At 75.1% G+C, this 56,014-nt stretch carries 55 protein-coding genes and 1 riboswitch (1 of these 56 cut by a window edge); of the genes, 8 read left to right on the top strand and 47 right to left on the bottom strand.

What is annotated here, in order from left to right; genetic code table 11:
• Positions 1–46: 46 nt before the first annotated feature.
• The 8 genes from ACFTZA_RS11905 to rpe form a co-directional block, all read right to left on the bottom strand.
• Complete coding sequence (locus ACFTZA_RS11905) at positions 47–526, bottom strand: PH domain-containing protein (protein ID WP_378194708.1); 480 nt, start codon at positions 524–526, stop codon at positions 47–49.
• Between the two features lie 21 nt (positions 527–547).
• Positions 548–1,402, bottom strand: a complete 855-nt coding sequence (hisG, locus tag ACFTZA_RS11910; protein WP_378194711.1) for an ATP phosphoribosyltransferase — start codon at positions 1,400–1,402, stop codon at positions 548–550.
• 112 nt (positions 1,403–1,514) lie between these two features.
• On the bottom strand, positions 1,515–1,778 hold the full coding sequence (locus tag ACFTZA_RS11915) for a phosphoribosyl-ATP diphosphatase (RefSeq protein ID WP_378194714.1): 264 nt from the start codon (positions 1,776–1,778) through the stop codon (positions 1,515–1,517).
• A 77-nt stretch (positions 1,779–1,855) separates the two neighbouring features.
• Positions 1,856–2,323, bottom strand: coding sequence for a 6,7-dimethyl-8-ribityllumazine synthase (gene ribH / locus ACFTZA_RS11920; protein WP_378194717.1), 468 nt, complete (start codon positions 2,321–2,323; stop codon positions 1,856–1,858).
• Positions 2,320–3,744 carry a 3,4-dihydroxy-2-butanone-4-phosphate synthase gene (gene ribB, locus ACFTZA_RS11925; RefSeq protein WP_378194720.1) on the bottom strand — a complete coding sequence of 475 codons (1,425 nt, stop codon included), beginning with the start codon at positions 3,742–3,744 and terminating at the stop codon, positions 2,320–2,322. Before ribB ends, ribH begins: the two co-directional genes overlap by 4 nt.
• Positions 3,741–4,352 (bottom strand): riboflavin synthase, encoded by a 612-nt coding sequence (locus ACFTZA_RS11930; RefSeq protein ID WP_378195069.1) that lies wholly within the window; start codon positions 4,350–4,352, stop codon positions 3,741–3,743. Before ACFTZA_RS11930 ends, ribB begins: the two co-directional genes overlap by 4 nt.
• 17 nt (positions 4,353–4,369) lie before the next feature.
• Entirely contained in the window at positions 4,370–5,467 is a 1,098-nt protein-coding gene (gene ribD / locus ACFTZA_RS11935) for a bifunctional diaminohydroxyphosphoribosylaminopyrimidine deaminase/5-amino-6-(5-phosphoribosylamino)uracil reductase RibD (protein WP_378194723.1), read from the bottom strand.
• A 163-nt stretch (positions 5,468–5,630) separates the two neighbouring features.
• Positions 5,631–5,757: riboswitch (FMN riboswitch) on the bottom strand.
• A gap of 187 nt (positions 5,758–5,944) precedes the next feature.
• The gene (gene rpe, locus ACFTZA_RS11940; protein WP_378194726.1) at positions 5,945–6,610 is read right to left on the bottom strand and encodes a ribulose-phosphate 3-epimerase; all 666 of its coding nucleotides are present in this window, start codon (positions 6,608–6,610) and stop codon (positions 5,945–5,947) included.
• Positions 6,611–6,647: 37 nt separating this feature from the next.
• Here rpe and ACFTZA_RS11945 point away from each other — a divergent pair, with 37 nt between their 5' ends.
• Positions 6,648–7,190, top strand: coding sequence for a GNAT family N-acetyltransferase (locus ACFTZA_RS11945; RefSeq protein WP_378194729.1), 543 nt, complete (start codon positions 6,648–6,650; stop codon positions 7,188–7,190).
• Positions 7,191–7,208: 18 nt separating this feature from the next.
• Here the strand turns inward: ACFTZA_RS11945 and ACFTZA_RS11950 are convergent, their stop codons facing one another.
• The 7 genes from ACFTZA_RS11950 to metK form a co-directional block, all read right to left on the bottom strand.
• Entirely contained in the window at positions 7,209–8,483 is a 1,275-nt protein-coding gene (locus ACFTZA_RS11950) for a type II toxin-antitoxin system HipA family toxin (RefSeq protein WP_378194732.1), read from the bottom strand.
• Positions 8,480–8,707 carry a helix-turn-helix transcriptional regulator gene (locus ACFTZA_RS11955; protein WP_378194735.1) on the bottom strand — a complete coding sequence of 76 codons (228 nt, stop codon included), beginning with the start codon at positions 8,705–8,707 and terminating at the stop codon, positions 8,480–8,482. The genes ACFTZA_RS11950 and ACFTZA_RS11955 overlap by 4 nt, the downstream gene beginning before the upstream one ends.
• An 87-nt stretch (positions 8,708–8,794) precedes the next feature.
• Positions 8,795–10,333 carry an RsmB/NOP family class I SAM-dependent RNA methyltransferase gene (locus ACFTZA_RS11960; protein WP_378194738.1) on the bottom strand — a complete coding sequence of 513 codons (1,539 nt, stop codon included), beginning with the start codon at positions 10,331–10,333 and terminating at the stop codon, positions 8,795–8,797.
• Positions 10,330–11,283, bottom strand: a complete 954-nt coding sequence (gene fmt, locus ACFTZA_RS11965) for a methionyl-tRNA formyltransferase (RefSeq protein WP_378194742.1) — start codon at positions 11,281–11,283, stop codon at positions 10,330–10,332. Before fmt ends, ACFTZA_RS11960 begins: the two co-directional genes overlap by 4 nt.
• Positions 11,284–11,346: 63 nt before the next feature.
• Positions 11,347–11,997 (bottom strand): HAD family hydrolase, encoded by a 651-nt coding sequence (locus tag ACFTZA_RS11970; RefSeq protein WP_378194745.1) that lies wholly within the window; start codon positions 11,995–11,997, stop codon positions 11,347–11,349.
• Positions 11,994–14,297 (bottom strand): primosomal protein N', encoded by a 2,304-nt coding sequence (locus ACFTZA_RS11975; RefSeq protein WP_378194748.1) that lies wholly within the window; start codon positions 14,295–14,297, stop codon positions 11,994–11,996. Before ACFTZA_RS11975 ends, ACFTZA_RS11970 begins: the two co-directional genes overlap by 4 nt.
• 109 nt (positions 14,298–14,406) lie before the next feature.
• Positions 14,407–15,606 (bottom strand): methionine adenosyltransferase, encoded by a 1,200-nt coding sequence (gene metK / locus ACFTZA_RS11980; RefSeq protein ID WP_378194751.1) that lies wholly within the window; start codon positions 15,604–15,606, stop codon positions 14,407–14,409.
• A 167-nt stretch (positions 15,607–15,773) separates the two neighbouring features.
• On the opposite strand from metK, the gene ACFTZA_RS11985 reads away from it, so the two are divergent.
• Together ACFTZA_RS11985 and ACFTZA_RS11990 are read left to right on the top strand one after the other, a co-directional pair.
• Complete coding sequence (locus ACFTZA_RS11985; protein ID WP_378194754.1) at positions 15,774–16,517, top strand: MBL fold metallo-hydrolase; 744 nt, start codon at positions 15,774–15,776, stop codon at positions 16,515–16,517.
• A 556-nt stretch (positions 16,518–17,073) separates the two neighbouring features.
• On the top strand, positions 17,074–17,667 hold the full coding sequence (locus ACFTZA_RS11990; RefSeq protein ID WP_378194757.1) for a hypothetical protein: 594 nt from the start codon (positions 17,074–17,076) through the stop codon (positions 17,665–17,667).
• 90 nt (positions 17,668–17,757) lie between these two features.
• On the opposite strand, the gene coaBC is transcribed toward ACFTZA_RS11990, so the two are convergent.
• The 16 genes from coaBC to ACFTZA_RS12070 form a co-directional block, all read right to left on the bottom strand.
• Positions 17,758–19,005, bottom strand: coding sequence for a bifunctional phosphopantothenoylcysteine decarboxylase/phosphopantothenate--cysteine ligase CoaBC (coaBC, locus tag ACFTZA_RS11995; protein WP_378194760.1), 1,248 nt, complete (start codon positions 19,003–19,005; stop codon positions 17,758–17,760).
• 61 nt (positions 19,006–19,066) lie between these two features.
• Positions 19,067–19,348, bottom strand: coding sequence for a DNA-directed RNA polymerase subunit omega (gene rpoZ / locus ACFTZA_RS12000; protein ID WP_378194763.1), 282 nt, complete (start codon positions 19,346–19,348; stop codon positions 19,067–19,069).
• 125 nt (positions 19,349–19,473) lie between these two features.
• Positions 19,474–20,106: a guanylate kinase gene (gene gmk / locus ACFTZA_RS12005; RefSeq protein ID WP_378195072.1), complete on the bottom strand. Its 633-nt coding sequence runs from the start codon at positions 20,104–20,106 to the stop codon at positions 19,474–19,476.
• A 61-nt stretch (positions 20,107–20,167) separates the two neighbouring features.
• Complete coding sequence (gene mihF / locus ACFTZA_RS12010; RefSeq protein WP_378194765.1) at positions 20,168–20,479, bottom strand: integration host factor, actinobacterial type; 312 nt, start codon at positions 20,477–20,479, stop codon at positions 20,168–20,170.
• A 180-nt stretch (positions 20,480–20,659) separates the two neighbouring features.
• Positions 20,660–21,529, bottom strand: a complete 870-nt coding sequence (gene pyrF / locus ACFTZA_RS12015) for an orotidine-5'-phosphate decarboxylase (protein ID WP_378194768.1) — start codon at positions 21,527–21,529, stop codon at positions 20,660–20,662.
• Entirely contained in the window at positions 21,526–24,906 is a 3,381-nt protein-coding gene (gene carB / locus ACFTZA_RS12020; protein ID WP_378194771.1) for a carbamoyl-phosphate synthase large subunit, read from the bottom strand. Before carB ends, pyrF begins: the two co-directional genes overlap by 4 nt.
• A 3-nt stretch (positions 24,907–24,909) precedes the next feature.
• Positions 24,910–26,121, bottom strand: coding sequence for a glutamine-hydrolyzing carbamoyl-phosphate synthase small subunit (carA, locus tag ACFTZA_RS12025; protein WP_378194774.1), 1,212 nt, complete (start codon positions 26,119–26,121; stop codon positions 24,910–24,912).
• Positions 26,118–26,792 carry a hypothetical protein gene (locus tag ACFTZA_RS12030; protein ID WP_378194778.1) on the bottom strand — a complete coding sequence of 225 codons (675 nt, stop codon included), beginning with the start codon at positions 26,790–26,792 and terminating at the stop codon, positions 26,118–26,120. Before ACFTZA_RS12030 ends, carA begins: the two co-directional genes overlap by 4 nt.
• A complete protein-coding gene (locus tag ACFTZA_RS12035) occupies positions 26,789–28,132 on the bottom strand; it encodes a dihydroorotase (RefSeq protein ID WP_378194781.1) in 1,344 nt (447 codons plus the stop codon). The genes ACFTZA_RS12030 and ACFTZA_RS12035 overlap by 4 nt, the downstream gene beginning before the upstream one ends.
• Positions 28,129–29,226, bottom strand: coding sequence for an aspartate carbamoyltransferase catalytic subunit (locus ACFTZA_RS12040; RefSeq protein ID WP_378194784.1), 1,098 nt, complete (start codon positions 29,224–29,226; stop codon positions 28,129–28,131). The genes ACFTZA_RS12035 and ACFTZA_RS12040 overlap by 4 nt, the downstream gene beginning before the upstream one ends.
• Entirely contained in the window at positions 29,223–29,894 is a 672-nt protein-coding gene (pyrR, locus tag ACFTZA_RS12045) for a bifunctional pyr operon transcriptional regulator/uracil phosphoribosyltransferase PyrR (protein ID WP_378194787.1), read from the bottom strand. The genes ACFTZA_RS12040 and pyrR overlap by 4 nt, the downstream gene beginning before the upstream one ends.
• A gap of 223 nt (positions 29,895–30,117) precedes the next feature.
• Positions 30,118–30,537, bottom strand: coding sequence for a transcription antitermination factor NusB (gene nusB / locus ACFTZA_RS12050; RefSeq protein WP_378194790.1), 420 nt, complete (start codon positions 30,535–30,537; stop codon positions 30,118–30,120).
• A 19-nt stretch (positions 30,538–30,556) separates the two neighbouring features.
• Positions 30,557–31,120, bottom strand: a complete 564-nt coding sequence (efp, locus tag ACFTZA_RS12055; RefSeq protein ID WP_378194793.1) for an elongation factor P — start codon at positions 31,118–31,120, stop codon at positions 30,557–30,559.
• A gap of 100 nt (positions 31,121–31,220) precedes the next feature.
• Entirely contained in the window at positions 31,221–31,673 is a 453-nt protein-coding gene (locus ACFTZA_RS12060; RefSeq protein WP_378194796.1) for a hypothetical protein, read from the bottom strand.
• Entirely contained in the window at positions 31,670–32,269 is a 600-nt protein-coding gene (locus ACFTZA_RS12065; protein WP_378194799.1) for a hypothetical protein, read from the bottom strand. Before ACFTZA_RS12065 ends, ACFTZA_RS12060 begins: the two co-directional genes overlap by 4 nt.
• A gap of 69 nt (positions 32,270–32,338) precedes the next feature.
• Positions 32,339–32,803 (bottom strand): type II 3-dehydroquinate dehydratase, encoded by a 465-nt coding sequence (locus ACFTZA_RS12070; protein WP_378194802.1) that lies wholly within the window; start codon positions 32,801–32,803, stop codon positions 32,339–32,341.
• Between the two features lie 122 nt (positions 32,804–32,925).
• Here ACFTZA_RS12070 and ACFTZA_RS12075 point away from each other — a divergent pair, with 122 nt between their 5' ends.
• Positions 32,926–34,371, top strand: a complete 1,446-nt coding sequence (locus ACFTZA_RS12075; protein ID WP_378194805.1) for an MFS transporter — start codon at positions 32,926–32,928, stop codon at positions 34,369–34,371.
• Positions 34,368–35,180 carry a glycerophosphodiester phosphodiesterase family protein gene (locus tag ACFTZA_RS12080; protein WP_378194808.1) on the top strand — a complete coding sequence of 271 codons (813 nt, stop codon included), beginning with the start codon at positions 34,368–34,370 and terminating at the stop codon, positions 35,178–35,180. Before ACFTZA_RS12075 ends, ACFTZA_RS12080 begins: the two co-directional genes overlap by 4 nt.
• A 28-nt stretch (positions 35,181–35,208) precedes the next feature.
• On the opposite strand, the gene aroB is transcribed toward ACFTZA_RS12080, so the two are convergent.
• From aroB to aroC, 3 genes are read right to left on the bottom strand one after another with little or no spacing between them, the layout of a single operon-like run.
• Complete coding sequence (aroB, locus tag ACFTZA_RS12085) at positions 35,209–36,366, bottom strand: 3-dehydroquinate synthase (protein WP_378195075.1); 1,158 nt, start codon at positions 36,364–36,366, stop codon at positions 35,209–35,211.
• 20 nt (positions 36,367–36,386) lie between these two features.
• Positions 36,387–36,995 (bottom strand): shikimate kinase, encoded by a 609-nt coding sequence (locus ACFTZA_RS12090; RefSeq protein WP_378194811.1) that lies wholly within the window; start codon positions 36,993–36,995, stop codon positions 36,387–36,389.
• Complete coding sequence (gene aroC, locus ACFTZA_RS12095; protein WP_378194814.1) at positions 36,995–38,212, bottom strand: chorismate synthase; 1,218 nt, start codon at positions 38,210–38,212, stop codon at positions 36,995–36,997. The genes ACFTZA_RS12090 and aroC overlap by 1 nt, the downstream gene beginning before the upstream one ends.
• 122 nt (positions 38,213–38,334) lie before the next feature.
• On the opposite strand from aroC, the gene ACFTZA_RS12100 reads away from it, so the two are divergent.
• Positions 38,335–38,964: a prepilin peptidase gene (locus ACFTZA_RS12100; RefSeq protein WP_378194816.1), complete on the top strand. Its 630-nt coding sequence runs from the start codon at positions 38,335–38,337 to the stop codon at positions 38,962–38,964.
• 27 nt (positions 38,965–38,991) lie between these two features.
• Here the strand turns inward: ACFTZA_RS12100 and ACFTZA_RS12105 are convergent, their stop codons facing one another.
• From ACFTZA_RS12105 to ACFTZA_RS12140, 8 genes are all read right to left on the bottom strand, one after another.
• Entirely contained in the window at positions 38,992–40,008 is a 1,017-nt protein-coding gene (locus ACFTZA_RS12105; protein ID WP_378194819.1) for a shikimate dehydrogenase family protein, read from the bottom strand.
• Entirely contained in the window at positions 40,005–41,159 is a 1,155-nt protein-coding gene (gene mltG, locus ACFTZA_RS12110) for an endolytic transglycosylase MltG (RefSeq protein ID WP_378194822.1), read from the bottom strand. The genes ACFTZA_RS12105 and mltG overlap by 4 nt, the downstream gene beginning before the upstream one ends.
• Complete coding sequence (gene ruvX, locus ACFTZA_RS12115; protein ID WP_378194825.1) at positions 41,156–41,692, bottom strand: Holliday junction resolvase RuvX; 537 nt, start codon at positions 41,690–41,692, stop codon at positions 41,156–41,158. Before ruvX ends, mltG begins: the two co-directional genes overlap by 4 nt.
• Entirely contained in the window at positions 41,689–44,379 is a 2,691-nt protein-coding gene (gene alaS / locus ACFTZA_RS12120; RefSeq protein ID WP_378194828.1) for an alanine--tRNA ligase, read from the bottom strand. Before alaS ends, ruvX begins: the two co-directional genes overlap by 4 nt.
• A gap of 134 nt (positions 44,380–44,513) precedes the next feature.
• A complete protein-coding gene (locus ACFTZA_RS12125) occupies positions 44,514–44,858 on the bottom strand; it encodes a hypothetical protein (RefSeq protein ID WP_378194831.1) in 345 nt (114 codons plus the stop codon).
• Positions 44,858–45,235 carry a DUF948 domain-containing protein gene (locus ACFTZA_RS12130; RefSeq protein WP_378194834.1) on the bottom strand — a complete coding sequence of 126 codons (378 nt, stop codon included), beginning with the start codon at positions 45,233–45,235 and terminating at the stop codon, positions 44,858–44,860. Before ACFTZA_RS12130 ends, ACFTZA_RS12125 begins: the two co-directional genes overlap by 1 nt.
• 209 nt (positions 45,236–45,444) lie before the next feature.
• Positions 45,445–46,071 (bottom strand): 30S ribosomal protein S4, encoded by a 627-nt coding sequence (gene rpsD, locus ACFTZA_RS12135; protein ID WP_378194837.1) that lies wholly within the window; start codon positions 46,069–46,071, stop codon positions 45,445–45,447.
• 189 nt (positions 46,072–46,260) lie between these two features.
• Positions 46,261–47,781, bottom strand: a complete 1,521-nt coding sequence (locus ACFTZA_RS12140; protein ID WP_378194840.1) for a replication-associated recombination protein A — start codon at positions 47,779–47,781, stop codon at positions 46,261–46,263.
• A 68-nt stretch (positions 47,782–47,849) separates the two neighbouring features.
• On the opposite strand from ACFTZA_RS12140, the gene ACFTZA_RS12145 reads away from it, so the two are divergent.
• A complete protein-coding gene (locus ACFTZA_RS12145) occupies positions 47,850–50,111 on the top strand; it encodes an MMPL family transporter (protein WP_378194843.1) in 2,262 nt (753 codons plus the stop codon).
• Between the two features lie 75 nt (positions 50,112–50,186).
• The gene (locus ACFTZA_RS12150; RefSeq protein ID WP_378194846.1) at positions 50,187–51,008 is read left to right on the top strand and encodes a response regulator; all 822 of its coding nucleotides are present in this window, start codon (positions 50,187–50,189) and stop codon (positions 51,006–51,008) included.
• Here ACFTZA_RS12150 and ACFTZA_RS12155 read toward each other — a convergent pair.
• The 5 genes from ACFTZA_RS12155 to ACFTZA_RS12175 form a co-directional block, all read right to left on the bottom strand.
• Positions 50,984–51,469 (bottom strand): hypothetical protein, encoded by a 486-nt coding sequence (locus ACFTZA_RS12155; protein ID WP_378194849.1) that lies wholly within the window; start codon positions 51,467–51,469, stop codon positions 50,984–50,986. The two genes, ACFTZA_RS12150 and ACFTZA_RS12155, sit on opposite strands and share 25 nt — an antisense overlap.
• Positions 51,466–52,938 (bottom strand): glycosyltransferase family 2 protein, encoded by a 1,473-nt coding sequence (locus ACFTZA_RS12160; protein ID WP_378194852.1) that lies wholly within the window; start codon positions 52,936–52,938, stop codon positions 51,466–51,468. Before ACFTZA_RS12160 ends, ACFTZA_RS12155 begins: the two co-directional genes overlap by 4 nt.
• 99 nt (positions 52,939–53,037) lie before the next feature.
• On the bottom strand, positions 53,038–54,144 hold the full coding sequence (locus ACFTZA_RS12165; protein ID WP_378194855.1) for a hypothetical protein: 1,107 nt from the start codon (positions 54,142–54,144) through the stop codon (positions 53,038–53,040).
• A complete protein-coding gene (locus ACFTZA_RS12170; RefSeq protein ID WP_378194858.1) occupies positions 54,141–55,775 on the bottom strand; it encodes a sensor histidine kinase in 1,635 nt (544 codons plus the stop codon). Before ACFTZA_RS12170 ends, ACFTZA_RS12165 begins: the two co-directional genes overlap by 4 nt.
• A gap of 35 nt (positions 55,776–55,810) precedes the next feature.
• Positions 55,811–56,014, bottom strand: partial view of a GNAT family N-acetyltransferase gene (locus ACFTZA_RS12175; RefSeq protein WP_378194861.1) — the end only. It continues 501 nt past the right edge of the window; only the last 204 of its 705 coding nucleotides appear in the window; the start codon falls outside the window, past its right edge — the gene reads right to left on this strand; its stop codon occupies positions 55,811–55,813.

Below are 56,014 nucleotides of genomic sequence, written 5' to 3' on the forward strand. Positions count from 1 at the left end.
GCCCCCTGCCACGGCAGGGGGCCTCGTGCGTCGCGCCGGGTGCGGGTCAGAGGTCGTCGTGCTCGGCGGCCTCGCCGTGCGCCTGCACGAGCGCGGCGAGACGACGCGCCTCGGCCTGCCCACGGGCGCCGTCGGCCGTCTGGATGCCCATGACGGCAAGGGTGGAGCCGTCGGCGAGGTCGAGGTGCACCCACGGGTCACCGCTGGCCAGGCGGACCGACACGATCTCGGCCCACGCGAGCTCGCGGGCGTAGATGACGTTGCGCACGCGCAGGCCCCGCGGTGTCGGCGTGGCGTGGACGCCCCCGAGGCGCCACAGCAGCCACGCGGCGAACAGGGCGAACACCGCGACGGAGATCCGGTTCACCGGGGCCGCACCCATGGGCCCCGTGGCGGTGAGCCCCACCAGGACGCACCCGCCGACCACGACGACGCCGGTGAACCAGGCCGACAGCAGCCCGAACCGCGGGCGGAAGACCCGGTACGGATCCGTTCCCGCCGCGTCGGGGCGCGACGCGCCGCTCATGCCGTCACCGTCCCACGCTGCTCAGAGACGCGAGGCGTGGATCCGCGTCACGAGGATCGCGCGGGCGCCCACGTCGTACAGGGCGTCCATCACCTGGTTGGTGCGGTCACGCCGCACCATGGCGCGCACCGCCGCCCAGTCCCGGTCGTGCAGCGGCGACACCGTCGGCGACTCCAGACCCGGCGTGATCGCGACGGCCTGCTCGACGAGCGACACGGGCACGTCGTAGTCCATGAGCACGTACTGCCGGGCCGTCAGCACGCCCTGCAGACGCCGGCTCAGCACCTCCACGCCCGCCGGCACGTCCGCCTCCGCGACGGCGCGCGGACGGATCAGCACGGCCTCCGACACGAGGATGGGGTCGCCGAACACCTCCAGGCCTGCACCCCGCAGCGTCGTCCCCGTCGAGACGACGTCCGCGACGACGTCCGCGACACCGAGCTGCACCGCCGACTCCACCGCGCCGTCGAGGTGCACCACCGTCGCGTCCACGCCGTGCGAGCGCAGGTGCTCACCGACGAGCACCTCGTACGACGTCGCCACCCGCAGACCCTGCACCTGCTCCAACGACGAGATCGTCCCCGCCGGGGCCGCGTACCGGAACGTCGACCCCCCGAACCCGAGCTGCATGTGCTCGACCGCGTCCGCACCCGAGTCCAGCAGCAGATCACGACCCGTGATCCCGACGTCGACCGTCCCCGACCCCACGTACACCGCGATGTCGCGAGGACGCAGGAAGAAGAACTCGACGTCGTTGTCCGGGTCGGCCAGCACGAGCTCGCGCGAGTCACGACGCTGGCGGTACCCCGCCTCGCGCAGCATCTCGACGGCGGGCTCGGACAGTGACCCCTTGTTGGGGACGGCGATACGCAGCATGGAGGAACCTTCGTTCAGGGGGACGGCAGGGACAGGCACGGAACGGGACCAGGACGAGAGCGAGACGAGCGGCGCTCGCGGCCCGGAGCAGGGCGCTCACGGGCGCGGCCGCTCACAGATGCTCGTACACGTCCTGCAGGCTCAGGCCCTTCGCCAGCATGAGGACCTGCAGGTGGTAGAGCAGCTGGGAGATCTCCTCCGCCGTCTTCTCGTCGCCCTCGTACTCGGCCGCCATCCACACCTCGGCCGCCTCCTCGACGACCTTCTTCCCGATCGCATGCACCCCGGCGTCCAGCTCGGCGACCGTGCCGGATCCGGCGGGTCGCGTCGTGGCCTTCTGGGAGAGCTCGGCGAACAGGGACTCGAACGTCTTCACCGAGCCAGGGTATCGGCCCACCCCGGCCCGGCCGTCACGGGTCCGCCCACCGGGCGTCCTCGGGCCGGCGACGCGCGTCACAGCGACCGCAGGGCCACGACCGTCGCCACGGCCGCCTCCACCGCCTCCGCGCCCTTGTCCTCCCTCGACCCGGGCAGCCCCGCACGGTCCAGCGCCTGCTGCTCGTCGTCGCAGGTCAGCACCCCGAACCCCACCGGCACGCCCGTGCGCACGCTCACGTCCGTCAGGCCCATGGTCGCCGCCTGGCACACGTAGTCGAAGTGCGGCGTCCCGCCCCGGATCACCACGCCCAGCGCCACGACCGCGTCCGCACCGTGCTCCACCGCCCGCGCCGCCGCCACCGGCAGCTCGAACGACCCCGGCACCCGCACCTCCGTCACGTGCGACACGCGCGCCTCCGCCAGCGCCCGGCGGGCACCCGCCAGCAGACCGTCCATCACCTCCGTGTGCCAGCTCGCCGCCACCACGACCACCCGCAGCCCCGACCCGTCCACCCGGATCGACGGCGCACCCGCACCGCTCATCGCCCCTCCTCCACGTCGTCCTCGGCCAGCACGCCCGAGGGCGCCTCCACCGTCTCCAGCAGATGACCCATCGCCACCTTCTTCGTCTGCAGGTACGCCCGGTTGTGCGCACCATGACCCACCTCGAGCCGCTCCGTGCCGACCACGTCCACGCCGTGCGCCACCAGACCCGTCACCTTCGCCGGGTTGTTCGTCAGCAACGTCACGCGTGACAGCCCCAGGTCCGCGAGCACCGCCGCCGCCGCCCCGTACTCCCGCCGGTCCGCCGGCCACCCCAGCTCCAGGTTCGCCTGCACCGTGTCCAGCCCCGCGTCCTGCAACCCGTACGCCCCGATCTTCGCCAGCAACCCGATGCCCCGGCCCTCGTGCCCCCGCAGGTACACCACCGCACCACCCTCCCGGGCCACCCGCTCCATCGCCGCCTGCAGCTGCGGACCACAGTCGCACCGCAACGACCCGAACGCGTCCCCCGTCAGGCACTCCGAGTGCACCCGCACCACCGGGGGCGACGAGCCCTCCGACGCCGGACCCCGCTCCGGGTCCACCGACGGCACCCCACCGACTCCCCCGGCGCCCGACGTCCCCGCGGCCGGCACCAGCGCCACGTGCTCCGCCCCCGTCCGCAGGTCCCGGTACCCGATCACCCGGAACCGGCCGTACGCCGTCGGCAGCTCCGCCTCCGCAGTCCGGTGCACCCGCCGCACCGCACGCTCCCGCTCCGCACGCCCACCGCCCGCCGGCACCGGGTCGTGCTCACGCCGCCACGCCGCCAGCTCCGCGATCGTCAGCAGCACCAGCCCCTCCCGCTCCGCCAGCGCCGCCGCGTCGCCCAACCGCATCATCGTCCCGTCGTCGTGGACCAGCTCCGCGATCCCGCCGACCTCGCCCGCACCCGCCAGACGCACCAGGTCCACCGCCGCCTCCGTGTGCCCCGCACGGTGCAGCACACCCCCCGGCACCGCCCGCAGCGGCAGCACGTGCCCCGGACGGATCAGGTCACCCGCCCCCGACGACGGGTCCGCCAGCACCCGCAGCGTCCGCGCCCGGTCCTCCGCCGAGATCCCCGTCGACACCCCCGACGCCGCATCCACCGTCACCGTGTACGCCGTCCTCCGCGGGTCCTGGCTGTGCGGCACCATCAACGGCAGCTCCAGCGCGTCCGCCCGCCCCGCCGGCATCGGCGCGCACAGGTACCCCGACGAGTGCCGGATCGTCCACGCCACCCACTCCGCCGACACACCCTGCGCCGCGAACACCACGTCCGCCTCGTCCTCACGGTCCGGCGAGTCCGCCACCAGCACCGGCCGGCCCGCACGGATCGCCGCCAGCGCCTCCTCGACCGTCCCCAGCCGCACCTGCGCACCCGACGACGCACCGGCGCTCGCGGCCTGAGCGCTCCGGCGGCCGGCCCCGCCGGTCATGACGCCGCCCCTGTCGTGAGGAGCCTCTCGACGTACTTGGCGATCACGTCGACCTCGACGTTCACCGGGTCCCCGGGGGCGAGGTCGCCGAGCACGGTCGCCTCGAGCGTCGTCGGGATGAGCGAGACGCCGAACGTCTCGTCGTCCACCCGCGTGACGGTGAGCGACACGCCGCTCACGGCGACGGAGCCCTTCTCGGCCACGTACCGCAGGACAGACGCCGGCGCGGAGAAGAGCAGGTCGTCCCAGCGGTCGCCCGGGTCGCGGCTCACGAGCGTCGCGACGCCGTCGACGTGCCCCTGGACCACGTGGCCGCCGAGGCGGGCGTCCGCCCGGAGCGCCCGCTCGAGGTCGACGCGCGAGCCCGCGACCAGGCGCCCGAGCGTCGTGCGCCGCAGCGTCTCCGGCATGACGTCGGCCGTGAACGTCCCGTCCCCGGGAAGGTCCCGGACCGTGAGGCAGACGCCGTCGACCGCGATCGAGTCACCCGGCGCCGCGTCCGACGTCGCCAACGTCCCCTCGACCACCAGGACGGCGTCCGTCCCCTCGCCGCCCGGGAACGCGATGTCGCGCACCGTGCCGATCTCCTCGACGATCCCCGTGAACATCCGGACATCCCTGCCTCTCATCGCACAGACCTCGACACCATCAGCACGTCGTCGCCGACGCGCCGCACCTCCACCGTGCGGAACCGCCGCACGTCGGCCATCGTCCGCACGCCCAGGTCGCCGACCGCTCGCCGGCCCGCACCGAGCAGCGCCGGGGCGACGTACGCGTGGAGCTCGTCCACGGCACCCGCCGCCAGGAGCGCCGTCGCGAGCGTCGGGCCGCCCTCCACGAGGACGTGCCGGACCTCGCGTGCGGCGAGCGCGCGCAGCACCTCCGCCACGTCGTGGGTGGGCAGGTGCAGGAGCGGGCCTCCGTCACCCCGCAGGCGCGACCGCGGGGGGATCCCGCCGTGACCGACGACGACGCGCAACGGCTGGTGCTCCGCGAGCCGCTCGACGCCGTCGTGGCCCGTGACGCGCGCGGTGAGCGCCGGGTCGTCCGCGCGGACCGTGCCCGTGCCGACCGCGATCGCGTCGACGGCGGCGCGCACCCGGTGGGCGTGCGCGCGTGCCTCGGAGCCGGTGATCCAGCGGCTCGTCCCGTCCTCCGCCGCGACGAAGCCGTCGAGCGTCGTCGCCGTCTTGAGCGTCACGTACGGGGTGCCGCGCCGCACGGCCGTCAGCCACACGTGGAGCAGCGCCGCGCCCTCCGCGGCCCGCAGCCCCCGCACGACCCGGACGCCCGCGGCACGCAGCACCGCGGCACCGCCGCGCGCGAGCGGGTTCGGGTCGTCGACGGCGTGCACGACCTGGGCCACGCCCGCGGCGACGAGCGCGTCCGCGCACGGACCGGTGCGGCCCGTGTGGGCGCACGGCTCCAGCGTGACGACGGCCGTCGCACCGCGGACGCCGACGCCGCGGTCGCGCGCGTCGGCGAGGGCCGCCGCTTCGGCGTGGGGCGTCCCGGCGCCCTGGTGGTAGCCCTCGGCGAGCACCGTGCGCGGGCGCGGGTCGAGCGCGTCCGGGGCCGCCCCCTCGGAGACGGGCACCGTGTCGTCGGCCGGGGCGAGGAGGACGCACCCGACGCGCGGGTTCGGCCCGTACGCCGGGCCGCGCGCGGCGAGCTGCAGCGCGCGCGTCATCGCGGCGTCGATCGTCAGCTGCTGCGGGCCCATGTCCCTCGCTCCTCCGGGCACGGGTACTCCGGGGCGAGGGCGGGCGTCGGGGCGTCGCGACCCGTGAGGGTCGACGCCGTCGCTCACCACGGCGAGGCCGGTCACCTCGGGTGCGGGCTCGTCGAGTGCTCGACGGACCCGTCCCCTCGGGGACGACCGCGCCGCACGTGCTTCCTCCCATCCGGACTGTCACCGTCGGTCCTGGAGTTCCACCAGGTCAACCGCGCGTAGGGCGCGGGTCGCGGACTGTCACCGCCGGCTCGGAATTGCACCGACCCCGGAGCACGTTCGTGCGTACTGCTGCCGTCCAGGATGCCACACCGCTCGTGCAGCTCGTGATCGGCCGTCGCCGCGACGCCTCCCCGCGCCCTCCGGGCTGGTGGTGAGCTGTCGCTGTCGGTGGTGAGGGGTGATGTGCGCTTGGCACACTATTTCTTCGAGGAATGACTAGACGTCTCGAGGGCGGCCGAGCGCCTCTCAGTGCGCGTGCGCGCCGTCCGCCAGGTCGCGCAGCGCCTGGATCTCCCCAGGGATGTTCTCCGCCCCGTACACGGCCGAGCCGGCGACGAAGACGTTCGCGCCGGCGTCCGCGGCGCGCTCGACGGTGGACCGCGAGACTCCCCCGTCGACCTGGATCCACACGTCGAGCCCCGCCTCGCTGACGGCCTCGCGCGCCCGCCGGATCTTCGGGAGCGTCCCGTCGATGAACGACTGCCCGCCGAACCCCGGCTCGACCGTCATGACGAGGAGCATGTCGATCTCGCCGAGGAGGTCGAGGAACGGCTCCACGGGCGTCGCCGGCCGCAGCGCCACCCCCGCCCGCGCCCCGATGCGGCGCAGCTCGCGCGCGAGCCGCACGGGCGCCGTCGCGGCCTCCGCGTGGAACGTCACGGACCCCGCGCCCGCCTCCGCGTACGCCGGTGCCCAACGGTCCGGGTCCTCGATCATGAGGTGCGCGTCCACCGGGACCGGCGACACCTCGACGAGCCGCTCGAAGACGGGCAGCCCCAGCGTGAGGTTCGGCACGAAGTGGTTGTCCATGACGTCGACGTGCGCGTAGTCGGCCGTCGAGATGGCCTGGAGGTCCCGCTCGAGGTTCGCGAAGTCGGCGGACAGGATGCTCGGGGCGATGAGGGCAGACATGGGGCCAGCGTAGGGCGCACGGCCGTACCCTCGTCCGGTGGACCACTCCCCTCCCCCGCCACGCGCGCCGCGGGCGTCCGTTCGCCCCCTCGTCCCGGCCGACCTGCCCCGGGTGGCGGAGATCTTCGCCCCGTTCGCGCGCGACACCGCCGTGACGTTCGAGACCGAGCCGTGGGACGTCGCGAAGTGGGCCGCCAAGCACGACGACCTCACGGGACGCGGCCTGCCGTTCCTCGTCGCCGACGTCGACGGCGAGGTGGCCGGGTTCGCGTACGCGGGCCCGTGGCGGCCCAAGGCGGCCTACCGCCACACCGTCGAGGACACCATCTACCTCGACCCCCGGTTCGCCGGGCGAGGTCTCGGCACGACGCTGCTCACGGCCCTGCTCGACGCCGCGGCCCGGGCAGGTGCGCGGCAGGTCGTCTCCGTGGTCGCCGACGTGCCCGAGGCGGCGGCGTCCCTGCCGCTGCACCGGCGGCTCGGATTCGTCGAGGTCGGCCGCCTGACCGCCGTCGGGTCCAAGCACGGCCGCTGGGTCGACACGGTCCTCCTGCAGCGCGCGCTGGACGCCCCGGCCTGACGCTCGGCCCGGGCGCCCTCACGCGCCCGGGAGGCTCCGCCGCAGGCCCTGCGCGCGCTGCTCCACGGTGCGCCACGCGTGCCGGTCGACGCCGGGGTGCGCGGAACGGTCGACGGCGCCGAGCGCGTCCGCGAGCGCCTCGAGGGTCTGGCTGACGACGCGGTGGGCGCGGCGTCGGGGCAGGCCCCAGGAGGCGCCCTCGGCGACGAGGTGCTCGCCGGTGAGGGTGTCCATGTCGCGTTCGCCGGCGACGTCCATGGCGAAGACGCGGGACGCGTGCGCGTGGTGCAGGTGCATGGAGACGTCGTAGGCCGGGGCGAGGCGCACGGTGCCGTCGGCGTGGCGCAGTAGGGAGATGTTCTTCGCGTGGGCGTCGGTGTTGCCGACGGCGAGGTTGAACGTGGTGAGGGCGAGGAGCGGGTCGGGGCGGGTGCCGTCGTCGCGCAGGGTGCGGGCGATGGCGGTGAGGGACGGGAAGCGGCGTCCGTGCTGGAACTTGCGCTCGGGGTCGCGGGTGTTGATGCCGAGGGCCTGGGCGGTGTCCTCCTGGTGGAGGCGTGCGGTGGCGGTGGGGTCGTGGGGGTCGGGGACGCGGTCGTAGCGGGAGACGACGATCGCGCGCTCGCCGTCGAACTCCGTGACGTGGGCGTCGATCGTGGTGAGACCGATGCGGCGGGCGAGGTCGAGGGCGGCGGCCTCGGTGTTGACGAGGTCCGCGGTCGGCGAGTCCGAGGGGCGGGCGACCTTGAGGATGTGCGTGGTGGGTGCGGAACCGTGGGGGCGGGCCCAGCCGTTGTCGTCGTGGAGGAGCGTGATCTTGGGCTCCATGCCGGGCAGGGAGCTGGTGAGGCGCTCGCTGCGCCCGACTCCGCCGGAGCGTGCGCCGCCCTCGCGCAGGAGCGCGGCGACACCGGCGTCGTCGAGGCGTTCGGCGGGGGCAGGGCGCGGCTCGGGGCGTCCCGGAGGATGCAGCTCGACGGCTCCGATGGTGTCGCCTGCGTAGGCGGTGAAGAAGGAGAGGTGGTCCTCGGGGTCGACGGCCGCCTCCATGGCCATCTGGTCCCGGGTGCGCCCCTCGGGCATGAGGCCGTCGAGCCACGCTGTCGCCCGCGCGGGGTGAGGTGGTTCTCCTGGCTCCATGGGGAGGAGGTGGGAGAGCGTCCGCGCCCCGACGCCCCATCGTTCGTAGGCGTCGTCCGTCCACGTGAGGTCGACGCGGTCGTCTCGTCGTCGCGTGAGTCGCGCGGTGTGCGTCCCGTACAGCCAGAGGTCGAGCTCCTCGGTGCGCCTCACGGCCGCTCCTCGAGCCTGAGGGTGATGTCGAGGTGGTCGAGGACCTCGAAGAGCCGGGTGATGTACAGGTTGTCGACGCCGTTCTCCAGCTCGGAGAGGTACTGCCGCGTGATGCCCATCTCGTCGGCGAGCTCGGCCTGCGTCACTCCCCGCGCTCGTCGGACCCTTCGAACGTGAGCGCCGATGTCGCGTGCGCTGCGCGCGTTGGTCCGGTGCGCTGCCACGGTGCCTCCCGGTCTGCTGGTCGACGATGCCCGATTATCATGGCACGGATCGTTGCCGGATATCCTGACATCCGCTCGGTGAGCAGGTCAGATGCGCCGCAGGAGGGTGAGGTGCATGGCGTCGGTGCCGTGGACGTGCGGCCACAACTGGACGTCACGGCGGTCGCCGAGGTCGATGGTGTCGGGGGCGTCGGGCCGCACGACGTCGCGCACGACGGCGGGGGCGTCGAGGACCTCGACGTCGTCGCGGCGGCGCAGCACGTCGGCGACGACGACCTGGGTCTCGGCGAGGTGCGGGGAGCAGGTGACGTAGGCGACCACTCCCCCGGGCCGTACGGCGTCGAGAGCGGAGGCGAGGAGCTCGCGCTGGAGCCCGGTGAGGGTGGCGAGGTCGCCGGGGGTGCGGCGCCAGCGCGACTCGGGACGGCGGCGCAGGGCGCCGAGGCCGGTGCAGGGGGCGTCGAGGAGGACGCGGTCGTAGGCGCCGGGTTCGTCCTGGCCGACGTCGCGCCCGTCCCCGGTGCGCACGGCCTCCACGGCGGACGCGGGCACGGCCGCGAGCGCCTGGGTGACGAGGCGGGCGCGGTGGGGTTGGATCTCGTTGGCGACGAGGCGGGCGTCGCGCTGTGCGGCGAGGGCGCCGAGGAGGGCGGCCTTGCCACCGGGTCCGGCGCAGAGGTCGAGCCAGCGGGTGTCGGGTCCGTCGAGGGGGGCGGCGGCGAGGGCGAGGGCGACGAGCTGGCTGCCCTCGTCCTGGACGCCGGCGCGTCCGTCGCGCACGGCGCCGTAGGCGGCGGGGTCGCCGCCGTCGAGGACGAGCGCGGTGGGTGCCCAGCGGCCGGGGGTGGTGCGCTGGTCGGCGAGCTCGTCGGTGTCGGAGAGGCCGGGGCGGGCGACGAGGGTGACGCGGGGCGCGTCGTTGTCGGCGTCGAGGAGGCGGGAGAGCTCGGCGGGGTCGCGGCCGGTGCCGGCGAGGGCGTCGCGCAGGGCGCGGGCGACCCACACGGGGTGGGAGCCGGTGTCCGCGAGCGCGGTGAGCTCGTCGGGGGCGTCGGCGGTGATCTGGGCGAGCCAGTCGTCGAGGGGGGTGTGGGCGACGCGGCGCAGGACGGCGTTGACGAGCTGGGCGCTGCCGGCGCCGGTGCGGGCGCGGGCGAGGCCGACGGTCTCGGAGACGGCGGCGTGCTGGGGCACGCGCATGGCGAGGAGCTGGTGGGCGCCGAGGCGCAGGATGTCGAGGACGGGCGGGTCGAGGCGGTCGAGGGGGCGGTCGAGGCAGCGCGCGAGGATCGCGTCGTAGCGGCCGCTCAGGCGCAGGGTGCCGTACGCGAGCTCGGTGGCGAACCCGGCGTCGCGGCCGCGGATGCCGCGTTCGCGCAGGAGCGGGGGCAGGACGAGGTTGGCGTAGGCGTCGGAGCCGTCGACCTCGCGCAGCACGTCGTAGGCGGCGGTGCGGGCGGGGTCGGTGCCCTTGCGCCGTTCGGAGGGTGCCGTGGTGGTGCGGCGCGCGTCGCCGCGGCTGCGTGCGGCGCCGCGCTGGCGGCCGCGGGCGTCGCGCCGGGGGCCGCCGCCCCCCGCGCCACCGCCGTTCGAACGCGCGTTCGAGGAGTCGTGGTCGGCGCTCATGCCGCGACCTCCGTTCCGAGGACGAGGTCGTCGGCGAGGCGGGCGCCGCGGGCCCAGTCGGCGGCGGGCATGTGCTTGCGCCCCACGGGGGCGACGTCGCCGAGGCGGACGGCGTGCGTGGCCGTGCCGACGAGCACGTCCTTCTTGCCGGCGCGGACCTCTCCGGGGCGCAGGTCGTTCACGTCGGGCTCGGGGGTCACGGGGCCCAGCCCGAGCCGTACCGGGGCGCCGTCGGGTCCGGGCAGGGTGGTCCACGCGCCGGGGGCGGGCGTGCAGCCGCGCACGAGCCGGTCGACCGCGAGCGCCGGGAGGTCCCAGCGGACGCGGGCGTCGGCGGGCGTGAGCTTGGCGGCGTGCGTCACCCCGTCGGCGGGCTGGGGCTGGGGGCGCAGGGTGCCGTCCTCGAGGGCGTCGAGGGTCGCCACGAGGAGTCCGGCGCCGGAGGTGGCGAGGCGGCCGAGGAGGTCGCCGGCGGTGTCGCGGGGGCGGATCGTCTCGGTGGCGGTGCCGAGCACGGGGCCGGAGTCCAGGCCTTCCTCGATGAGGAACGTCGTGGCGCCGGTGACCTCGTCGCCGGAGATGATGGCGCGCTGCACGGGGGCGGCGCCGCGCCAGGCGGGCAGGACGGAGAAGTGGAGGTTGACCCAGCCGTGGCGCGGGACGGTGAGGACGTCGGGGCGCAGGATCTCGCCGTAGGCGACGACGGGTGCGGCGTCGACGTGGAGGTCGCGCAGGGTCGCGAGGAACTCCTCGCCGCGCGGGCGGTCGGTGAGGACGGGGACGCCCGCCTCCTCGGCGCGCACCCGCACGGGGCTGGGCACGAGGCGCCGCCCGCGGCCGGCGGGGGCGTCGGCGCGGGTGAGGACGGCGACGACCTCGTGCCGGGAGGCGAGGAGGGCGTCGAGGGACGGGACCGCGGTGTCCGGGGTTCCGGCGAACAGCAGGCGCATGGGCCCGAGTCTAGGTGGCGGGCGGTGCGGGGCCGGTGCCCGGGTGCGTGCCCGGGTGGGCGCTCAGGTGGCCGGTGGTGCGACGTCGACCCCGAGGTCGCGCAGCGCGGCGCGCAGGTCTGCCGTGCCCCGGAACAGGTGGGTGCGCAGCCCGAGGCGCGCGGCGGCGTCCACGTTCGCGGGACTGTCGTCGGTGAACAGGGTGCGCTCGGCGTCGAGGCCGAACCGGCCGATCGCGAGCCGGAAGATCGCGGGGTCGGGCTTGGCGAGACCTTCGCGTCCGGAGACGAGGACGTCGTCCATGAGCGTCGTCGCGGGCGCGGCCGTGGCGGCGTGGTGGAACAGCTCGGCGGACCAGTTGGTCAGCCCGTACAGCCGCAGGCCCAGGCCGCGCAGCTCGCGCACGAGCTCCGCGGACCCGTCCACGGGGCCGGTGAGCGTGGCCGGGAAGTGCTCGACGTACCGGTCGAGGAGGTCGACGTGGTCGGGGTGCGTGGCGCCGACGTGCGTGCGCGCCGCCGCCCACGTCTCGCCCGCGTCGCGCGCGTGGTTGAGCGCGGCGAAGTCGACGTCGGCGAAGAACGTGTCGACGGCGTCGCGCGGGGTGTGCCCCGCGTAGGCGCGGTACGGGTCCCAGCCGACGAGGACGTTGCCGAAGTCGTAGAGCACGGCGTCGATCGCGGCGGGGCCGGGGCGCATCGCGGGTGCGGTCACAGGATCTCCTTGGGGTCGAGCTGGACGCGCACGCTGCCGGGCTCGCGGCGGGCGGACCGCACGGCGAGGGAGGCGGCGAGCTGGCGGGCGAGGCTGCGCCCGTCACGGTACGGGACGCGCACGACGGCGCGCACGGGACGGGCGGCGCCGGCAGCCAGGTCGGGTGCGTCGTCCGGGCGCGTGGGGGCGACCTCGACGGGGCCGAGGACGGTGTCGGCGGTCGCGAGCTCGACGCGGTCGAGGACGGCGGCGACCGCGGCACGGTCCCCGCTGACGGCGGCGACGCGCACGGCGGGCGGGAGGTCGAGCTCGGCGCGCTCGTCGAGCTCGCGGTCGGCGAGGCCGGCGGGGTCCCACCGCACGAGCGCGTTCGTGGGCGCGGGCGCGGCGTCACCGACGAGCAGGACCTGCCCCCCGTCGGTGGCCGGGCGCACGAGCGCCGCGGCGGCGAGCCAGCGGGCGAGGGCGTCCTGCGCGACGTCGAGCGCCACGTGGGCGGTGCTGACCGCCGCGTCGAGCAGCAGCGCGGCGGTGTACCCGCCGTCCGCGACCGGTTCGGCGCCGGGCGTGGCGACCACCAGGGCGGGCTGTGCCCCCACGGACGGCAGGACCCCGCCGGGCGCGCTCGCGCCCGACATGCGCACCGGCACGCCGGTGAACGCGCGCCCGAGCTCCTCGGCCGTGCGCTGCGACCCCACCCGCACCGAGCGCAGCCCGGTCCAGTGGCACTCGGGGCACGACCAGCCGCCCGCGAGCGCGCCGCACCAGGTGCACTGCGGGGCGGCGCCGGGGCCGGGCAGGGACAGGGGGCCGTGGCAGGCGGTGCAGCGCGCGGGGGTGCGGCAGCGGGCGCACGCGACGACGGGCAGGTACCCGGCACGGGGCACCTGGACGAGGACGGGGCCGTGCTCGAGCGCGGTGCGGGCGGCGCGCCACGCGGCGGTCGGGATGCGGGCGGCCGCCCCGGGGCCCTCGGACGCGAGCTCGACGGAGGTCAGGGCACGCACGCGGGGAGCGCGGGCGCGCACGACGTCGCGGGCGGCGGCGAGCTCGTGCGCCCAGCCGCGCGCGACGAGGGCGTGCGCGGCGACGGTGCGCCCGTGCCCGCCCAGGAGGTAGGCGGCGCCCTCCTGCTCGCTGCGCAGGGCGAGGACCTCGCGCGCGTGCGGGTAGGGGGCGCGCGGCTCGGCGAGCGTGCCCTCACCGTCGTTCCAGCACACGACGAGGCCGAGGTCGGTCACGGGGGCGAACGAGGCCGCTCGTGTCCCGACGACGACGCGGGCCAGGCCCTGCCGGGCGGCGAGGAACGCCCGGTACCGCACGGCGGGGCCCTCGTCCGCCGTGAGGCGCACGACCTGTCCCCCGCGTGCCGGGTCCCAGGCGGGCAGGCCGGCGGCGTCGAGCGCGGCGCACACCTGGTCCACGTCGCGCGCGTCGGGCACGACGACGAGCGCCCCGCGGCCGAGGCGGGTGACGACCGCCACGGCCTCGGCGACGGCGGCCGCCCAGTGGGTGACCGGCGGCGGGGCCTGCGCCCGGCGGCTGCGGGCGCGACCCGTGCGCCCCGTGGCCTCGCCCTGCGCCGCCGGGTCGGCCGTGCCCAGGGCTGTGCCCGGGGCCTGTGCGTCGTCGGTGGCGACGGGCGACGGGCGGGGGGCCAGGCCGGGCAGCGCGGTCCACACCGCACGCGGCGCCCCGCCGCGAGCGAGGTGGGCGAGGAACGCGGCGCCCGCCCGGTACGGCGCCCACGCCGACGTCGCCGCCACGGGTGCCACGGTCTCGGGCGCACCGGGCGTCTCGGGCACGTCCGGGCGGTCGGCGAGCCCCTGCTCCGCCCGGGCGTGCCGAGGGGGCACGGCGAGGCGCAGGACGTCGGCGAGCGTGCCGGCGTACAGGTCGGCGACGGCGCGGGCGAGGCGCAGCACCTGAGGGGCGAGCACCGGCTCGGCCGACACGACACGACGCAGCGGCTGCAGGCGTCCGTCGTGCTCGGAGCGGTCGAGGCGCTCCAGGACGTAGCCGTCCACCTCACGGCCGGCGAACCGGACCTTGACGCGCACGCCCGGCCGGGCGGCGTCGGCCATCGTCGCGGGCACGAGGTAGTCGAACGGCCGGTCGAGGTGGGCCGGGGCGAGGTCGAGCACCACCTGCGCGACGGGGAGGTCCGCGGCGAGCTCCGGGCCGTCGGCCGCGCGCGCCGTACGCGACGCCGGGGCGGGCTCGGGCACCGCGATGCCCGGCAGCGCGTCCTGCACGGCCTCCTGGACGGCGTTCCGGGCCGACACGTGCTCACCGCTCACGCGCCCATCCCACCACGAGCCGCCCCCACGACCGATTCCGGGGACCGGACGCAGGACGGCGCTCCGGACGCCGTCACCCCCCTCGTGCGGAGCGGGGCACGACCGCCCGTCAGACGGCCGACCGCAGCGCCTCGACGCGGTCCGTGCGCTCCCACGTGAAGTCCCCCGTCTCGCGGCCGAAGTGGCCGTACGCCGCGGTCGGCGCGTAGATCGGGCGCAGCAGGTCCAGGTCGCGCACGATCGCGGCCGGACGCAGGTCGAACACGTCACGGATCGCCGCGCTGACACGCTCCACCGGGACGGTCTCGGTGCCGAACGTCTCGACGTACAGACCGACCGGGTGCGCCTTGCCGATCGCGTACGCGACCTGCACCTCGCACCGGCGCGCCAGACCTGCGGCCACGACGTTCTTCGCGACCCACCGCGTCGCGTACGCCGCGGACCGGTCCACCTTCGACGGGTCCTTGCCCGAGAACGCCCCGCCCCCGTGACGAGCCATGCCGCCGTACGTGTCGACGATGATCTTGCGTCCTGTCAGACCGGCGTCGCCCCGGGGTCCGCCGACGACGAACGTGCCGGTCGGGTTGACGAACAGGCGCAGCTCGCGCGTGTCCAGGTCGAGGCCCGCCGCGTCGAGCACCGGCGCCACGACGTGGTCCGCGACGAGCCGGTGCAGCTTCTCCTGCACCACGTCCGGGTCGTGCTGGGTGGACAGCACCACGGTGTCCAGGGACACGGCGCGGTCGCCGTCGTAGCCGATCGTCACCTGCGTCTTGCCGTCGGGCCGCAGCCCCGGGACGGTTCCGTCACGGCGCACCAGCGCGAGCCGCTCCGCGAGCCGGTGCGCGAGCCACACGGGCAGCGGCATGAGGCTCGGCGTGTCGTCGCTCGCGTACCCGAACATCAGGCCCTGGTCGCCCGCGCCCTGCACGTCCAGCGGGTCGTGGTGGGCGCCGGCGTCGTCGCGCTCCTCGAGGCTCTTGTCGACGCCCTGCGCGATGTCGGGAGACTGCTGCCCGATGGACACGGACACGCCGCACGAGTCGGCGTCGAAGCCGATCGCCGACGAGGTGTAGCCGATGCGGCGCACGACGTCGCGCACGATCTGCGGGATCTCGACGTACGCGTCCGTCGTCACCTCGCCCGCCACGTGCACCAGACCGGTCGTGACCATCGTCTCGACCGCGACGCGCGACGACGGGTCCTGCGCGAGCAGTGCGTCGAGGATGGAGTCGGAGATCTGGTCGCAGACCTTGTCCGGGTGCCCCTCGGTGACGGACTCGGACGTGAAGAGACGCAGATCAGCCATGATCCGCAGTTTACCGGCCGGGCGACGCCCACCGTCCCGCCACGCGGGCGCACGGTCCGCGTACCGAGACGCGTCCGCGCAGGGCGTTCCGCTCGCGAGCGGCGCCGACCCGCGCCTACCGTCGAGGACGCCCCGGGACCCGAGGCGGTCCGCGCGAGGAGGAAACCGTGCTCCACGAGGTCGCCGACGGCATCCACCGGCTCACCCGCGCCCACGTCAACGTCTACCTCGTGCACGGCGACGACGGCCGCGTGCTCGTCGTCGACGCGGGCCTGCCCGCGATGTGGGCCGACCTCGGCCACGCGCTGCGCACCCTCGGCCGCACCCCCGACGACGTGGCCGGCGTCGTGCTCACGCACGCGCACTTCGACCACCTCGGCTTCCTCGCCCGCGCCCGGCGCACCCTCGGCGTCCCGGCCTGGCTCCACCCCGGGGACGCGCACATCGCCGCGCACCCGTACCGCTACGCCCACGAGAACGCGCGCGCCCTGTACCCCGTGCGCCACCCCGCCGCCGTGCGCGTCCTCGGCGCCATGGTCGCCGCCGGCGCGCTGCGCGTGCCCGGCGTGCGGGACCTGCGTCCGCTGCCCGACGACGGCGAGCTCCCCCTGCCAGGTGCGCCGCGCGTCGTCGCGACGCCCGGGCACACCGACGGGCACTGCGCGCTGCACCTGCCCGAGCGCGACGTGCTGCTCACCGGCGACGCCCTCGTCACGCTCGACCCGTACACCGCCCGCACCGGGCCGCAGATCGTCGCCGGCGCCGCGACCGCCGACAGCGCGCAGGCGCTGCGCTCCCTCGACGCCCTCGCCGCGACCGGGGCCACCACGCTCCTGCCCGGGCACGGCGAGCCGTGGACCGCCGGGGCGGCCGCCGCCGTCGAGCAGGCCCGCGCCGTCGGCGCGCACTGACCGGAGCGTTCCTCCGGCGGGCTCATCGCAGGCCAGCGGGACGACAGCCGCCGGCGTGCCGTGCCCGCTTCGACGCGATCCTCGCGACCGCACGGCAGTGCGCCGACGGTTCCCACGGCCTCGGCCCTCAGCACCTCCGGTGCGACAGGCGACCGTTCGGTGCGACCACCGCCAGGGTCAGGAAAAGCCGTGTGATGCCGCACGCCACCCCGCAGGTGACGTACGCCTACACGCAGATCCGCGGCTCGGGCTGCACCTGCTCGAAGCCGAGGCCTGGCGGCACGACGTGCGACGAGTACCTGTTCGCCTCCGCGTCGGAGGGCACATCGACCGGCGGCGGCGCCGCGCGGACCTTCCGCCGCGCAAGGTCCCGAGCGCTTCCGACTGGTGTGACCGGTCCGGGCCACGGCGCGTGCATGATCGACATGACCCAGGACTCCCCGGCGGGTAGCTTGCTGGACAGCACGCGGTACGTGCCGTTGCGGGTCGTCGAGGGGGACCCGTCTACGTCAACGCCGGTCGCCTGGCTGTCGGTACACCTAGCGGAGAGGTCGACATGAGCAGGGTAGGGCAGATCCAGTACGTGACGAGGGCCGACGAGCGCAGTGTCGACCTCCGTGGCGCCGTCTCGCCCCACCGCGCCGGCATCATCGGAGGGCTCGTCGCCGTCCAGGCAGGCGCGCCCCGCATCCTCACCGGGATCGTCGCAGGTCCGGTCAGCATCGCCGTGGACCGCCGGACAGCGCCGCCGATCGTCGTCGTCGACGGCTGGGAGGACGTCGCCGAGATCAGCTGTGCTCCCGACGAAGACGCTGATGCGGTCGTGGCCGCAGGTCCTTACGCCGCGGCTCCCGGCCCGCAGTCCGCTCTCCGTCTGCCAGACGAGGGATGGTTCCGGCTGCGGGTCCATGCTCGCTACCGGGACGCGCGGTACGACCTGATCGCGACCGAACCGCACGAGGAGTACCTGCTCGTCACGTGGCCCGCGCAGCCCGAGGCGCCCGCGGTCCTGGCAGCGTCGTCACACATGGCGCGGGACTTCGAAGGGCGTGCTGAGCAGCCGACGAAGCCGACCAGCGACCCGACGCTCGACCAACGGGCACAGGAGCTGTTCCGCCTGCGGGCAGAACGGCATCGGCGCCGGCTGTAGGACCGACGGGCCCCGAGCGTACCCGGACGTGCCCTGCACGGCGCTGTGCACGGCGGGCACGTCAGCCGTCTCGTCCGGGACGCCGGGCTGTCAGTCGAGCGGGCCGGCGACCTTCAGCACGGCGTCCCACACCGCGTCCGCGACGTCCCGCTTCGACCCGGACGCCCGCGCCACGACCTCGCCCCCACCGTCGAGCAGGGTGACGTCGTTCGTGTCGACGCCGAAGCCGCGGCCCTCCCCGACGGCGTTCACCACGAGCAGGTCCGCGCCCTTGCGCCGCGCCTTGGCCCGCCCGTGCTCGAGCACCGAGCCGGCCGCGTCGCCCGTCTCGGCCGCGAAGCCCACGACCACCTGTCCCACGCGCAGCCGGTCGTGCGCCAGCTCGGCGAGGACGTCCGGGTTCTCCACGAGCTCGATCGGCGCCGGCCCGCGGCCGGCGACCTTCTTGATCTTCGTGCCCGGCGCGGTCGCGGGCCGGAAGTCCGCCACCGCAGCCGCCATCACGACGACGTCCGCCGCCTCCGCCGCCGCGCGCACCGCCTCGCGCAGCTGCGCCGTCGTCTCCACCGCGACCACCTCGTCCAGCCCGCTCCCGGGTGCGAGGACGTCGGCGGCGAGGTTCGCCGCCACGAGCGTCACGCGCGCGCCGCGCTCCCGCGCCGCGCGCGCGAGCGCGACCCCCTGCCGGCCGCTGGACCGGTTGCCGATGAACCGCACCGGGTCGATCGGCTCACGCGTGCCGCCCGCGGACACGACCACACGCCGGCCCGCGAGGTCCTGCGGCACCACGACGCCGCCCGGCGAACCGCCGGCGCTCGCGGCGACCTCGAGGGCGAGGCGCGCGATCTCCTCCGGCTCGGGCAGCCGACCCGGCCCCGTGTCCGCCCCGGTCAGGCGGCCCGACGCCGGCTCGATCACGTGCACCCCGCGGTCGCGCAGCGTCGCGACGTTCGCGACCGTGGCCGGGTGCTCCCACATCTCGGTGTGCATCGCCGGGGCCATGACGACCGGGCAACGGGCGGTGAGCAACGTGGAGGTCAGCAGGTCGTCCGCCCGGCCGGCCGCCGCGCGCGCGAGCAGGTCCGCCGTGGCGGGCGCGACGACGACGAGGTCGGCGCCCTTGCCGAGCGCCACGTGGGGCACGTGCTCGACGTCCTCGAACACCTGGTCCGTGGCCGGTTCTCCCGACAACGCCTCCCACGTCGGCGCACCGACGAAGCGCAGCGCCGACGCGGTCGGCACCACGCGCACCCGGTGCCCCTGCTCCCGCAGGAGACGCAGCAGCAGCACCGCCTTGTACGCGGCGACGCCGCCGCTCACGCCGAGCACGATCCTCATCAAGGCTCCTCGCGCACGAGAGCGCCCCGCCCGGCAGGTGCCGGACGGGGCGGTCGGTGACTCAGTCCTGCGAGCCCTCGGCGGGCTCGACGCTCTCGATCGTCAGCAGTCCCGCGTTGATCTCGCGCATCGCGATCGACAGCGGCTTCTCCTGGTTGCGCGTCTCGAGCAGCGGGCCGACGTTCTCCAGCAGGCCCTCGCTCAGCTGCGAGTAGTACGCGTTGATCTGCCGCGCACGCTTCGCCGAGTAGATGACGAGGGCGTACTTCGAGTCGACGTGCTCGAGCAGTCCGTCGATCGGCGGGTCGGTGATGCCCTCGGGGGTGGCGACGGTTCCGGACACAGTTCGCTCCGTGGGGTTCTCGGGTCCTGCAGCCGGTCGCTGCAGCTGTCGGTGTGGTCTGTGGTGATCGGTGATCGGTACTCGTCGCGGCGCCGGTGACGGCTGCGGACGACCGACGGACCAGTCTACTCGCTGCGCGCCTCGGCGTCCGCCGCGGCCAGGGAGGTCACGGCCTCCACCCCAGCGGGCCGCGGCTCGAGGCCCATGACGCGCACCAGCTCGTCCGTGGCCCGGTGCACGTCGTCGTTGACGATGACGTGGTCGAACTCCGACTCGGCCGCGAGCTCGACCCGCGCCGTCGCGAGCCGGCGCTCGCGCTCCTCGGCGTCCTCGGTCCCGCGCCCGACGAGCCGGCGGACGAGCTCGTCCCAGCTCGGCGGCGCGAGGAACACGAACCGCGCCTCCGGCATGGTCGCGCGCACCTGGCGCGCCCCCTGCAGGTCGATCTCCAGCAGCGCCGGGACGCCCGCCGCGAGCTTGTCCTCGACCGCGCGCCGCGGCGTGCCGTAGCTGTTGCGCCCGTGCACCACCGCCCACTCCAGCAGCTCGCGGTCCGCGACCATGCGGGCGAACTCGTCCGGGCCGACGAACAGGTAGTGCACGCCGTCCTCCTCGCCCGGCCGCGGCCCGCGCGTCGTCGCGGAGACCGACAGCCACACCTCCGGGTACCGGGCACGGATGTCCGCGGACACCGTGCCCTTCCCGACGGCGGTCGGGCCGGCCAGGACGGTCAGGCGGGCAGGACTGGACGGGGGCACCGGCACCGACGGCCCCCCGGAGGGCTGCACCGACGCCGGCTCGGACGGATGTGCGGAAATGTCAGCCAAACCTCTCGATGAGGGCCGCGGACTGGTGAGGACCCAGCCCGCGCACCCGACGTGTCTCGGCGATCCCGATCTCCTCCATGATCGCCCGGGCCTTCACCTTACCCACGCCGGGCATGGACTCCAGCAGCGCGACGACCTTGAGCTTGCCGATGACGTCGTCGGTCCGGCCGCGCTCCAGGACCTCTCTCAGGGATCCCTGGGAGTACTTGAGCCGGTTCTTGACCTCGGCGCGGACCCGGCGGGCCTCCGCCGCCTTCTCGAGCGCCGCAGCGCGCTGTTCGGGGGTCAGGGGTGGAAGTGCCACGCGAGTCACCTCATCGTCGTCAGGCGGATGGACCTCACCGCCGGCCTCGGAACACCGTGCTGCACCGTCCGACGACCCGGACGACCTGCACCGACGTGCACTGCCGACCCCACGAACGTAGCGACACCCCGGGTCGCAGGCAACGACAGGGCGTCCGCGCGTCGCCGGCGGGGGTCCGCGTCAGCCGCGCAGCGCGGCGTGGGCCTCGTCGGCCGCGGAGCGCGCGGCGGCGCGCAGCGCCGCCGCGTCCGGGCCCGCCCGCAGCACCCCGCGCGAGCTCGACGCGAGCACCTGGCGTCGCGCCGCGCCGAACACCGCGGCGAGCTCGGCCGGGCCGGCGCCCTGGGCGCCCACCCCGGGCGCGAGCAACGGGCCGGCGACCGCCTCGAGATCCGTCCCCGTCCGCGCCGCCGCGTCACCGGTGGTCGCGCCGACCACGAGGCCGACCGAACCCATCGCGTCCCCGGCAGCGACCGCGGGAGCGTTGAGGCGCGCCGCCTCGCGGGCCACGTGGGCCGCGACGGTCTCCACGTCCGCGCCGGCGCCGCGCCGTGCGTGCTGCACCGTCGCGCCCTCCGGGTTGGACGTCAGGCACAGGACGAACAGCCCCCGGCCCGACCCCAGGGCGGCCTCGACCGCCGGGGCGAGCGACCCGACGCCGAGGAAGGGCGAGACGGTGAGCGCGTCCGCCGCCAGCGGAGAGCCGTCGCGCAGGTACGCGTCCGCGTACGCGCCCATCGTCGAGCCGATGTCGCCGCGCTTGGCGTCCATGACGACGAGCGTCCCGGCAGCGCGGGCCGCCGCCACGACGTCCTCCAGCGCCGCGACACCGCGCGACCCGTGGCGCTCGAAGAAGGCCGACTGCGGCTTCACGGCCGCGACGCGGCCGCCGACCGCGTCCACGACCCGCAGGCCGAAGTCGCGCAGGCCCGACGCGTCGTCGGGCAGCCCCCAGGCCTCCAGCAGGCCCGGGTGCGGGTCGACGCCCACGCACAGCGGGCCGTGGTCGTCGACCGCGGCGGCGAGCCGCGCGCCGAACGCCGCGCTCACGCGCCGACCTTCGCCGGGTCCGCCGCCGCGCTGGGACGCCGGGCCGACGCGGCCAGCCCCGTGCCGGCCATGTGCTCCTGGAGGCTCGCCACCTCGAACGGCCCGGACAGGACCGCCTCGATGCCCTGGACGGCGGCCGCGAGCTGGTCCACCGTCGTCGCGATCGGCTTGTCGGCCGCCGTGGTCGCCGCTCGGATCTCGTAGCCGTCCGCCCGTGCACCCTGGCCGGACGGGGTGTTGATCACCAGGTCCACCTCGCCGGCGGTGATGAGGTCGACGATCGTCGGCTCGCCCTGGGGCCCGCGGCCCGAGGAGAACTTGCGCACGACCGTGGACGCGATCCCGTTGCGGCGCAGCACGCTCGACGTGCCCGCCGTCGCGAGGATCTCGAAGCCCAGCTCCGCGAGGCGCTTGACCGGGAACACGATCGACCGCTTGTCGCGGTCCGCCACCGACACGAACACGCGGCCCGACGTCGGCAGCCCGCCGAAGGCGGCGGCCTGGGACTTCGCGAACGCGAGCGGGAAGTCCCGGTCGAAGCCCATGACCTCGCCCGTGGACCGCATCTCCGGCCCGAGGACCGTGTCGACCACGGTGCCGTCGGCCGTGCGGAACCGCTTGAACGGCAGGACCGCCTCCTTGACCGCGATCGGCGCGTCCAGCGGGAGGTTCCCGCCGTCGCCCTCCGCGGGCAGGACGCCCTCGGCGCGGAGCTCGGCGATCGACTCCCCCGCCATGACGCGGGCGGCCGCCTTGGCGAGCGACGTGCCCGTCGCCTTGGACACGAACGGCACGGTCCGCGACGCGCGCGGGTTGGCCTCGAGCACGTACAGCACGTCGGAGACCAGGGCGTACTGCACGTTGAGCAGGCCGCGCACGCCCACGCCGGCCGCGATGGCCTCGGTCGAGGAGCGGATGCGCTCGATCTCGGCCTCCGACAGGGACACGGGCGGCAGCACGCACGCCGAGTCGCCCGAGTGGATCCCGGCCTCCTCGATGTGCTCCATGACGCCGCCGAGGAACAGCTCGCTGCCGTCGTAGAGGGCGTCGACGTCGATCTCCATCGCGTCGTCGAGGAAGCGGTCGATCAGCAGCGGCGCGGGCAGCAGACCGCCCGAGGTGCGCTCGTCCGCCGCCGCGGCCGCGAGGGCCCGCTCGACGTACTCCGTGAGCTGCTCGGACGAGTAGACGATCTCCATGCCGCGCCCGCCGAGCACGTACGACGGCCGCACGAGCACCGGGTAGCCGATGCCCGCGGCGACGTCGCGCGCCTCGTCGAGCGAGCGTGCCGTGCCGAACGCCGGGGCGGGCAGGCCCGCCTCCGTCAGCACGCGGCCGAACTCGCCCCGGTCCTCCGCGGCGTCGATCGCCTCCGGGCTCGTGCCGAGGACCGGCAGGCCCGCGTCCGCGAGCCGCTGCGCGAGCGACAGCGGCGTCTGCCCGCCGAGCTGGACGATGATGCCCTTGACGGGGCCTGCGGCGAGCTCCGCCTCGTACACCTCGAGGACGTCCTCGAACGTCAGCGGCTCGAAGTACAGGCGGTCGGAGGTGTCGTAGTCCGTCGAGACCGTCTCGGGGTTGCAGTTGACCATGACCGTCTCGAAGCGTTCGCGCAGCGTGAGCGCCGCGTGCACGCACGAGTAGTCGAACTCGATGCCCTGCCCGATGCGGTTGGGGCCGGAGCCGAGGATGATCACGGCCTCGCGCTCGCGCGGCGCGACCTCGGTCTCGCGGTCGTAGGACGAGTAGTGGTAGGGCGTGCGCGCGGCGAACTCGGCCGCGCACGTGTCCACCGTCTTGTAGACCGGGCGCACACCGAGCGCGCGGCGCACCTCCCGCACCGTCGCCTCGCCCGCCGGTCCCATGCCGCGCAGACGCGCGACCTGGACGTCGGAGAGGCCGTGCTTCTTCGCCTCGCGCAGCACGTCCTCGGTCAGCGCGTCGGCGGACGCCACCGCCTGGGCCACCTCGTTGACGAGCTGGATCTGGTCGAGGAACCACGGGTCGATCTTCGTGGCGTCGAACACCTGCTCGACGCTCGCGCCCGCGCGCAGCGCCTGCTGCACGCCGATGATGCGGTTCTCCGTCGGCTGCGCGATCCGCTCGAGGAGCTCCGCCAGCTCGTCACCGGACACGGGCTCGCCGTCCCAGTGGAACGTCGAGCCGCCCTTGTCGATCGAGCGCAGCGCCTTGCCGAGCGCCTCGGTGAAGTTCCGCCCGAGCGCCATGGCCTCCCCGACGGACTTCATCGTGGTGGTCAGCGTCGGGTCCGCGGCCGGGAACTTCTCGAACGCGAACCGCGGCACCTTGACCACGACGTAGTCGAGGGTCGGCTCGAAGGACGCCGGCGTGACCTGCGTGATGTCGTTCGGGATCTCGTCGAGCGTGTACCCGACGGCGAGCTTCGCCGCGATCTTCGCGATCGGGAAACCCGTCGCCTTCGACGCCAGCGCCGAGGACCGCGACACGCGCGGGTTCATCTCGATGACGATGATCCGGCCCGTCTCGGGGTCGACCGCGAACTGGATGTTGCAGCCGCCGGTGTCGACGCCGACCTCGCGGATGACCGCGATGCCGATGTCGCGCAGGCTCTGGTACTCGCGGTCCGTGAGGGTCAGCGCCGGCGCGACCGTGATGGAGTCGCCCGTGTGCACGCCGACCGGGTCCACGTTCTCGATCGAGCACACGACGACGACGTTGTCGTGCTTGTCGCGCATGAGCTCGAGCTCGTACTCCTTCCAGCCGAGGATCGACTCCTCGAGGAGCACCTCCGTCACCGGGGAGTAGTGCAGGCCCTGGCCCACGATCTGGCGCAGCTGCGCCTCGTCCCACGCGAAACCGGACCCGAGCCCGCCCATCGTGTACGACGGGCGCACGACCATGGGATAGCCGAGGACGTCGGCGGCCGCGACGGCCTCCTCGACGGTGTGCACGATCTGGGAGCGGGCGGACTCCCCGCCGCACAGCTCGACGACCTGCTTGAACTGCTCGCGGTCCTCGCCCTTCTGGATCGCGGGGATGTTCGCGCCGATGAGCTCGACGCCGTACTGCTCGAGCACGCCGGCCTCGTCGAGGGCGATGGCGGCGTTGAGCGCGGTCTGCCCGCCGAGCGTCGGCAGGAGCGCGTCGGGGCGCTCCTTGGCGATGATCGAGGTGAGCACCTCGGTGGTGATCGGCTCGACGTAGGTGGCGTCGGCGAACTCCGGGTCGGTCATGATCGTCGCGGGGTTCGAGTTCACGAGGACGACCCGCAGGCCCTCCTCCTTGAGCACGCGGCAGGCCTGCGTGCCCGAGTAGTCGAACTCGCACGCCTGGCCGATGACGATGGGGCCCGAGCCGATGACCAGGACGCTGGAGATGTCGGTTCTGCGAGGCACGGGTCAGTTCTCCTTGGTGGTCTGCTGGGCGCGCGAGGTCATCAGCTCGACGAAGCGGTCGAACAGGTACGCGGCGTCGTGGGGACCGGCCGCGGCCTCGGGGTGGTACTGGACGGAGAAGGCGGGCAGGTCGAGGCACTCGAGACCCTCGACCACCTGGTCGTTGAGCCCGACGTGCGACACGACCACGCGTCCGTAGCGGCCGCCGTCGTGCGGCGCCGTGGACTCGGCGTCGACCGGCGCGTCGACGGCGAACCCGTGGTTGTGCGCGGTGACCTCGACCTTGCCGGTGCGGCGGTCCATGACCGGCTGGTTGATGCCGCGGTGCCCGTACGCGAGCTTGTACGTGCCGTACCCGAGCGCGCGCCCGAGGATCTGGTTGCCGAAGCAGATGCCGAAGAACGGGGTGCGCCGGTCGAGGACGCCGCGCAGCAGCTCGACCTCGTGCGTCGCGGCCGCCGGGTCACCGGGTCCGTTGGAGAAGAACACGCCGTCCGGGGCGAGCGCGTCGATCTCCTCCGCGGTCGTGGTCGCGGGCACGACGTGCACGCGCACGCCACGCTCGGCGAGGCGCTGCGGCGTCATGGACTTGATGCCGAGGTCGACCGCGACGACCGTCGCCACCGGGGCGCCGTCGGGCGTCGAGCCGTCGACCGGCTCGACGACGTACGCCTCGCCCGTGCTCACCTCGCGCGCGAGGTCGGCGCCGGACATCGCGGGGGCGTCCTTCACCTCGGCGACGAGGTCCTCGACGGTGCGGGGACGGCCGTCGCGCAGCAGCGCGTCACCGGAGAAGATGCCGCCCCGCATCACGCCGAGCTCGCGCAGGTGGCGCGTCAGGGCACGGGTGTCGACGTCGCTGATCCCCACGACGCCCTGCTCGGCGAGCTCGTCGTCGAGCGAGCGGCGCGACCTCCAGCTCGACGGGCGGCGCGCGGGGTCGCGCACGACAAAGCCCGCGACCCAGATCTGCCGCGACTCGGCGTCCTCGTCGTTGACGCCGGTGTTGCCGATGTGCGGCGCGGTCATGACGACGACCTGGCGGTGGTACGAGGGGTCGGTGAGCGTCTCCTGGTAGCCGGTCATGCCGGTGTTGAAGACGATCTCGCCGACGGTCGTGCCGCGTGCGCCGTAGGCGCGGCCGTCCTGCACGGTGCCGTCCTCGAGGACGAGCAGGGCCCGGTCGGCCGTGAGGGTGGTCGAGGTGGTGGTCACTGGGCTTCCTTGTCGTTCGGGGCGGCGTCCGGGCCGGGGTCGTGCGAGGGCCGGCCGCCCGGGTCTGCGGGAGCGTCGGTGGCGCCGTCGGGCGCCGGGGTTCGTCGCTCCGCGAGGGCGCGGACCGCCTCGAGGAGGCGAGCCACGTCGTGGTCGTGGCGCGGCATGAGTCCGGTGTCGAGGCGCACCGGCTCAGGAGGTGCACCGGTGGTCGCGGAGCCGGCGGGCACGTCGTCGGCCGTCACGGGAGCGGCCGGGACCTCCCACGTGACGACGACGATGGCCTCCTTGCCGACGAACTTCCCGGCCATCCCGGGCGTGAGGGCGGCGCCGTGCACGGCGGCCGCCGGGACCCACAGGTCCGGCGCGCCGCTGCGGCCGACGTGCAGGCCGCCGTCGTGCACCGTGACCACCGCGCGCGAGCGGTCGCCGAGACCGTGCGCCCCGACGCGGGCGAGCCAGTCCCCCGCGAGCGTGCTGGAGACGTAGAGGGCGTCGAGCGGACCGAGGACGACGGCGCCGCGCGCGTCGGCCACCGGCGAGGCCGGCGGGGTGGGCACGACTCCGTGGGCGCGCTGCGCCAGGCGTCGGCGCCCGGTCAGGACGAGCACGAGCAGGACGACGCCGAGGACGACCCAGATGCCGACCGCGACGGGCTGGGGCAGGTTCACGCACCGACCTCCTGCCGGGCGACGGGGGCACCGTCGAGCACCGTCGGGCGTCCTCGCAGGAACGTCGCGACGACGCGGCCGGGCAGCTCGCGGCCCCGGAACGGGGTGTTCGTGCTCGCGGTCGCCTGCGCCGACCCGTCCACGACGCGGCGCGCGGCCGGGTCGACGAGCGTGACGTTCGCCGGCTCGCCGACCGCCAGCGGGCGTCCCTGCGCCGTCGGCCCGGTGTCGATGCGCCCGATGCGGGCCGGGTTCGCCGAGAGCACGCGCGCGACGTCCGTCCACGTCATGCGCCCCGAGTCGACCATGGTCTCCTGCACGACGCTCAGCGCGGTCTCGAGGCCGGTCATGCCGAACGCGGCCGCCGCCCACTCGCAGTCCTTGTCCTCGACGGGGTGCGGGGCGTGGTCGGTCGCGACGATGTCGATGGTCCCGTCGGCGAGCCCGGCGCGCACGGCCTCGACGTCGGCGGCGGTGCGCAGCGGCGGGTTGACCTTGAACGTCGGGTCGTAGCCGCGCGCGAGATCGTCCGTGAGCACGAGGTGGTGGGGCGTGACCTCGGCCGTGACGTCGATCCCGCGGCCCTTGGCCCACCGCACGATCTCGACGGAGCCCGCCGTGGACAGGTGGCACACGTGCAGGCGCGAGCCGACGTGCTCGGCGAGGAGCACGTCGCGCGCGATGATCGCCTCCTCGGCGACGGCGGGCCAGCCCGCGAGGCCGAGCTCCGCGGACACGATGCCCTCGTTCATCTGCGCGCCCTCGGTCAGGCGCGGCTCCTGCGCGTGCTGGGCGACGACGCCGTCGAACGCCTTGACGTACTCCAGCGCGCGGCGCATGAGGATCGGGTCGGCGACGCACTTGCCGTCGTCGGAGAACACCCGCACGCGGGCGGCGGAGTCGGCCATCGCGCCGAGCTCTGCGAGCTGCTCGCCGGCCAGGCCGACGGAGACCGCACCGACGGGGTGCACGTCGGCCCAGCCCGCGTCGCGCCCGAGGCGCCACACCTGCTCGACGACACCCGCGGTGTCCGCGACGGGCGTCGTGTTCGCCATGGCGTGCACGGCCGTGAAGCCGCCGACGGCGGCCGCTCGCGTGCCCGACTCGACGGTCTCGGCATCCTCGCGCCCCGGCTCGCGCAGGTGCGTGTGCAGGTCGACGAGACCGGGCAGCGCGACGAGACCGGTGGCGTCGACGACGACGGCGTCGTCCTCGACGTGCGCCGTGCCCACGGGGGCCAGCTCGGCGACGACACCGTCCGCGAGGACGAGGTCGACCGGTTCGCCGTCGAGGGGCCGCGCCCCGCGCAGGACGTACGTGGTGGTCGAAGCGCTGCTCACGGGGTGACGACCCTTTCGCTGGAGGTGGAGGGGGTGCTCGCGGCCGCACGGGCGGCGTGCGGCGGGGCGGCAGGCTCCGGCTCGTCGGACCCCGCGAGGAGGAGGTAGAGCACGGCCATGCGCACGGCGACCCCGTTCGCGACCTGCTCGACGATGACCGCGCGCGGGGAGTCGGCGGCCTGCGCGGAGATCTCCAGGCCGCGGTTCATCGGGCCGGGGTGCAGGACGACGGCGTGCGGGTCGAGGAGGTCCAGGCGCCGGGCGTCCAGCCCGTACTTGCGGGAGTACTCGAGCGGGTTGGGGAAGAACGCCCCGCCGCCCGCACCGGCGCCGCTCATGCGCTCGCGCTGCACGCGCAGCATCATCACGGCGTCCGTCGTCCCGTGCGGCCCGTGGCCCGCGAGGGTCGCGTCGAGGTCGTACGAGACGGCGCAGGGCCAGGTCTCGACGCCGACCGGCATGAGGGTCGGCGGCGCGACGAGCGTCACGTCAGCCCCGAGCGTGTGCAGCAGGTGCACGTTCGACCGCGCGACGCGCGAGTGCAGCACGTCGCCGACGATCGCGACGTGGCGGCCCGCGAGGTCGGCGCCGAGCGCCGCCGCGTCGTCGGGCCCGGACGCCCCCGGCGCGGCGAGCCCCGTGCCGGACAGGTGCCGGCGCAGCGTGTACGCGTCGAGCAGCGCCTGCGTGGGGTGCTGGTGCATCCCGTCGCCCGCGTTCACCACGGCGGCGTCGAGCCAGCCCGCGTGCGCGAGCAGGTGCGGCGCGCCGGACGCCTGGTGGCGGACCACGACGGCGTCCGCGCCCATGGCGCGCAGCGTGAGCGCGGTGTCCTTGAGCGACTCGCCCTTGGACACGCTCGAGCCCTTGGCGGAGAAGTTGATGACGTCCGCGGACAGGCGCTTCGCGGCCGTCTCGAACGAGATGCGCGTGCGCGTGGAGTCCTCGTAGAACAGGTTGACCACGGTCCGCCCGCGCAGCGTCGGCAGCTTCTTGATCTCGCGCGACTGCGTCGCCGCCATCTGCGCCGCGGCGTCGAGGACGCGCACCGCGTCCTCGCGCGCCAGCTCCTGGGTGGAGAGCAGGTGCCTCATGCGCGCCCCTCCCCCGCCTCACGCCCGGCGGGCGCCGCGTGGATGACGACGGCGTCGCCCGCCCCGGCGGGGTCCTCGCCGTCGACCTCGGCGAGGCGCACGCTCACGCGCTCGCTCGTCGAGGTGGGCAGGTTCTTGCCCACGAAGTCGGGGCGGATCGGCAGCTCGCGGTGCCCCCGGTCGACGAGCGCGGCGAGCTGCACGGCACGCGGGCGCCCGAGGTCGCTGATCGCGTCGAGCGCGGCGCGGATGGTGCGCCCCGAGTACAGGACGTCGTCGACGAGGACGACCACCTTCCCGTCGATGCCCGACGCCGGCAGGCGCGTCGCGCCGATGGTGCGCGTGGGGTGGCGGTGCAGGTCGTCGCGGTACATCGTCACGTCGAGCTCACCGACGATCGTCGGACGGTCGGGCGCGGTCGCCGCGCCGTCGTCCTCGATCGCCGCGAGGCGCTCGGCGAGGCGGTCGGCGAGCGGGACGCCGCGCGTCGGGATGCCGAGCAGGACGAGGTCGTCGGTGCCCTTGTTGCGCTCCACGATCTCGTGGGCGATGCGGGTCAGTGCGCGGGAGATGTCCGCGGCCGTCATGACGACGGTGCCGGCCGACGGGCCGGAGGGCGCCGACGCGGGGGTCGACGAAGGTGTGGGTACGGCAGGGCCAGAGCTCATGTCCGGCGACCTCCTTCCCCGCCTCACAGGACGGGCCTTAAAGGATGTCTGACGTGCCCACCCTACCGGGCGCCCGGGCGCGCTCCGCCGTCGCGTCCGGGACGTGGGACGCGGCGCCGGTCACAGCGGACCGACGCCGCGTCGGACGTCCCGTGCGTGCGCCGGGCCGGGGCCCGGGCGGAGGTCGTGCCGTGGAACCGGGCAGCGACCTCAGGCAGTGATCTCAGGCAGTGATCGTCGGCTTCATCTCGACGATGCGGGCCAGGAGCCCGTTGACGAACGACGGGGAGTCGTCCGTCGACAGCGAGCGGGCCAGGTCGACCGCCTCGTCCACCGCGACGACGTCCGGGACGTCGTCGTTGAAGAGGATCTCCCAGCCGCCGATGCGCAGCAGCGCCCGGTCGACGGCGGGCATGCGGTCGAGCGTCCAGCCGTGCGAGTACGTCTCCAGCAGCTCGTCGATGCGGTCCCGGTGCGCGAGGACGCCCTCGACGATGTCGACCGCGTACTGCGGCACCGCCGTCTGGGCGACACCGGGGTCGGTGACGCGCTCGGCGAGGAGCGTCGCCGGGTCCACCCGGCGCTGCTCGGCCTCGAAGAGGACGTCGAGCGCGCGCTTGCGCGCCTTGGTGCGTGCGGCCATGTGCGCTGTGCCCGGCCCGTCAGTCGTTGACGCGGCCGAGGTACGACCCGTCACGGGTGTCGACCTTGACCTTGGTGCCCTGCTCGAGGAACAGCGGGACCTGGATCTGCGCGCCGGTCTCGAGCGTGGCGGGCTTGGTGCCGCCGGTCGACCGGTCGCCCTGCAGGCCCGGCTCGGTGTAGGTGATCTCGAGGACCACGGAGGCCGGGAGCTCGACGTACAGCGGCTGACCGTCGTTCGAGGCGACGAGCACGTTCTGGCTCTCGAGCAGGTAGTCCTTCGCGTCGCCGACGACCTCGGGCGTGATGGTGATCTGGTCGTACGTGGACGTGTCCATGAACACGTAGTCCGCGCCGTCCATGTACAGGTACTGGTAGTCGCGACGGTCCACGTTGGCCGTCTCGATCTTGATGCCCGCGTTGAACGTCTTGTCGACCGTCTTGCCGGTGAGGACGTTCTTGATCTTCGTGCGGACGAACGCGCCACCCTTGCCGGGCTTGACGTGCTGGAACTCGATGACGCTCCACAGCTGGCCGTCGATCCGGAGCACGGTGCCGTTCTTGATGTCGTTGGTCGTCGCCACGGTGGTCTTCCTGTCGCAGGGTCGTCGGGGGCGTCCGCGCGCCCGGCCGCCCGAACCCCTCGGTCGAGGTCGGTCGACCGGCGAACGGGCCTCGTCGAGTCTACCGGAGCGCGCCGAGCACGGCGTCGGCCACCACCCCGACGGTCGCCGCCCACGACATCGAGGCGAGCGTGCCGACCACGAACCGCTCCGACGCCACGGGGTGCTCGCGCAGCTCGGGGTAGCGACCGAGCCCCTTGATCGCGACGACGAACGCGATGCCCGACGGGTACCCGGCCAGCAGGCACCCGGTGATGGCGAAGCGCTCGAGGAAGCCGATCCACGTCCCGCCGCGCAGCGCCCGCACCGCCTCGGTCCCGATCGTCCCCGTGCTGGGCGGCGGCGGGACCGGCACCGACGCCGGGTCGGCGACGCGGCGCCGACCCGGGCGTCCGGGACGCGCCGCGGCGCGCAGCACGCCCTGCGTCACAGGCGCTCCCACGAGCACGCTGAGCACGAGGGCGACCAGCCACACCGCGAGCGTCAGCACCGCCGTCACCGGGTCGATGGTCATGCGTCGGTCTCCCCCAGCAGCCTCACGACGACGGGCCGCACCGCCGTCTCCTCGGGCCAGAGCGCGGAGCGCAGCCTCTGGCTCACCGCCTGCTCGGTCACGCCGAGGCGGTGGGCCACATCCTTCTGGGTGCCACCGACATGCGCGAGCGCGTCGATCGCCTCCCAGCCGGGGTCCGTGCGGCGTGCGGCGACGGCGGCGAGCAGGCGCAGGAGGGCCTCGACCTCGTCGGCCCGGGTCCCGCCGCGCACGGCGACGGGTGCGGTCGCGGTGCGCGACTTGGCCTGCTCGACCGCGTCGCGGGCGTGGACGAACGCCTCCCCGGAGGCTTCGCGGGAGACGGCCGGCAGGGGTTCGTCGACGGTCCCGGTGCCGAGGCCGACGCTCCAGCCGCCGTCGCGCAGGAGGTCGAGGACGACGTCGACGACGGTGCCGGGGTCGTCGAGCACGCCCTGGACCTCGTCGCCGACCGTGCGGTCGAAGCCGACGACGACGCCGGGGCGTCCGGCGAGGAAGTCGTCGAGGTGGCGCAGGAGGGCGGGGACGCGGTCGGGCTGCCCGGTGCTGCCGCGCTGGTCGACGGTGAGGACGAACATGCGACCAAGCCTAGAGCCTTGATCTGCCACCATCAAGGGTGCGGCCTTGATCGAATCGGATCAAGCCTGTCAGTCTTCCTCGGACGCATCCGTACGCAGGCGGGCCGCGAGCGCCTGGAGCGCCAGGCGGTAGGAGTCGAAGCCGAACCCGGCGACGGTGCCGGTCGCGACGGCGCCGACGACGGAGTGGCTGCGGAACGCCTCGCGGGCGGCGGGGTTGCTCAGGTGCACCTCGACGAGCAGGAGGCCCGACGTCGTGACCTGGGCGGCGGCGTCGCGCACGGCGTACGAGTAGTGCGTGAAGGCGGCGGGGTTGAGCACGACGTGCGCGCGGGCGTCGACGGCCTCGTGGAGCCACGACAGCAGCTCGGCCTCGTCGTCGGTCTGGCGGACGTCGACGGCGAGGGACAGCTCGTCCCCCCAGCCCGTCGCGGCGGACCTCAGGTCGTCGAGGGTCGCCGCGCCGTAGATCTCCGGCTCGCGCACGCCGAGCCGGCCGAGGTTGGGTCCGTTGAGGACGAGCACGCGTTCCATGACGCCCGACCCTAGCGGCGGCGCGGGGTCGGGGCCCGTGTCGTCCGCCGTTCGGCTGCCGTCCACCGGGCGGCCACGTGGCGGCGACGCGCCGTGCCCGTGACCCGCGTACTCTTCGCCGCGTGACGCACACCACTCCCCCGTCCGAGACCGCGCCTCGCGCCGCCGGCGGTGCGCCAGCGGGCGCAGGCACTCCGCCCGACGTCGTGCCCCCGGCGGGCCGGAAGGTCCCGCGCCGGCGCGCGGTCGCCGCGTGGGCGCTGTGGGACTGGGGCTCGGCGTCCTTCAACGCGGTCGTGACGACGTTCGTGTTCACGACGTGGATCACGGGAACCGCGTTCGTCGAGACGGGCACGGCGGACGTCGACGCGGTGGTGGCCCGGCACACGACCTGGCTCGGGTGGGGCATGACGGCGGCGGGCGTCGTGGTCGCGCTGCTCGCCCCGGCACTGGGGGCGCTCGCGGACGCGTCGGGGCGGCGGCGCCTGTGGCTGGGGACCACGACGGCGGCGGTGGTCGCGGCGACGGCGGCGATGTTCTTCGTGCGCCCGGAGCCGGGGTCGCTCGCGTCGGGCGTGGTGCTGGGGGTCGTGCTGCTGGCGGTCGGGACGGTGTTCTTCGAGCTGTCCGGGGTCGCGTACAACGCGATGCTGCTCGACGTGTCGACGCCGGCCACGGTGGGTCGGGTGAGCGGGATCGGCTGGGGCGCCGGGTACGTGGGCGGGATCGTGCTGCTGCTGGTGCTGTTCGTGGGGTTCATCCAGCCGGACGTGGGGTGGTTCGGCGTGACGTCGGCGGACGGCATGGACGTGCGCGTGAGCGTGCTGCTGGCGGCGGTGTGGTTCGCGGTGTTCGCGGTGCCGGTGCTGGTCGCGGTGCCCGACCCGGTCCGTCCGGCGGGCGCGGGGACGAGCGTCGCGGGCGCCTATCGCCGCCTGGGGCGCGACGTGGCGCGGCTGTGGCGCGAGCGGCGCGCGACGCTGTGGTTCCTGCTCGCGAGCGCGGTGTACCGGGACGGGCTGGCGGGGGTGTTCACGTTCGGGGCGGTGGTGGCGGTCGGGACGTTCGGCTTCTCCTCGAGCGAGGTGATCGTGTTCGCCATCGCCGCGAACGTCGTCGCGGGGGTCTCGACGGTCGTGGCCGGCTGGCTCGACGACCGGGTCGGTCCGCGTCGCGTCGTGGTCGGGTCCCTCGTGGGGCTGCTGGTCGCGGGGGTGGCGGTGTTCGTGCTGCGCGACGGCGGCCAGGACGCCTTCTGGGTGTTCGGGCTCATGCTCACGGCGTTCGTCGGCCCGGCGCAGTCGGCGAGCCGAGCGCTTCTCGCCCGCCTGACGGAGCCGGGGCACGAGGCCGAGACGTTCGGCCTCTACGCGACGACGGGCCGTGCGGCGAGCTTCCTCGCCCCGTTTGCCTTCTCGACGGCCGTGGCGGTCTCGGGCTCGCAGGCGTGGGGGGTGCTGGGGATCGTCGCGGTCCTGGCGGTCGGTCTCGCCCTGCTGCTGCTCGTGCGCCTGCCGGCTCTGGACGCCGCGACAGGGACGCGGTCCCGAGGCACCCTGGGGGTGTGACCACCACGACGCGCCCCGTCGCCGCCTCGCGCCGCCCGTTCCTCGACGCGCCGTTCGTGGCGCTCGCCCACCGCGGGTTCTCGCTCGACGGGCTGGAGAACTCCCTCGCCGCGTTCGGCGCGGCGGTCGACCTCGGTTACCGGTACGTGGAGACGGACGCCCACGCGACGGCGGACGGCGTCGCGGTGGCGCTGCACGACGCGACGCTGGACCGCACCACCGACGGCGCCGGCGAGATCGGGGACCTGCCGTGGCGCGGTGTGCGCGGTGCGCGCATCGGGGGCGTCGAGCCGGTGCCCGCGCTGGAGGACGTGCTGGGCACGTGGCCCGACCTGCGCGTCAACGTCGACGTCAAGGCCGCGGCCGCCGCCGGACCGGTCGCGGCCGCGATCGAGCGGACCGCGGCGCACGACCGGGTGTGCGTCACGTCGTTCTCGGTGCGTCGCCGGCGCGCGACCCTCGCCCGGCTGTCCCGCCCCGTGGCGACGTCGGCCGGCCGGCCGGAGGTCGCTGCGGCGCTCCTCGGGGCACGCGCGGGCGCCGCCCGGACACGGGCCGTGCGCACGGCGCTGCGCGCGGTGGACTGCGTCCAGGTGCCGGAGCGGTCGGGACGCGTGACCGTCGTCGAGGCCCGGTTCGTCGAGGCGGTGCACGCGGCCGGCCGGCAGGTCCACGTGTGGACCGTGAACGACCCGGCCGACATGGAGCGGCTGCTCGACCTCGGCGTCGACGGCATCGTGACCGACCGTGCCGACGTGCTGCGCGAGGTGCTGACGCGGCGCGGGCTGTGGCCAGGCGCCGCGGCGTGAGGCCCGGCCCCGTACCGGCGAGGGTCCGTCAGAGGGCGATCGGGCCGCCGGTCGGCGCCTCGGCGCTGATCTCGGCGTAGGCGGCGGCGAGGAGCGTCGGGTCCGGGCCCTCGAGACGCGTCGGGCGGCCCACACCGTCGAGCACGACGAAGCGCAGCAGGTCGCCGCGCGCCTTCTTGTCGCGCCGCATCGCGGACAGCAGGCGCTCCCAGCGGTCGCCGCGGTACGTCAACGGCAGGCCGAGGGAGCCGAGGATGGAGCGGTGACGCTCGACGACGTCGTCGTCGAGCTTGCCGGCGAGGCGCGCGAGCTCGGCCGCGAACACCATGCCGACGGACACCGCGGCGCCGTGCCGCCACTGGTACCGCTCCGTGAGCTCGACCGCGTGCCCGAGCGTGTGCCCGTAGTTGAGGATCTCGCGCAGCCCGGCCTCCGTGAGGTCCTCCCCCACGACGCGCGCCTTGACGGCGACCGACCGCTCGACGAGCTCCGCGACCACGGCCCACGTCTGCGGCGTCGTGGGGCGCACGCCCCACTCCCGCAGCGCGTCGGCGTGCTCCTCCACGAGCTCGAGGATGCGCTCGTCGGCGATGAACCCCGTCTTGACGACCTCCGCCAGGCCGGCGACGAAGTCCCAGCGCCCGAGCGACTCGAGCGCGGCCAGGTCGCACAGGACGCCCGCCGGCGGGTGGAACGCGCCGACGAGGTTCTTGCCCTCCGCCGTGTTGATGCCCGTCTTGCCGCCGACCGCCGCGTCCACCATCGCGAGCAGCGTCGTCGGGACGTGCACGACCCGCACGCCGCGCAGCCACGTCGCGGCGACGAACCCCCCGAGGTCCGTCGTCGCGCCCCCGCCGACCGTGACGACCGCGTCCGAGCGTGTGAAGTCGGCCTGGCCCAGCACGCCCCACAGGAACGCGGCGACCTGCGCCGTCTTCGCCTCCTCGGCGTCAGGGACCTCCGCGACGTACGCGTCGTACCCGGACGCCTTGAGGTCCTCGTGGACCACCTCGGCCGTCGCGGCCAGCGCCGCCGGGTGCACGACGAGCACGCGCCGCACCCGCTCGCCGAGCATCGCGGGGAGCTCGCCGAGCAGGTGCCGGCCGACGACGACGTCGTACGGCTGCTCGCCCGCGACGCGCACACGCGTGGCGGCGGGCTCCTGCGCTTCCTGGCCGGGGGCCACGGGGTCGACGGGCTCGTGGGTCACGCGGGGTCCTCCGGGGTGGTGATGGGCGTTGCGGTGCCGGGGTGCGCTGCGGTCTCGAGGTGCGCGGCGGTCTCGAGGTGCGCGGCGATCTCGGCGGCCACCTGCGCGGGCGTGCGCCCGTCGGTGTCGACGCGCAGCGTCGCGAGACGCTCGTAGACCGGGCGTCGCTCCTCCATGAGCGCGGCCCAGCGCGCGCGGGGGTTGCCGAGCAGCAGGGGGCGCGACTGGTTGAAGCCGACCCGCGGTGCGGCGTGCGCGAGGCTCACGTCGAGGAAGACCACGAGGCCTCCCGCGGCGGCGTACGCCGCGATCGCGGCCTGGGAGTGCTCGTCGAGGACGGCGCCGCCGCCGAGCGCGAGGACGCCGTCGTGGGTGGCGAGCGCCGTCGTCACCGCCTCGCGCTCCAACGCGCGGAAGTGCGGCTCGCCGTGCTCGACGAAGATGTCGGCCACCGACGTCCCGGCGACACGCTCGACGTCGGTGTCGGTGTCGCGCTGCGCGAGCCCGAGCGTGTCGGCGAGGTGGCGGGCGACGGTCGACTTCCCGCTGCCGGGCGGGCCGAGCAGCACGACGACCGGGCGGGTGCCGGGGGCGACGGGGCCCATCAGCGCTGCAGCTCCGGGACGGCGGCGAGGTAGGCCTCGGCGTTGCGGCGCACCTCGGCGACGGAGTCGCCGCCGAACTTCTCGAGCGCCTGCTCGGCGAGCACGAGCGCGACCATCGCCTCGGCCACCACCGCCGCGGGCGGCACGGCGCACACGTCGGAACGCTGGTGCTGCGCGGTCGCGGCCTCTCCCGTCGCGACGTCCACCGTCGCCAGGGCGCGCGGCACGGTCGAGATCGGCTTCATGGCGGCGCGCACGCGCAGGACCTCACCGTTGCTCATGCCGCCCTCGACGCCGCCGGCGCGGTTGCTGCGCCGCACGATGCGCCCGTCCTCGCGCCGCTCGATCTCGTCGTGCGCGGCCGAGCCGCGGCGCGCGGCGGTGCGGAAACCGTCGCCCACCTCGACGCCCTTGATCGCCTGGATGCCCATGAGCGCCGCCGCGAGCCGCGCGTCGAGACGGCGGTCGCTCTGGGCGTACGTGCCGATCCCGGACGGCACGCCGTAGGCGAGCACCTCGACGACCCCGCCGAGCGTGTCCCCCGCCTTCTGGCAGTCGTCGATCTCGGCGACCATCGCCGCGCTCGTCGCCGGGTCGAAGCAGCGCACCGGGTCGGCGTCGAGCGTGGCGACGTCGTCCGGGCCGGGCGCGGGCGCGTCCTCGGGCACGGCCACGGGGCCGATCGCCACGACGTGCGACACGAGGCGCACGCCGAGCGCCTGCTCGAGGAACCGTGCGGCGGCCGTGCCGAGCGCGACCCGGGTCGCCGTCTCGCGCGCGGACGCGCGCTCGAGCACGGGCCGCGCGTCGTCGAAGCCGTACTTGCGCATGCCCACGAGGTCGGCGTGACCGGGACGCGGCCGGGTCAGGGGCCGGTTGCGCGCGATCTCGCGCTGGTCGCCCGTCCCGGCGTCCTTGAGCAGCGCCTCCGCAGGCACCGGGTCGGACGACATGACGTCGACCCACTTCGGCCACTCGGAGTTTGCGATCTCCAGCGCGAGCGGGCCGCCCTGCGTGACGCCGTGACGGAGACCCCCGAGGATCCGCAGCTCGTCCTGCTCGAACTTCTGGCGCGAGCCGCGCCCGTAGCCGAGGCGGCGGCGCGCGAGGGCGGCCTGCACGTCGGCCGTCGTGAGCTCGACGCCCGCGGGCAGTCCGTCGAGGATCCCGACGAGCGCCTGACCGTGCGACTCACCCGATGTCAACCAACGCAGCATGGTCGCCATCCTCCCACGCGCCCGGTCGCCGCCCGGGAGCCGCCCGCAGTGCGGACCGGTCGCCCGCCGCGCCCCTGTGGACGACGACCGCGGTGCCCCCGCGGTCCGCTAGCGTGCCCGGCGTGACCCTGCCGCACGCCCTCGCCCGCGACCCCTGGCGCGTGCGCCTCCGCACGGAGCTGCGCGTCGGCGGCAGGACGGGCGCGGTGGTCGCCGTCCTCGCTGCCGCGGTCGCCGCGTGGTGGACCGGCTGGTGGGCGGGTTCGTGGTGGCCGGCACCCGCCGTCGTGCTGGCCGCCGCTGCGGCGGGCCTGCTCGCCGTCGTCGACGCACGCACGCACCGGCTCCCGGACGCGATCGTGCTGCCCGCCTGGGCCGGGACGCTGTGCCTGCTCGCTGCCGCCGCCCTCGCCACGGCCGACGGCGGGGCGCTCGTCCGTGCCGTCGCCGGCGCCACGGTCGCGTTCACCGCCTACGCCGCGCTGCGGCTCGCCCACCCGCCCGGCCTCGGGTTCGGCGACGTCAAGCTCGCCGGGCTCCTGGGCACCGTCCTCGGGTGGTTCGGCTGGCCGGCGCTCGTCGTCGGGACCGTCGCGCCGTTCCTGCTCGGCGGCGCGTGGGCGGTGGTGCTGCTCGTGCTGCGTCGTGCGTCGCGGTCGACGGCCGTGCCGTTCGGGCCGTTCATGGTGCTCGGCGCCGCGGTCGGCGCGACGACGGGCGACGCGGTGCTCGGCGCGTACGCGCTGGTCTGACGACGCCGAGGCGGTTCGTGGAACGGGTCAGACGCCGACGAGCGCGGTCGCGAGCGCGGCGTCCATCTCCGCGAGGGGTGCCGGCCGGCCCGTCATGAGGCGAACCTGCTCGACCGCCTGGTGCAGCAGCATGCGCTCCCCGCCGACGGCCTCGCCCTCGCCGCCCGCGGTCCACGCGAGCGACAGCGCGCTCGGGCGCGGGTCGTAGGCGACGTCGAGCAGGACGCCCCCGGGCATCGCCCCGGCGCCGGCGAGCGCGGAGGCGACCGGGTCCGCGGCGTGGGCCGGCAGGGTCGACACGACGACGTCCGCCCCGACGAGCGCTTCGACCAGGCGCGGTGCCGCGACGTCGAGCACCTCGAAGCGCGGCTCGACGCCCATGCGGTGCGCAGCGCGCTGCAGGCCTCCCGTCCGGCCGAGCGAACGGACCAGGACCGTCGGCGCGGGGCAGCCCAGCTCGGCGAGCGCCGCGAGCGTCGAGGCCGCCGTCGCCCCGGCACCGATCACCACGGCCGTCCCCACCGGAGCGCCGTGTGCGGGCGGAGAAGCCGACGCGGACGGCGCCCCGCCGTCCGGCGTGGACCCCGCCGACGAGGACGGGCCGGTGCGCGCGAACGCCTCCATGTCCGGTGCCAGCTCCGCCTGCCGCTCGGCACGTGCCGCACGGGCTGCGAGCCCTTCGCGCAGCGCCGCGACGAGGCCGTGCACGTCGGTGTTCGCGCCGACGAACGTCGGGCGACCGGTCCCGACGGGCTGGACGACGAGCGTGTTCACCGCGCCCACGGCCTCGGCGAGCGGCTCGACGTGGTCGAGCAGCGGGATCACGGCGTGCTTGAGCGGCATCGTGAGGCTCAGCCCCGCCCACGACGCGTCGAGCGACGCGACGAAGGCAGGCAGCTGCTCCTCCGTCGTGTCGATCGTCTCGTACCGCCAGTCGTCCAGACCGAGCGCGGCGTACGCGGCACGGTGCAGGACGGGGGACAACGAGTGGGCGACCGGGTGGCCGAGGACAGCGGCACGGCGCGGCGGGGACGCGACGCTCACCCGCCGTTCGCCTCCTGCCAGGCCCGCAGCTCGAGGACGTTCTGCTGGTGCTCGGCGTAGGTCGTGGCGAACTTCGTCTCGCCCGTGTCGAGGTTGACGGCCGTCCAGAAGATCCAGTCGCCGGGCTCCGGGTTCATCACGGCCTGGATCGACTCGCTCCCCGGGTTGGCGATCGGCGAGGGCGGGAGCCCCTTGTTCTCGTACGTGTTGTACGGGTTCGACGCGTCGTCGAGGTCGGCGCGCGTGAGCTCGGTGCCGGGCTTGCCCGCGCCGTACGCGACGGCGGCGTCGATCTCGAGCGGCATGCCGTCCGCGAGACGGTTCTCGATGGCCTGCGCCATCTTCGGCCGGTCAGGGGCGAACTTCGCCTCGCGCTCGATGAGCGACGCCTTGATGAGGACCGTCTCCCGGTCGGCAGCGGGCACGCCCGCCTCGTCGAGCTTCATGATCGTCTGGCTCACCATGCGCCCGATGATGCCGACCGCCGTGGTCTCGTCCGGCTGGAGCACGTACGTCGTCGGGAACAGCCAGCCCTCGTAGTTCCCGTTCGCCTCGGCCGGCAGGCCTGTCGCCGCGGTGTCCTCCATCGCGGTCCGGAACTCCTCGACCGGGATGCCCGTGACGGACGACGCGCGCTCGAGCACCTGCTCGACCGTCCAGCCCTCAGGGATGGTGATCTTGGTCTCGACCCGGCTGTCGTTCGCGACGAGCCGCGCGACCGCGTCCTCGGCGCTCATCTCCGTGAGCAGCGTGTGCGTGCCGGGCTGGATGGTCCCGGCGCTCGGGTTCTCCTCGAACGCCGTGACGAACGCGGCCGTGCTCGCCACGACGCCCGCCTCGACGAGCGTGGCGCCCATGTCGCGCCCCGTGGACCCCGGCTCGATCGTCACGTCGACCGGTTCGGTGCCCGGGCCCTCGAAGTCCTTGGCCTCGAGCGGGTTGTCGAACCCGAACAGGCTCGTGGCGTTCGTGGCGATGACGTAACCGGCCCCGCCCACCACGAGGAGGGACACGAGCACCACGACGAGCGCGCGGCGGCGACGGCGCTGCCGGCGCTTCTTCGCCGCCCGCCGCGCCCGCTGCTCGGAGCGCGAGGATCGCGAAGGTGGCTCGTCGCCGCGCACGGCGGGACGGTCGAACAGGTCGGTCACGGTCGGTGGTCTCCTGTCGGGTCTACAGGTTCTCCGGCACGGGTCCCGGCACCTCGCTCGGCGTCGAGGGCGGTCTGCAGGATGATAACGGCGGCCGCCTGGTCCACGACGCTGCGGTGCGTGCGGCCCTTGCGCCCGGCCGCGTGCAGGGCCTGGTGGGCGCTCACCGTCGTCATCCGCTCGTCGACGAGGTGCACGGGGACGGGTGCCACGGCGCGCGCCACCGTCCCAGCGTACGCCCGCGCGTCCTCGGCGGCCGCCCCTTCGGCACCGGACAGGTGCCGCGGGAGCCCGACGTACACCACGCCCGCTCCTCGCTCGGCGACCTCCGCCGCGACACGGGCGACGTCCGCGGGCACGGGCGCCCCGGAGGTCGCGTCGCGCGCGAGCGTGTCGACGGGCGTCGCGACGAGACCGTCGGGGTCGCTCGCCGCGAGGCCCACGCGTACCTTGCCCACGTCGACGGCGAGCCGCGCGCCCCGTGGGAGGGGCGCCCGGCCGCCGTCGTGCGACGTGCCCGACGGGACCGTCACGCGGCCCCCGCGGCGGCGCCGTCGCGCACGCCCTGGAGCGCCGCGGGCAGCGCGGCCACGTCCGTGCCGCCGCCCTGCGCCATGTCGTCCTTGCCGCCGCCACCGCCACCGAGGGTCTGCGCGGCGACCTTGGCGAGCGCGCCGGCCCGCAGACCGGCGGCGCGCGCCGTGGCGTTCGTCACGACGACCACCTGGGGGCGCCCCTTGGCGACGCCGCCGACGGCGACGACGGCCGCCTCCGACTCGCCGAGCCGGCCCCGCACGTCCAGCGCGAGCGCGCGCAGGTCGTCGGGCGAGGCGACCTCACCGGCGTCGTGGGCGACGACGCGCACGTCGCCCACGCGCTCCGCGCCGGCCGCGAGCGACCCGGCGACGGCGAGGAGCTGGGCCTGGCGCAGCTGCGCGAGCTCCTTCTCCGCGTCGCGCAGGCGCGTGACGAGCGAGCCGACGCGGTCCGGCAGCTCCTCGGTCCGCACGTTGAGCAGGCCGGTCAGCTGGCCGACGAGCGCGTGCTCCTTGGCCTGGAACCCGTACGCGCCCTCGCCGACGAGCGCGTCGACGCGGCGCACGCCCGAGCCGATGGACGACTCGCCGAGCAGCGTCACGAGGCCGAGCTGGCCGGTCTGCTGCACGTGCGTGCCCGCGCAGAGCTCGCGCGACCAGTCGCCGCCGATCGAGACCACGCGGACCACGTCGCCGTACTTCTCGCCGAACAGCGCCATCGCGCCCTGGGCGCGGGCCTCCGCGATCGGCATGAGCCGGTCCGTGACCTCGAGGTTGTCCTGGAGGCGCGTGTTGACGCGCTCCTCGATCTCGGACAGCGCTCCGGCCGGGACGGCCGACGACTGGCGGAAGTCGAAGCGGATCCGGCTCGGGGCGTTCTCCGACCCGGCCTGGGTCGCGTCCTTGCCGAGTGCCTCCTGGACGGCCTTATGGATCATGTGCGTCGCCGAGTGCGCACGGCTGATCGCCTTGCGCCGCTCGGTGTCGATCGTCGCCGTGCCCGGGTCCCCCAGCGCGGCCGTGCCCTCGACCAGGCGCCCGCGGTGCACGGACAGTCCCTTGACCGGGCGCTGCACGTCGTCGACCTCGATGGTGGCGCCGCCGTCGAGCACGATCGTGCCGTGGTCGGCGAGCTGGCCGCCGGCCTCGGCGTAGAACGGGGTGCGGTCGAGGACGACCTCGACGTCCGCGGGGGCGGTCGCGGCCGGGGCCGGGACGCCGTCGACGAGCAGGCCGGCGACCGTCACGGCCGCCGACGTCTCGGTGTACCCGAGGAACTCGACGGGCGCGGACAGCTCCGAGGCGAGCGACGTGTAGGCGGCCGTGTCCACGCCGCCGGAGCGCTTGGCGAGCGCGTCGGCGCGGGCACGCTGGCGCTGCTCGGCCATGAGGGACCGGAACGCCTTCTCGTCCACCTGCACGCCCTGCTCGGCGGCCATCTCGAGGGTGAGGTCGATCGGGAACCCGTAGGTGTCGTGCAGGGCGAACGCCTGGTCGCCGCCGAGCAGCGGCGTGCCGCCCGTCCCGGCCGACGCCTTCGCCCTCGACACCGCGGTGTCGAGGATCGTCGTCCCGGCCGTCAGGGTGCGACGGAACGCGTCCTCCTCGGCGTAGGCGACCGCGGAGATGCGTTCGAAGTCCGCGGCGACCTCCGGGTAGGACGGCGCCATGGCGTCGCGGCTCACCGGCAGCAGCGCCGGCAGCGCCGCGTCCTCGACGCCGAGCAGGCGCATGGCGCGCACCGAGCGTCGCAGCAGGCGGCGCAGCACGTACCCGCGCCCCTCGTTGGACGGACGCACGCCGTCGCTGATGATCATGAGCGCGGAACGCACGTGGTCCGCGACGACGCGCAGGCGCACGTCGTCGCCGTGGTCGGCCCCGTACGTGCGGCCGGACAGCTCCTGGGCGGCGGCGATGACCGGGAAGACCTCGTCGATCTCGTAGAGGTTGTCCTTGCCCTGGAGCAGGTAGGCGACGCGCTCGAGGCCCATCCCGGTGTCGATGTTCTTGCGCGCGAGCTCGCTGACGACGCGGAACTCCTCCTTGGAGCGCACGTCGTCGATCGCGTACTGCATGAACACGAGGTTCCAGATCTCGAGGTAGCGGTCCTCGTCGACGACCGGGCCGCCCTCGGCGCCGTACTGCGGGCCGCGGTCGACGTAGATCTCCGAGCACGGGCCCGCCGGACCCGGCTGGCCCGTGGACCAGTAGTTGTCCTTCTTGCCGCGGTTCTGGATGCGCTCGTCGGGCAGGCCCGCGATGCGCTTCCACAGCTGCCGCGCCTCGTCGTCCTCGTGGTAGACGGTCACCCAGATCGACTCGGGGTCGAACCCGTAGCCGCCCTCCGCCTGCGACCGTGTGATGAGGTCCCAGGCGTAGGTGATCGCCCCTTCCTTGAAGTAGTCGCCGAAGGAGAAGTTGCCGTTCATCTGGAAGAACGTGCCGTGGCGCGTGGTCTTGCCGACCTCGTCGATGTCGAGCGTGCGCACGCACTTCTGGACGCTGGTCGCGCGGTCCCACGGCGGCGTCTGCTGACCGGTCATGTACGGGATGAACGGGACCATGCCGGCGATGGTGAACAGCGTCGACGGGTCCGGCGAGACGAGCGACGCCGAGGGGACGACGGTGTGATCGCGGTCGGCGAAGTAGTCGAGCCAACGCTTGCGGATCTCGGCGGTGCGCATGGTGTCCTTCGGCTGGGGGTGGTGCTGCGGGTCCGCGGACCCGCAGAGGTTCTGCTGGTGTCGTGCCGGCCGTCCGCCGGCGGTGTGCGGCCCCGGCCGGGCCGGGGGCGCGAGGGGCGAGGCAGGGGAACGGGCTAGAAGGAGTAGCCGAGCAGGTCCTCGACGTCGTCCGTGTCGCCGCCACCCGCGTCGCGCGTGTGGCGGCCGGCGGACCGCCGTGCACGCACCGCGGCCGGGTCCTCCTGGCCCTCGGCGAGCAGCGCCGCCATGAGCTCGCGCTCCCGCGCGTCGCGCGCCGTGGTGAACTCCGCGCGCAGCTCCCGCGCGAGGTGCAGGGTGCGCGCACCGAGGTCGTCGACCCGCTCGGTCGCCCGGTCCACGAGCGACGCGGGCGCGTAGCGGGCGAGGATGCGCCGACCCCGCGTGACCACGACGACCGTGATCGCGACCCCGACCCCGACCCACAGGACGCGACGCATCAGCGCGCTCCCCCGTCGGAGCCACCGCGGCCGAACGCGCTCGCCACGGCCTGGCGCACGCCGTAGGTGAACGCGGCCACCTTGACGAGCGGGGCGCCGAAGGTCGCGGCGTACAGGCCGGTGAGCGCCGAGACGTTCTCGCTCACCTGCGCGGCCGACGTCGTGATCGTGTCGACCTTGACGAGCTGGCTGTTGGTCGTCGCCACGGTGGTGGCCGCCTCGTCGAGGATCGGCACGGAGTGGTCGGTGACCTCCTTGATGCTGGTGCGCGCCTCGTCCAGCACGCGACCGAGCTTGAGGAGGGGCACCGCGAGCAGGCCCACCAGCAGCACGAACGCGACGGCTGCGATGAGCCCGGCCACATCTCCCAGGGACATTCTTCCTCCAGTGCCTGTTCACGGTCTGGCCCGTACCGCGAGCGGCGCGCGGGTCGCGGCGCAGGTCGCGCCGCGGGCGGGGCTCCGCGAAACACTACCCGTACGGGACGCTCGTGGGGTCCTCGGACGCGAGGGTGACGCGGCCTCGCCCGGACGCACGAACGCCCCGCTCGCCGACGGTGCGGAGAGCGAGGCGTCCGGAGCGGGACTCAGCGAGCGTAGTACTCGACGACGAGCTGGACCTCGCAGGTCACGGGGACCTCGGAGCGCTTCGGGTGGCGCACGAGCACCGCCGTGAGCTTCTCAAGCTGGACGTCGATGTAGCCCGGGACGGCCGGCAGCACGTCGCGGTGCGCACCCGCGGCCGCGACCTGGAACGGCGTGGTCGCCTGGCTCTTCGGCTTGACCTGGAGCGTCTGACCCGGCTTCACGCGGAACGACGGGCGGTCGACGATCTTGCCGTCCACGAGGATGTGGCGGTGCGTCACGGCCTGGCGGGCCTGGAGGATCGTGCGGGCGAAGCCGGCACGGAGCACGAGCGCGTCGAGACGCGTCTCGAGGTTCTCCACGAGCGCCTCACCGGTCAGGCCCGGGGCCTTGCGGGCGGCCTCGTACGCGCTCGCGAGCTGCTTCTCGCGAAGCATGTACTGCGCGCGCAGACGCTGCTTCTCGCGCAGACGCACGGCGTAGTCGGACTCGGTGCGGCGGCGCGCACGGCCGTGCTCGCCGGGCGGGTAGGGGCGCTTCTCGAAGTGCTTGACGGCCTTCGGGGTGAGGGCGATGCCCAGGGCGCGGCTCAGGCGGACCTGGCGGCGCGAACGCTTGACAGCGGTCACAGCGGTGTCTTCTTCCTGTCGTTCGTGTGCTGACGTCACACCCGCGACCGCCGGCGGACGCCGGGGCGATGCGGGTGCGGGACCAGCCGATGGACCCACGACGGCTCGTGCGAGCGTCGAGGTCGGGGCCGAGGTCCCAGGTGGTCGCCGAGAAGGCAACCGCAGCAGTCTACCGCACGCAGGAGCCGGTCAGCGCCCGTCCCCGTCAGCGCCCGTCGCCGTCGGCCCCGCACCACGCCGGGGCGGGGCCTGCCCGAGGATCTCGCGCACGCGCGCCAGGCGGTCGGCGACCTGGCGCTCGTACCCGCGGTCCGACGGCGTGTAGTAGCGCGCCCCCGTGAGCGCGTCCGGCAGGTACTGCTGGGGCGCGACGGCGTGGGGGGCGTCGTGCGCGTACCGGTAGCCGGTGCCGTGCCCGAGCTGCTTCGCGCCCGGGTAGTGCGCGTCGCGCAGGTGCGCCGGCACCGTGCCCGCGCGCCCCGCTCGCACGTCCGCGAGCGCCGCGTCGATGCCGAGGTAGGCGGCGTTCGACTTCGGGGCGGTGGCGAGGTGGACGACGGCCTCGGCGAGGACGATGCGGCCCTCGGGCATGCCGATGAGCTGCACGGCCTGGGCTGCTGCGACCGCGGTCTGCAGGGCGGACGGGTCGGCCATGCCGACGTCCTCGGCGGCGGCGATGACGATGCGGCGCGCGATGAACCGCGGGTCCTCCCCCGCGGCGATCATGCGGGCGAGGTAGTGCAGGGCGGCGTCGACGTCGGACCCGCGCATCGACTTGATGAACGCGGAGACGACGTCGTAGTGCTGGTCGCCGTCGCGGTCGTAGCGGACGGCGGCGACGTCGACGGCGCGCTCGACGGCGTCGAGGTCGACGGTCGTCGCGGCGCGGCCCAGGGGGTCGTCGTCCTCCGAGGCGCCGGCGGTCGTGTCAGGGGCGGGCGCGTCGGTCGTGCCCGCCGCGCCGGAGAGCGCGGCGCCCGCGGCGGCCTCGAGGACGGTGAGCGCCTTGCGCGCGTCGCCCCCGGCGAGCCGCACGAGGTGGTCCTCGGCCTCGTCGGTGAGCGTGACGAGGCCGCCGAGGCCGCGCTCGTCGGCGACGGCGCGGCGCACGAGGGCGCGCACGTCGCCGTCGTCAAGGGGTTGCAGGGTCAGCAGCAGGGAGCGGGACAGCAGCGGCGAGTTGACGGAGAAGCTGGGGTTCTCGGTGGTCGCGGCGACGAGGGTGACCCACCGGTTCTCGACGCTGGGCAGGAGCGCGTCCTGCTGCGACTTGGAGAAGCGGTGCACCTCGTCGATGAACAGGACGGTCTCCTCGCCGCCGGTGGCGAGGCGCCGGCGGGCGTCCTCGACGACGGTGCGCACGTCCTTGACGCCGGCGGTCACGGCGGAGAGCTCGACGAACCGCCGGCCCGACGCGGTGGCGATGAGGTAGGCGAGCGTCGTCTTGCCGGTGCCGGGCGGGCCCCAGAGAATGACCGAGCCCGGGGCGGCGCGCGCGGCGTCGCCGGGCGCGCCCGCGTCGATGAGACGCCGCAGGGGCGAGCCGGGGACGAGCAGGTGCGCCTGGCCGGCGACCTCGTCGAGGGCCGCGGGTCGCATCCGGACGGCGAGCGGCGCGCCGGGACCGGGCCGGGGTGTCCCGTGGGTGCCGGAGCCGGCGGCCCCGAAGAGGTCGCCGCCGAACAGGTCGGCGGTGGGCGCGGTGGGCATGCGCCGAGCCTACGCACCGGCGCCCACGGCGGGCGTGGGCGATCTGACAGGGCGCGACGGCGGGTGGGATGCTGACGCTCGTGTTCTCGAGCCTCGGTCGTCATGTCGCCCGCCACCCGCGCCTCACGGTCCTCGCGTGGGTCGCGCTCACCGCGCTGGGTCTCGCGCTCGCGCTCCTCGGGGCGGGAGGGGGTGGGCTGTTCGACCGCGTGACCACCGGGGCGCCCACGGTCCCCGGCTCGGACAGCGAGCGCGCGGACGAGATCCTGGCCGAGAACCAGGAGGGCGGGCCGGAGATCACGCTGCTCGTGTCCGGGGTGGACCCTGCGGACGCGCAGGTGGTCGAGGCGATGACCGACATCGACGCGGAGCTCGTCGGGATCGAGGGCGTGGAGTCCGTGATCAACCCGTACGTGCTGCCCGGCGGGGTGCAGGACGAGGCGGCGCAGCCGCTGCTCGCGGAGGACGGCGAGGGCTTCCTCACCGTCGTCACGCTGCGCACCGACCTCGAGGCCGAGCGGTCGGACGCGGTCGCGCAGCGTGTCGTCGAGCGTCTCGAGGCGGTGCCGGACGACCTCGCGCAGGCCGCGCCGCAGGCCGCGGGCGGCGCGTCGGGCCTGGTCGCGTCGAACGCGCTCATCGTGGAGGCGATCACCGACCAGGTGGAGCAGGACCTCACGACGGGCGAGGCGGTGGCCCTGCCCGTGGCGCTGGTCGTCATGGTGCTCGTCTTCGGCGGTTTCCTCGCCGCGGCGATGCCGCTGGCGGGGGCGGTCGCGTCGATCGGCGCCGGGCTGGGTGCGCTCCTCGGCCTGACGTACCTGCTCGACGTCGACGCGTCGGTGGTGAACGTGGTCACCGTCCTGGGGCTCGGCCTGTCGATCGACTACGGCCTGCTGGTGGTGTCGCGGTACCGCGAGGAGCTGCACCACCTGATCGCGGCGGGCGGGCCCGCGGCGCCGCGGCGCCGGCGCGGGGACGGCGTCGTGCAGGAGGCCCTGGAGCGCACGATGGGCACGGCGGGGCGCACGGTCGCGTTCTCGGCGCTGACCGTCGCGATCTCGATCGCCGGGCTCATGGTGTTCCGGCCCGACATCCTGCGCTCGATCGGCGCGGGCGCGCTCGCCGTGGTGCTCGTCGCGGTGGCGACGGCGCTGACCCTGGTCCCCGCCCTGCTGGCCCTCTCGGGCCGCCGGCTGGCCCGACCGGGTCTGCTCGGCCGCGTGCCCGGCGTGCGGCGCGTGCTGGCGCGCACGGCGGACGTGCAGTCGGACGAGGGCGTGTTCTCGCGGCTCGCCGGCCGGGTGCAGCGTCACCCGCTGTGGGTGCTCCTCGCGACGGTCGTGGTGCTCGTGGCGCTCGCGCTGCCGGCGCTCGGCCTGCACCTGCGCAACTCCGGCATCGAGCTGCTGCCGCAGTCCGCGCCGCAGCGCGAGTTCGTCGACGAGCTCGCCGCCCAGTACCCGGCGAGCGAGAGCGCGCAGGTCGTCGCGGTGGCCGACGCGTCCCCGGGCGAGGTGCAGGCGTGGGCCGACGACGCGGTCGCGGGCGTCGACGGCGTCGAGCGCGTCGACCCGGTCGCGCCGCTCGACGGGTACGCGGTGGTCGGCATCCACCTGGAGGCCGACGACGCGGGCGGACCGGAGGCGGTCGCCGCCGTGCGGGAGGTCCGGGCGCTCGACCCCGGGTTCGACGTGTGGGTGACCGGGCAGGCCGCCGGACAGGTGGACTTCCTCGACGCGCTGGCCGAGCGGCTGTGGTGGGCGGTGGGGATCGTCGTCGTCGCGACGCTCGTGCTGCTGTTCCTCATGACCGGGTCGGTCGTGATCCCCGTCAAGGCGCTGCTGACGAACGCGCTGTCCCTGGCCGCGTCCCTCGGTGTGCTCGTGTGGGCGTTCCAGGACGGCCACCTGGAAGGCCTGCTGGGGTTCGCCGCGGTCGGAGGCATCGAGACGTACGTCGTCGCGCTCGTCGTGGCCTTCGCGTTCGGCCTCGCCATGGACTACGAGGTCTTCCTGCTGGCCCGCATCAAGGAGCTGCACGACGCCGGGAGCCCCGACGACGAGGCGGTGCGGCTCGGGCTGCAGCGCTCCGGGCGCATCATCACCTCGGCCGCGGCGATCATCGTCGTGGTCTTCGCGGGGTTCGTGCTGGGCGACCTGCTCGTGATCAAGGAGGTCGGGTTCGCCCTCGCGGTGGCCGTGCTCGTCGACGCGACGATCGTCCGGCTCCTGCTCGTGCCCGCGACCATGACGCTCCTCGGGCGCTGGAACTGGTGGGCGCCCGCTCCCCTGCGCCGGCTGCACGCCCGTCTGGGGCTCGTGCACTGATCGGCGGGGAGCCCCCGGCCGGACGCGCTGCGGCGCGGGCCCCCGCCGCGTAGGTTGGGCGCCATGTTGGGCGACATGACCGCAGGTCACGACACCGCCGAGCGCACCGCCGTCGTCGTCGAGGACGACCCGGACATCCGCGACCTGCTCGTGACCGTGCTCGGCCAGGCGGGGTTCAGCACGCGCACCGCCGTGACCGGGCGCGAGAGCGTCGAGCTCGTGCGGCGCACCGACCCGCTCGTGACGACCCTCGACGTGAGCCTGCCCGACATCGACGGGTTCGAGGTGTGCCGGCGCATCCGTGCCGTGTCGGACACGTACGTCGTCATGCTCACCGCGCGCAGCGAGGAGATCGACGCGCTCATGGGCCTGGACGCCGGCGCCGACGACTACCAGACGAAGCCGTTCCGACCGCGCGAGCTGCGCGCCCGCATCGAGGCGCTGCTGCGTCGTCCCCGCAGCGCCGCTCCCCCACCCGGGGCGGCGACCCGCGCGGCCCCGGACGCCGCGACCGGCCCGGACCCCGCGAGCGGCCGAGGTCCTGCCGACGTGGTCGAGGGCTCCGGGGCGTCCCGCCACGTCGCCGACGGCCTCGAGGTCGACGTGGACGCGCGGCGCGTGCACGTCGACGGCGTCGAGGTGCACCTGACGCGCAGCGAGTTCGACCTGCTCGCCGCGCTGTGCGAGGCACCGGGCCACGTGCTGGCGAAGGACCGGATGGTGCGGGTGCTGTGGGGCGAGGCGTACGACACCGGGACCCCCGTCGCCGACGCCGACCGGCGCAGCGTCGAGGTCCACGTCGCGAACCTGCGCCGCAAGCTCGGTGACGACCCGAGCCGGCCGCGGTGGATCCGCACCGTGCGGGGCGTGGGCTACCGGTTCGACGGCACCACCTGATCGGGGCCCTCTGGCGGCGGCCCGGTCCGCCCCGTCGTCCCCGCGGCGGACGGGGCGCCGTCGGCCCGCCACCCGGGCAGGACCGCGCCGGTCCGTGCGACCGCCTCGACCGCCGCCGTCGCCAGGTCCGCCAGGTGCCGCACGGCCACGGCCGGTGGCCCCGCACCCGCGCCGTCGGCACCACCCACCTCGGCGTCGGCAGCGCGCAGCGCGTCGAGCGCGCCCGACGCGAGCTCGGCGACCGCGTGCGCACCGACCATGGTGGAGGTGCACCGTACGGTCAGGAGCGCGACCTCCGCGTCGTCGACGTCCCCCGCCGCGAGCGCCGCGTGCACCCGCCGCAGGCGGGGGCCCAGCGCCTGCGCCCACGCGGCGACGAACCGGGCGACGGCGTCCCGGTCGCCGTCGAGCTCGTCCGCGAGCGCGTCCCACGCGCCCGGGTGGCCGGGTCCGTGCGTCACGCCGTGTAGCCGTGCTGGCGGCGCACGAGGCGGCGCAGCATGGACAGGGTCTGCAGGACGGTCACGACCCCGAGCGCGGGCCAGCCGACCGCGAGGACGGCGGACTGGGCCGCGACCGGCAGGATCGTCCACGCCCACGCCGTCGCCGCGAGCGCGGCCACGCCGACGGCCACGGGGCTGAGGTGGGCCCAGCCGGCGCCGCGTTCGGCCTTGGCCTGGGCGGCCCAGTTGTCGGTGCGGGACCGGGACAGGAACTTCGCCCAGGCGCGCACGAAGTGGCCGATGCGAATCCACATGTACGCCTCGGCGGGGACGAGGGTGGCGGCGAAGAGCACGTCGCGCCAGTTGTGGTCGCGCATGGACAGGGCGGTGCGCAGGTTGAGGGCGACGGCGACGGCGGGGGGCACGAGCCACACGGGCGAGAACTCGAACGCGCCGATGCTCAGGGCGCCGACGACGAGCAGGCCGAAGGCGACGCGCGTGAGCGCGTTGACCACCATGGAGGCGTTCTCCATCCAGCGCAGGCGCAGGTTGGGGTGGAAGGGCTGGCCCTGGGTGTCGCCGCGCTGGCCCGGCCACATGAGGTCGATGGCGCCGTAGTTCCACTTGACCTGCTGGCCGTCGAGGGCCCGCATCGTCGTCATGCCGCCGACGGTGGCGCGGGCGGTCGCGGAGATCTTCGTCGAGTAGCCGAGGGACTTGATCTGGAGGCTGAGCAGGGAGTCCTCGACCTCGGAGTCGGAGACCCACGGGTTCGCCTGGTGGTGGGCGGTCATGACCTCCTCGAGCGCGGAGGTGCGGAAGAGGGAGGCCTGCCCGCCGAGGACGGCCATGTTCCGGCCGCGCAGGAGGTTCTGCATGTTGAAGGCGGCGAACTGGGCGCGCTGGCCGGTGAGCAGGAAGCGCGGGACGCCGCGCGGGGCGTCGGTGTTGTCGACGGTGTAGATGGCGGAGATGCCGCCGATGCGCGGGTCGGAGGACATCTCCGCCTCGAGGCGCTCGACGGCGTCCTTGGCGAGGACGGTGTCGCCGTCGACGCCGAGGAGGTAGTCGGCGCCCTGCACGAGCCGGTAGCCGTAGTTGAGCGCGCCGACCTTCTTGTCGGCGAGCTTGCCGAGGTCGTGGACGTAGACGCGGGTGATCTGCTCGACGCCCTTGCGCACGACGGTGTGCTCCCCGGCGAGCTTCGAGGCCTTGGCGAAGGTCTTGTCGGTCGTGTTGTTGACGACGACGTGCACGACGTCGGGCAGGCGCGTCTGGCGGAGCAGACCCTTGAGGACGGCCTTGATCGTGGCGGCCTCGTTGTAGGCGGGCACGACGGCGCCGATGGTCGCGCGGCGGGTGTGCGTGGGGGTGGCGAGGTCGGCGGCGGTGAACGCGAACCGCTCGGGCCCGGCGCCGAGCAGGTCGAGCGCGAGGGCGTCCGGCAGGCGGAGGTCGAGCATCGGGTCCGTGAGCAGGGCGGTCATGAGGCACCTCGTCGATAGTTGCGGCTTCAACGAGATGCATCCTGTGCCGGGCGCCTCGGCACGGGATCGGGGTCGGCGCAGGAACGCCTCAGGATCGGCTCAGGACGCGCCTGCGACGGCGGTGCGGCACGACGCGACGAGATCGGCGAGGCCGTCCGCGCTCCCGTGCCGGACGTCGTGCCGCACGTCGAGGACGACCGTGTCGCCGTCGAGCCGCAGCGGCTGCTCGACGAGCGTGCGCTCGACGTCCTGCAGCCAGGCGTCGCCGTCGGCCGTCCCCGGCAGGACGACGACGAGCTCGTCGGGGTGCCCGTCGTCGTGGCCCGCGAGCGCCTGGCCCGGCAGGGTCTCGAGCACGACCGCGGCGAGGTGCGCCCGGGCGTGCTCGCGCCCCTCGCGACCGAACGCGGCCCGCAGCTCGCGCGCGTCCTGCAGCCGCAGCACGACCACCTGCAGCGTCGGGCCGAGCCGCCCGCGCGCGGCGCGCTCCGCCACGGAGCTCTCCAGGTACGGCATCGTCCTGGTGCCGAGGGCGGCGTCGTACCGGGACACGGCCGCCTCGGCCGTCTCGCGCGTGCGCAGCGCCATCATCGCGAACGCGCCGACGACGACGAGGACGACGTTGACGACCGTCGTCGTGGAGGTGGCGAAGAACCGCTCGAACGTCGGTGAGGCGGGTCCGCCGGCGGCGAACGCGACGGCGCGACCGGCGTAGTACGCCGCGGCGACGGCGCACACGGCCCCGAGGGCGACGGTCTCGCCCGCACGGCGGCGGGTGCGCGCGAGGAGCTCGACGGCGGCGAGCGCGCACCACGTCGCGAGGGCCGCGAGGTAGGCCAGCCCACCGGCCCACGGTCCGCCGTCGGGGCCCCGCACCAGTGCGAGGACCGCGACGAGGGCGGCCGAGGCTGCGACGAGGGACAGCAGCGGCGGCCGCGCGTCGCGCGCGCGGGCGCCGGCCCAGATGGCGCCGAGGGAGAGCACGAACGCGCCGTTGCCGAGGGCCGTCGCCCACCACAGCGCCGGGGTCTCGGCGGCGAGGTAGGCGAACGTCGTGACCACCGCGGCCAGGAACGTCAGGCTCCAGCAGCGGTCGACGCGGTCCGTGCGCCCGCGGCGCCATACCCCGAGGACGAACAGGGACGACACCACGGCGATGAGCACGGCGGACACGACGAGGACGGTCGTCGTGTCGAGCGAGGTCACGGGCGCGCTCCCGCCGGGAGCCGCACCTCGACGGTGGTTCCCGCCCCGAGCTCGCTCGCGAGCTCCACGGTCCCGCCGTGCGCGTGCACGATCTCACGCACGACGTGCAGGCCGAGCCCGGTGCCGTGACGCGTGCCCTGGCGCGCGGACGCGGTGCGGTAGAACCGGGTGAAGACCCGCTCGGCGTCGGTGGCGGCGATACCGACCCCCTCGTCACGCACGCGCAGCACGACGAGGCCCGCCTCGCCGTCGTGGTCGAGCCGCACCTCGACCGTGCCGCTGCCGTCGGAGTACTTCACCGCGTTCGACAGGAGGTTGTCGACGACCTGGCGCAGCCGCAGCCGGTCACCGCGCACGCCCGCCCCGCGCGCCGGGGGCGACCACACCAGGTCGAGTCCCGCGCTGCGGGCGAGCGGCGCGATCGCCGTGACCGCGTCGTCGACGACGGCGGACAGGTCGACGTCGGACCGCTCGAGCTCGAGCGCGGCCCCGCGCGTCGCGGCCGCGGTGAGGAGACCGTCGACCAGGTCGAGCAGGCGGTCGGCGTTGCGGGTCGCGACGTCGAGGTGCCGGGCGACCGTGCGCGACGCCGACGGGTCGTCGGCGGCGAGCTCGAGGTGGCCGACGATGGAGGTGAGCGGGGTGCGCAGCTCGTGCGAGGCGGCGGCCACGAAGTCCTCCTTGAGCTCGAGCGCGAGCACCTGGTCGGTGAGGTCCTCGAGGGTGACGAGGACGAGCTGCCCGGCGTCGCCGGTCGCGGCGCCCTCGAGCCGGATGGCGGACGCACGCAGGGCGAACCGGCCGCCGGGCAGCTGCCACCACCCGACCTCGCCGCGGACCTCCTCGCCGGCGAGCGCGCGCGACACGATGTCGTGCTCGTGCGGCACGCCGTCGAGGGTCGTGCTGCGCACGCGCGGGAGCTCGGCGGGCCGGACCCCCGCACGGACGGCACCGTCCGTGGCCTGCTGCGCGAGCCGGTTGGCAAGGACGACCGTGCCGCCGGCGTCGAGCAGGACGATGCCCACGCCGGTGGTACCGACCACGGCGTCCAGCAGCCGCCGCTCCGCCCCGAGCTCCTGCGCGGCGCGCCGCAGCTGGACGCCCTGGCGGCGCAGCAGCAGGTTGCGGGCGTCGGACCGGCGCTGGATCGCCCCCACCGACAGCGCCACCGCGCCGAGGACCACCGGCACCAGTGCCACGCGTGCCGCCTGGCTCGACGTCGCGACGCCGTCGGCGAGAGCGGTGGGGATCCACGTCACCGCGAAGGCGCCGACGACGCCCGTCACCACGCCGGCCGTGCCGTGCCGCTGCGCGAGCCACAGGACGGGGAAGACGGCGAGCAGGGACAGGGGCGTGTCCGCGGCGACGAACAGCGCCACCGCCACGAGGTCGACCACGGCGACGAGCATCGGCGCCCGCCCGGGCAGCCGGTGCCACGGCACGACCAGCGTCAGGGCGACCGCGACCGCGAGCGTCGCGATCCCGACCACGTACGGCGACGACAGCACCGAGGAACGGTCGTACACCGTCAGGGCGAGGGTCGCGAGCATCGCCGTGGCGACGAAGGGCAGGTTGACGAGGAAGAGCCGGGTCGTGCGCACGCTCTCGCCGTCGGCCCTGCTCGCCCCCATCCCTCGAGCCTACGTTCTGGCGCCCGAGGGCGCCCTCAGCGACGCGACTCGAAGCGCTGGCCGACGACGTAACCGAGCCGGCCGTACACCTGCCGGGCCGCGTCGTTGTCGGCGTACATCCCGAGGGCGACGACGTCCGCCTCGCGCAGGGCGGCGCGGGTCGCCGCCGCCGTCACGGCACGCGCGAGACCGCGTCCGCGCCAGGCCGGGTGCGTGGCCACGCCACCGATCTCCCACGG

The sequence above is a fragment of the Cellulosimicrobium sp. NPDC057127 genome, from assembly GCF_042670945.1.
Taxonomy (GTDB): Bacteria; Actinomycetota; Actinomycetes; order Actinomycetales; family Cellulomonadaceae; genus Cellulosimicrobium.

What these genes read in the sequence shown, in the direction of transcription:
- ACFTZA_RS11990 (WP_378194757.1), top strand. Translation starts at nt 17,074, where the DNA reads ATGAGCAGGGTAGGGCAGATCCAGTACGTGACGAGGGCCGACGAGCGC.
- ACFTZA_RS12130 (WP_378194834.1), bottom strand. Translation starts at nt 45,235, where the DNA reads ATGTCCCTGGGAGATGTGGCCGGGCTCATCGCAGCCGTCGCGTTCGTG.
- ACFTZA_RS12160 (WP_378194852.1), bottom strand. Translation starts at nt 52,938, where the DNA reads ATGACCGCCCTGCTCACGGACCCGATGCTCGACCTCCGCCTGCCGGAC.
- ACFTZA_RS12145 (WP_378194843.1), top strand. Translation starts at nt 47,850, where the DNA reads ATGCTGACGCTCGTGTTCTCGAGCCTCGGTCGTCATGTCGCCCGCCAC.
- ribB (WP_378194720.1), bottom strand. Translation starts at nt 3,744, where the DNA reads ATGACCGGCGGGGCCGGCCGCCGGAGCGCTCAGGCCGCGAGCGCCGGT.
- metK (WP_378194751.1), bottom strand. Translation starts at nt 15,606, where the DNA reads ATGGCTGATCTGCGTCTCTTCACGTCCGAGTCCGTCACCGAGGGGCAC.
- aroC (WP_378194814.1), bottom strand. Translation starts at nt 38,212, where the DNA reads ATGCTGCGTTGGTTGACATCGGGTGAGTCGCACGGTCAGGCGCTCGTC.
- ACFTZA_RS11960 (WP_378194738.1), bottom strand. Translation starts at nt 10,333, where the DNA reads ATGAGCGCCGACCACGACTCCTCGAACGCGCGTTCGAACGGCGGTGGC.
- nusB (WP_378194790.1), bottom strand. Translation starts at nt 30,537, where the DNA reads ATGGCCGCACGCACCAAGGCGCGCAAGCGCGCGCTCGACGTCCTCTTC.
- ACFTZA_RS12125 (WP_378194831.1), bottom strand. Translation starts at nt 44,858, where the DNA reads ATGCGTCGCGTCCTGTGGGTCGGGGTCGGGGTCGCGATCACGGTCGTC.
- ACFTZA_RS12070 (WP_378194802.1), bottom strand. Translation starts at nt 32,803, where the DNA reads ATGGAACGCGTGCTCGTCCTCAACGGACCCAACCTCGGCCGGCTCGGC.
- ACFTZA_RS12065 (WP_378194799.1), bottom strand. Translation starts at nt 32,269, where the DNA reads ATGTTCGTCCTCACCGTCGACCAGCGCGGCAGCACCGGGCAGCCCGAC.
- ACFTZA_RS12040 (WP_378194784.1), bottom strand. Translation starts at nt 29,226, where the DNA reads ATGAGGCACCTGCTCTCCACCCAGGAGCTGGCGCGCGAGGACGCGGTG.
- ACFTZA_RS11905 (WP_378194708.1), bottom strand. Translation starts at nt 526, where the DNA reads ATGAGCGGCGCGTCGCGCCCCGACGCGGCGGGAACGGATCCGTACCGG.
- ribH (WP_378194717.1), bottom strand. Translation starts at nt 2,323, where the DNA reads ATGAGCGGTGCGGGTGCGCCGTCGATCCGGGTGGACGGGTCGGGGCTG.
- pyrR (WP_378194787.1), bottom strand. Translation starts at nt 29,894, where the DNA reads ATGAGCTCTGGCCCTGCCGTACCCACACCTTCGTCGACCCCCGCGTCG.
- ribD (WP_378194723.1), bottom strand. Translation starts at nt 5,467, where the DNA reads ATGGGCCCGCAGCAGCTGACGATCGACGCCGCGATGACGCGCGCGCTG.
- fmt (WP_378194742.1), bottom strand. Translation starts at nt 11,283, where the DNA reads ATGCGCCTGCTGTTCGCCGGAACCCCGGACACCGCGGTCCCGTCCCTC.
- ACFTZA_RS12140 (WP_378194840.1), bottom strand. Translation starts at nt 47,781, where the DNA reads ATGCCCACCGCGCCCACCGCCGACCTGTTCGGCGGCGACCTCTTCGGG.
- ACFTZA_RS12060 (WP_378194796.1), bottom strand. Translation starts at nt 31,673, where the DNA reads ATGACCATCGACCCGGTGACGGCGGTGCTGACGCTCGCGGTGTGGCTG.
- hisG (WP_378194711.1), bottom strand. Translation starts at nt 1,402, where the DNA reads ATGCTGCGTATCGCCGTCCCCAACAAGGGGTCACTGTCCGAGCCCGCC.
- ACFTZA_RS11930 (WP_378195069.1), bottom strand. Translation starts at nt 4,352, where the DNA reads ATGTTCACGGGGATCGTCGAGGAGATCGGCACGGTGCGCGACATCGCG.
- ACFTZA_RS12090 (WP_378194811.1), bottom strand. Translation starts at nt 36,995, where the DNA reads ATGGGCCCCGTCGCCCCCGGCACCCGCCCGGTCGTCGTGCTGCTCGGC.
- coaBC (WP_378194760.1), bottom strand. Translation starts at nt 19,005, where the DNA reads ATGAGGATCGTGCTCGGCGTGAGCGGCGGCGTCGCCGCGTACAAGGCG.
- ACFTZA_RS12170 (WP_378194858.1), bottom strand. Translation starts at nt 55,775, where the DNA reads ATGGGGGCGAGCAGGGCCGACGGCGAGAGCGTGCGCACGACCCGGCTC.
- rpe (WP_378194726.1), bottom strand. Translation starts at nt 6,610, where the DNA reads ATGTCTGCCCTCATCGCCCCGAGCATCCTGTCCGCCGACTTCGCGAAC.
- alaS (WP_378194828.1), bottom strand. Translation starts at nt 44,379, where the DNA reads ATGCGCACCGCCGAGATCCGCAAGCGTTGGCTCGACTACTTCGCCGAC.
- ACFTZA_RS12150 (WP_378194846.1), top strand. Translation starts at nt 50,187, where the DNA reads ATGACCGCAGGTCACGACACCGCCGAGCGCACCGCCGTCGTCGTCGAG.